The organism is Flavobacterium longum (assembly GCF_965137575.1).
Lineage (GTDB): Bacteria > Bacteroidota > Bacteroidia > Flavobacteriales > Flavobacteriaceae > Flavobacterium > Flavobacterium longum.
Genome location: NZ_CBCRZJ010000002.1, coordinates 482,953 through 540,623, shown reverse-complemented (window position 1 = coordinate 540,623; position 57,671 = coordinate 482,953). Strand labels below are relative to the sequence as shown.

The 57,671-nt window shown below is 49.1% G+C and carries 50 protein-coding genes, 1 tRNA gene and 1 riboswitch (2 of these 52 only partly in view); of the genes, 32 read left to right on the top strand and 19 right to left on the bottom strand.

Features of this window, described 5'->3' with window-relative positions; translation table 11 throughout:
- From metH to ACM9J1_RS05350, 3 genes are all read right to left on the bottom strand, one after another.
- Positions 1-2,510, bottom strand: partial view of a methionine synthase gene (gene metH / locus ACM9J1_RS05360; RefSeq protein ID WP_415580932.1) — the 5' portion only. It extends 181 nt beyond the left edge of the window; only the first 2,510 of its 2,691 coding nucleotides appear in the window; it begins with the start codon at positions 2,508-2,510; its stop codon lies beyond the left edge, outside the window.
- Positions 2,511-2,621: 111 nt separating this feature from the next.
- A complete protein-coding gene (locus tag ACM9J1_RS05355; RefSeq protein WP_415580930.1) occupies positions 2,622-3,623 on the bottom strand; it encodes a homocysteine S-methyltransferase family protein in 1,002 nt (333 codons plus the stop codon).
- A 371-nt stretch (positions 3,624-3,994) separates the two neighbouring features.
- A riboswitch (SAM riboswitch) is annotated at positions 3,995-4,100 on the bottom strand.
- Between the two features lie 179 nt (positions 4,101-4,279).
- The gene (locus tag ACM9J1_RS05350) at positions 4,280-5,179 is read right to left on the bottom strand and encodes a T9SS type A sorting domain-containing protein (protein WP_415580929.1); all 900 of its coding nucleotides are present in this window, start codon (positions 5,177-5,179) and stop codon (positions 4,280-4,282) included.
- 279 nt (positions 5,180-5,458) lie between these two features.
- On the opposite strand from ACM9J1_RS05350, the gene metK reads away from it, so the two are divergent.
- The 6 genes from metK (at position 5,459) to ACM9J1_RS05320 (ending at position 11,070) form a co-directional block, all read left to right on the top strand.
- Complete coding sequence (gene metK / locus ACM9J1_RS05345; RefSeq protein ID WP_415580928.1) at positions 5,459-6,712, top strand: methionine adenosyltransferase; 1,254 nt, start codon at positions 5,459-5,461, stop codon at positions 6,710-6,712.
- Positions 6,713-6,914: 202 nt separating this feature from the next.
- Entirely contained in the window at positions 6,915-7,661 is a 747-nt protein-coding gene (locus ACM9J1_RS05340; RefSeq protein WP_415580926.1) for an electron transfer flavoprotein subunit beta/FixA family protein, read from the top strand.
- A 144-nt stretch (positions 7,662-7,805) separates the two neighbouring features.
- Positions 7,806-8,774, top strand: coding sequence for an electron transfer flavoprotein subunit alpha/FixB family protein (locus ACM9J1_RS05335; RefSeq protein ID WP_415580925.1), 969 nt, complete (start codon positions 7,806-7,808; stop codon positions 8,772-8,774).
- Positions 8,775-9,030: 256 nt separating this feature from the next.
- Positions 9,031-9,654, top strand: a complete 624-nt coding sequence (locus ACM9J1_RS05330) for a bifunctional nuclease domain-containing protein (RefSeq protein ID WP_415580924.1) — start codon at positions 9,031-9,033, stop codon at positions 9,652-9,654.
- Positions 9,655-9,787: 133 nt separating this feature from the next.
- A complete protein-coding gene (locus tag ACM9J1_RS05325) occupies positions 9,788-10,612 on the top strand; it encodes a thymidylate synthase (RefSeq protein WP_415580923.1) in 825 nt (274 codons plus the stop codon).
- Between the two features lie 71 nt (positions 10,613-10,683).
- Positions 10,684-11,070 carry a DoxX family protein gene (locus ACM9J1_RS05320; protein ID WP_415580922.1) on the top strand — a complete coding sequence of 129 codons (387 nt, stop codon included), beginning with the start codon at positions 10,684-10,686 and terminating at the stop codon, positions 11,068-11,070.
- Positions 11,071-11,101: 31 nt separating this feature from the next.
- Here ACM9J1_RS05320 and ACM9J1_RS05315 read toward each other — a convergent pair whose 3' ends face one another.
- Positions 11,102-11,398, bottom strand: a complete 297-nt coding sequence (locus ACM9J1_RS05315; RefSeq protein ID WP_415580921.1) for an isoamylase early set domain-containing protein — start codon at positions 11,396-11,398, stop codon at positions 11,102-11,104.
- Between the two features lie 242 nt (positions 11,399-11,640).
- Here ACM9J1_RS05315 and ACM9J1_RS05310 point away from each other — a divergent pair, with 242 nt between their 5' ends.
- The 4 genes from ACM9J1_RS05310 to porT all read left to right on the top strand — a co-directional run bounded on the left by ACM9J1_RS05310 (position 11,641) and on the right by porT (position 13,999).
- Positions 11,641-12,003 carry a 2TM domain-containing protein gene (locus tag ACM9J1_RS05310; protein ID WP_415580920.1) on the top strand — a complete coding sequence of 121 codons (363 nt, stop codon included), beginning with the start codon at positions 11,641-11,643 and terminating at the stop codon, positions 12,001-12,003.
- A complete protein-coding gene (locus ACM9J1_RS05305) occupies positions 12,000-12,482 on the top strand; it encodes a dihydrofolate reductase (RefSeq protein ID WP_415580919.1) in 483 nt (160 codons plus the stop codon). Before ACM9J1_RS05310 ends, ACM9J1_RS05305 begins: the two co-directional genes overlap by 4 nt.
- Positions 12,483-12,578: 96 nt before the next feature.
- Positions 12,579-13,310, top strand: a complete 732-nt coding sequence (ubiE, locus tag ACM9J1_RS05300) for a bifunctional demethylmenaquinone methyltransferase/2-methoxy-6-polyprenyl-1,4-benzoquinol methylase UbiE (RefSeq protein ID WP_415580918.1) — start codon at positions 12,579-12,581, stop codon at positions 13,308-13,310.
- Complete coding sequence (gene porT, locus ACM9J1_RS05295) at positions 13,307-13,999, top strand: type IX secretion/gliding motility protein PorT/SprT (protein ID WP_415580917.1); 693 nt, start codon at positions 13,307-13,309, stop codon at positions 13,997-13,999. The genes ubiE and porT overlap by 4 nt, the downstream gene beginning before the upstream one ends.
- Positions 14,000-14,745: 746 nt before the next feature.
- On the opposite strand, the gene ACM9J1_RS05290 is transcribed toward porT, so the two are convergent.
- On the bottom strand, positions 14,746-15,471 hold the full coding sequence (locus ACM9J1_RS05290; protein ID WP_415580915.1) for a TrmH family RNA methyltransferase: 726 nt from the start codon (positions 15,469-15,471) through the stop codon (positions 14,746-14,748).
- A 38-nt stretch (positions 15,472-15,509) separates the two neighbouring features.
- Here ACM9J1_RS05290 and tamL point away from each other — a divergent pair, with 38 nt between their 5' ends.
- The 4 genes from tamL to ACM9J1_RS05270 all read left to right on the top strand — a co-directional run bounded on the left by tamL (position 15,510) and on the right by ACM9J1_RS05270 (position 20,705).
- Complete coding sequence (gene tamL / locus ACM9J1_RS05285; RefSeq protein ID WP_415580914.1) at positions 15,510-18,047, top strand: translocation and assembly module lipoprotein TamL; 2,538 nt, start codon at positions 15,510-15,512, stop codon at positions 18,045-18,047.
- 46 nt (positions 18,048-18,093) lie between these two features.
- The gene (gene fbaA, locus ACM9J1_RS05280; protein WP_415580913.1) at positions 18,094-19,161 is read left to right on the top strand and encodes a class II fructose-bisphosphate aldolase; all 1,068 of its coding nucleotides are present in this window, start codon (positions 18,094-18,096) and stop codon (positions 19,159-19,161) included.
- Positions 19,162-19,301: 140 nt separating this feature from the next.
- The gene (gene accD, locus ACM9J1_RS05275; RefSeq protein WP_415580912.1) at positions 19,302-20,156 is read left to right on the top strand and encodes an acetyl-CoA carboxylase, carboxyltransferase subunit beta; all 855 of its coding nucleotides are present in this window, start codon (positions 19,302-19,304) and stop codon (positions 20,154-20,156) included.
- Positions 20,157-20,195: 39 nt separating this feature from the next.
- Positions 20,196-20,705, top strand: coding sequence for a hypothetical protein (locus ACM9J1_RS05270; RefSeq protein ID WP_415580911.1), 510 nt, complete (start codon positions 20,196-20,198; stop codon positions 20,703-20,705).
- Here the strand turns inward: ACM9J1_RS05270 and ACM9J1_RS05265 are convergent, their stop codons facing one another.
- Positions 20,706-21,962, bottom strand: coding sequence for an ABC transporter permease (locus tag ACM9J1_RS05265; RefSeq protein ID WP_415580910.1), 1,257 nt, complete (start codon positions 21,960-21,962; stop codon positions 20,706-20,708).
- A gap of 319 nt (positions 21,963-22,281) precedes the next feature.
- On the opposite strand from ACM9J1_RS05265, the gene purH reads away from it, so the two are divergent.
- From purH to ACM9J1_RS05230, 7 genes are all read left to right on the top strand, one after another.
- A complete protein-coding gene (gene purH, locus ACM9J1_RS05260) occupies positions 22,282-23,808 on the top strand; it encodes a bifunctional phosphoribosylaminoimidazolecarboxamide formyltransferase/IMP cyclohydrolase (protein ID WP_415580909.1) in 1,527 nt (508 codons plus the stop codon).
- A 100-nt stretch (positions 23,809-23,908) separates the two neighbouring features.
- Positions 23,909-24,937: a rod shape-determining protein gene (locus ACM9J1_RS05255; RefSeq protein ID WP_415580907.1), complete on the top strand. Its 1,029-nt coding sequence runs from the start codon at positions 23,909-23,911 to the stop codon at positions 24,935-24,937.
- 88 nt (positions 24,938-25,025) lie between these two features.
- Entirely contained in the window at positions 25,026-25,853 is an 828-nt protein-coding gene (gene mreC / locus ACM9J1_RS05250) for a rod shape-determining protein MreC (RefSeq protein WP_415580906.1), read from the top strand.
- Positions 25,846-26,349, top strand: a complete 504-nt coding sequence (locus tag ACM9J1_RS05245) for a rod shape-determining protein MreD (protein ID WP_415580905.1) — start codon at positions 25,846-25,848, stop codon at positions 26,347-26,349. Before mreC ends, ACM9J1_RS05245 begins: the two co-directional genes overlap by 8 nt.
- Entirely contained in the window at positions 26,346-28,247 is a 1,902-nt protein-coding gene (gene mrdA, locus ACM9J1_RS05240; RefSeq protein WP_415580903.1) for a penicillin-binding protein 2, read from the top strand. The genes ACM9J1_RS05245 and mrdA overlap by 4 nt, the downstream gene beginning before the upstream one ends.
- Positions 28,247-29,503 carry a rod shape-determining protein RodA gene (rodA, locus tag ACM9J1_RS05235; protein ID WP_415580901.1) on the top strand — a complete coding sequence of 419 codons (1,257 nt, stop codon included), beginning with the start codon at positions 28,247-28,249 and terminating at the stop codon, positions 29,501-29,503. Before mrdA ends, rodA begins: the two co-directional genes overlap by 1 nt.
- A gap of 33 nt (positions 29,504-29,536) precedes the next feature.
- Positions 29,537-30,031 (top strand): hypothetical protein, encoded by a 495-nt coding sequence (locus ACM9J1_RS05230; protein WP_415580900.1) that lies wholly within the window; start codon positions 29,537-29,539, stop codon positions 30,029-30,031.
- Between the two features lie 49 nt (positions 30,032-30,080).
- Here ACM9J1_RS05230 and ACM9J1_RS05225 read toward each other — a convergent pair whose 3' ends face one another.
- A complete protein-coding gene (locus ACM9J1_RS05225; protein ID WP_415580899.1) occupies positions 30,081-32,276 on the bottom strand; it encodes a carboxy terminal-processing peptidase in 2,196 nt (731 codons plus the stop codon).
- Between the two features lie 214 nt (positions 32,277-32,490).
- Here ACM9J1_RS05225 and surE point away from each other — a divergent pair, with 214 nt between their 5' ends.
- From surE to ACM9J1_RS05200, 5 genes are all read left to right on the top strand, one after another.
- Complete coding sequence (surE, locus tag ACM9J1_RS05220; protein WP_415580898.1) at positions 32,491-33,261, top strand: 5'/3'-nucleotidase SurE; 771 nt, start codon at positions 32,491-32,493, stop codon at positions 33,259-33,261.
- On the top strand, positions 33,258-33,536 hold the full coding sequence (locus ACM9J1_RS05215) for a hypothetical protein (RefSeq protein WP_415580897.1): 279 nt from the start codon (positions 33,258-33,260) through the stop codon (positions 33,534-33,536). Before surE ends, ACM9J1_RS05215 begins: the two co-directional genes overlap by 4 nt.
- Positions 33,533-34,645, top strand: coding sequence for a lipid-A-disaccharide synthase (lpxB, locus tag ACM9J1_RS05210; RefSeq protein ID WP_415580896.1), 1,113 nt, complete (start codon positions 33,533-33,535; stop codon positions 34,643-34,645). The genes ACM9J1_RS05215 and lpxB overlap by 4 nt, the downstream gene beginning before the upstream one ends.
- A 328-nt stretch (positions 34,646-34,973) precedes the next feature.
- On the top strand, positions 34,974-35,654 hold the full coding sequence (locus ACM9J1_RS05205; RefSeq protein WP_415580895.1) for a C40 family peptidase: 681 nt from the start codon (positions 34,974-34,976) through the stop codon (positions 35,652-35,654).
- A gap of 102 nt (positions 35,655-35,756) precedes the next feature.
- Positions 35,757-37,751, top strand: a complete 1,995-nt coding sequence (locus ACM9J1_RS05200; protein ID WP_415580893.1) for a ComEC/Rec2 family competence protein — start codon at positions 35,757-35,759, stop codon at positions 37,749-37,751.
- Between the two features lies 1 nt (position 37,752).
- Here the strand turns inward: ACM9J1_RS05200 and ACM9J1_RS05195 are convergent, their stop codons facing one another.
- From ACM9J1_RS05195 to ACM9J1_RS05170, 6 genes are all read right to left on the bottom strand, one after another.
- On the bottom strand, positions 37,753-38,256 hold the full coding sequence (locus ACM9J1_RS05195; protein ID WP_415580892.1) for a thioredoxin family protein: 504 nt from the start codon (positions 38,254-38,256) through the stop codon (positions 37,753-37,755).
- Between the two features lie 58 nt (positions 38,257-38,314).
- Positions 38,315-39,832, bottom strand: coding sequence for a peptide MFS transporter (locus tag ACM9J1_RS05190; RefSeq protein WP_415580891.1), 1,518 nt, complete (start codon positions 39,830-39,832; stop codon positions 38,315-38,317).
- Between the two features lie 2 nt (positions 39,833-39,834).
- A complete protein-coding gene (locus ACM9J1_RS05185; RefSeq protein ID WP_415580889.1) occupies positions 39,835-41,493 on the bottom strand; it encodes a peptide MFS transporter in 1,659 nt (552 codons plus the stop codon).
- Between the two features lies 1 nt (position 41,494).
- Positions 41,495-43,186 (bottom strand): peptide MFS transporter, encoded by a 1,692-nt coding sequence (locus ACM9J1_RS05180; protein WP_415580888.1) that lies wholly within the window; start codon positions 43,184-43,186, stop codon positions 41,495-41,497.
- Positions 43,187-43,232: 46 nt separating this feature from the next.
- Positions 43,233-45,392, bottom strand: a complete 2,160-nt coding sequence (locus ACM9J1_RS05175; protein ID WP_415580887.1) for a S9 family peptidase — start codon at positions 45,390-45,392, stop codon at positions 43,233-43,235.
- Between the two features lie 144 nt (positions 45,393-45,536).
- On the bottom strand, positions 45,537-46,613 hold the full coding sequence (locus ACM9J1_RS05170; protein WP_415580886.1) for a PA0069 family radical SAM protein: 1,077 nt from the start codon (positions 46,611-46,613) through the stop codon (positions 45,537-45,539).
- A 153-nt stretch (positions 46,614-46,766) separates the two neighbouring features.
- Between ACM9J1_RS05170 and ACM9J1_RS05165 the strand changes: the two genes are divergently transcribed.
- Both ACM9J1_RS05165 and ACM9J1_RS05160 read left to right on the top strand, forming a co-directional pair.
- Positions 46,767-48,086, top strand: a complete 1,320-nt coding sequence (locus ACM9J1_RS05165) for a hydroxymethylglutaryl-CoA reductase, degradative (protein ID WP_415580885.1) — start codon at positions 46,767-46,769, stop codon at positions 48,084-48,086.
- Positions 48,087-48,110: 24 nt separating this feature from the next.
- On the top strand, positions 48,111-49,037 hold the full coding sequence (locus ACM9J1_RS05160) for a GYDIA family GHMP kinase (RefSeq protein WP_415580884.1): 927 nt from the start codon (positions 48,111-48,113) through the stop codon (positions 49,035-49,037).
- Positions 49,038-49,182: 145 nt separating this feature from the next.
- Here the strand turns inward: ACM9J1_RS05160 and ACM9J1_RS05155 are convergent, their stop codons facing one another.
- The 6 genes from ACM9J1_RS05155 to ACM9J1_RS05130 all read right to left on the bottom strand — a co-directional run bounded on the left by ACM9J1_RS05155 (position 49,183) and on the right by ACM9J1_RS05130 (position 55,402).
- A complete protein-coding gene (locus tag ACM9J1_RS05155) occupies positions 49,183-51,279 on the bottom strand; it encodes a peptidylprolyl isomerase (RefSeq protein WP_415580883.1) in 2,097 nt (698 codons plus the stop codon).
- Positions 51,280-51,389: 110 nt separating this feature from the next.
- Entirely contained in the window at positions 51,390-51,587 is a 198-nt protein-coding gene (locus ACM9J1_RS05150) for a hypothetical protein (RefSeq protein ID WP_415580882.1), read from the bottom strand.
- Positions 51,588-51,589: 2 nt separating this feature from the next.
- The gene (lptC, locus tag ACM9J1_RS05145) at positions 51,590-52,135 is read right to left on the bottom strand and encodes an LPS export ABC transporter periplasmic protein LptC (RefSeq protein WP_415580881.1); all 546 of its coding nucleotides are present in this window, start codon (positions 52,133-52,135) and stop codon (positions 51,590-51,592) included.
- Positions 52,132-53,388, bottom strand: a complete 1,257-nt coding sequence (locus tag ACM9J1_RS05140; RefSeq protein ID WP_415580880.1) for a tetratricopeptide repeat protein — start codon at positions 53,386-53,388, stop codon at positions 52,132-52,134. Before ACM9J1_RS05140 ends, lptC begins: the two co-directional genes overlap by 4 nt.
- A gap of 11 nt (positions 53,389-53,399) precedes the next feature.
- Entirely contained in the window at positions 53,400-54,683 is a 1,284-nt protein-coding gene (locus ACM9J1_RS05135; RefSeq protein WP_415580879.1) for a hypothetical protein, read from the bottom strand.
- Entirely contained in the window at positions 54,680-55,402 is a 723-nt protein-coding gene (locus tag ACM9J1_RS05130) for a type III pantothenate kinase (protein ID WP_415580878.1), read from the bottom strand. The genes ACM9J1_RS05135 and ACM9J1_RS05130 overlap by 4 nt, the downstream gene beginning before the upstream one ends.
- Before the next feature lie 96 nt (positions 55,403-55,498).
- On the opposite strand from ACM9J1_RS05130, the gene ACM9J1_RS05125 reads away from it, so the two are divergent.
- The 4 genes from ACM9J1_RS05125 to ACM9J1_RS05110 form a co-directional block, all read left to right on the top strand.
- Positions 55,499-55,571 (top strand) — tRNA-Phe (locus tag ACM9J1_RS05125).
- 332 nt (positions 55,572-55,903) lie between these two features.
- On the top strand, positions 55,904-56,956 hold the full coding sequence (locus ACM9J1_RS05120; RefSeq protein ID WP_415580876.1) for an NAD(P)-dependent alcohol dehydrogenase: 1,053 nt from the start codon (positions 55,904-55,906) through the stop codon (positions 56,954-56,956).
- Positions 56,957-57,075: 119 nt separating this feature from the next.
- Positions 57,076-57,552, top strand: a complete 477-nt coding sequence (locus ACM9J1_RS05115) for a TlpA family protein disulfide reductase (RefSeq protein WP_415580875.1) — start codon at positions 57,076-57,078, stop codon at positions 57,550-57,552.
- 2 nt (positions 57,553-57,554) lie between these two features.
- A protein-coding gene (locus tag ACM9J1_RS05110; RefSeq protein ID WP_415580874.1) for a DUF6029 family protein crosses the window boundary here: on the top strand, positions 57,555-57,671 show its 5' portion. 1,575 nt of this gene lie beyond the right edge of the window; 117 of the gene's 1,692 nt are visible here — the first part of the coding sequence; its start codon is at positions 57,555-57,557; its stop codon lies off the right edge, out of view.

Sequence of the window (57,671 nt, the reverse complement as noted above, 5' to 3'; positions counted from 1 at the left end):
GTGAGCTTTACACCGATTTTTGTTTCCACATCGAGCAGTTTCCAGATGGTTGGCTTTTCTAAATGGTCGGGGCAAGCCGGATAACCCGGTGCCGGCCTGATACCTTTGTAGGCTTCCTCAATTAAATCTTCATTCGAGAGGTTTTCATCGGCGGCATAACCCCAATATTCCGTGCGGACTTTCTCGTGCAAATATTCGGCAAACGCTTCGGCCAAACGGTCGGCTATGGCTTTGACCATAATCGCGTTGTAATCGTCGTGTTGCGCCGCGAATTCATTGGCCCATTCATCTGCGCCGAACCCGGTCGTGACGCAAAATGCCCCGATGTAATCGGTCTGGCCGGAATCTTTCGGCGCCACGAAATCGGCCAGTGAAAGATTGCGCGCGCCCTGCGTTTTCTCGGACTGTTGGCGTAATGTCAAAAAAACCGTGGGTTGTTGGTCGTTGCTCGTTGGATAGACTTCGATGTCATCGTCATGGATCGTGTTGGCGGGAAAAATGCCATAAATACCTTTGGCTGTCAACTTCTTTTCTGCGGCAATCTGTTCGAGCATTTGCTTGGCATCGGCGAAAACGGATGTTGCCTGTTCGCCCACAACGTCGTCCTGAAGAATCGCCGGATATTTCCCGTACAATTCCCATGTTCGGAAAAACGGTGTCCAATCGATGTACGGAATCAGCGTCTCAATGCCAACCGAAATCGTGTGCACGCCCAATTGATTCGGCTTTACAGGGTTGAAATCGAGCTGTAATTTATTGTGGCGCGCCTGATCGATCGTCAGGAAGTGCTTCTCGCGCGAACGGCTCAAATAACCTTCGCGGAGTTCGTCATATTCCGTACGTAGATTTTTGGCGTAATCTGTTTTGGTTGATGTGTTCAGGAGGTTTCCGGCAACCGTTACGGCACGCGACGCATCGTTGACATGGACGACGGTTTCGCGGTATTCCGGTGCGATTTTCACGGCAGTATGTGCCCGCGAAGTGGTTGCGCCGCCAATCATGACGGGAATTTTGATGTTCAAACGGTCGAGTTCTTTGGCGAGATAGACCATTTCATCGAGCGACGGCGTGATCAGGCCAGAAAGCCCGATGATATCGACATTTTCCCGTATGGCGGCTTCGATGATTTTCTCCGGCGGCACCATCACGCCCAAATCAATGATCTGGTAATTGTTGCAGCCCAACACCACCGACACGATATTTTTGCCGATGTCGTGCACGTCGCCTTTTACCGTAGCCATCAGGATTTTCCCCGCCGACTGTGACACGCCGTCTTTTTCGGCCTCGATGAACGGCAGCAAATAGGCCACGGCTTTTTTCATCACACGCGCTGATTTGACCACTTGCGGCAGGAACATTTTCCCGCTGCCGAACAGATCGCCCACGACGTTCATGCCGTTCATCAAATGGTTTTCGATCACTTCAATGGGCCGCGATACGGTTTGACGCGCTTCTTCCACGTCCATCTCGATGAACTCGTCGATGCCTTTCACCAAGGCGTGCGTCAGCCTTTCCTGTAGCGGATGCGTGCGCCACTCCTGTGCTTCTTTCTCAAGTATTTTTTTGTCGTCTTTGAAATTTTCGGCCAGTTCAAGCAATCGTTCGGTCGCGTCGTCACGCCGGTTCAACAAAACATCTTCGACGTGTTCGAGCAAGTCCTTCGGGATTTCGTCATAAACTTCGAGCATTTCGGGGTTGACGATGCCCATGGTCATGCCGTGTTGTATGGCATGGTACAAAAACGCCGAATGCATCGCCTCACGGACTTTGTCATTGCCCCGGAACGAAAACGACACATTGCTCACGCCGCCCGAAACATGCGCATGCGGCAGGTTTTCCCGTATCCATTTTGTGGCCCGGAAAAAGTCGAGCGCGTTCAGTTTGTGCTCGTCCATGCCCGTGGCGACCGGGAAAATATTCGGGTCAAAAATGATGTCTTCGGGCGGAAATTTTACTTCGTTTACAAGGATGTCGTACGAGCGTTTGCAGATGTCGATGCGGCGTTGGTAAGTATCGGCTTGGCCTTCTTCATCAAACGCCATGACGATGACCGCCGCGCCGTAACGCTTGACCAATTTTGCGTGATGGATGAACGACGCCTCGCCTTCTTTCAAGGATATGGAATTGACGACGCCTTTGCCCTGTACGACTTTCAGACCGGCTTCGATGATGTCCCATTTGGAGGAATCGATCATGATGGGAATCCGTGCGATATCTGGTTCGGAAGCAATCAAGTTGAGAAAAGTCGTCATCGCGTGCACGCCGTCGAGCATGCCTTCATCCATGTTCACGTCCAGGATTTGCGCGCCGCCTTCTACTTGGCCACGGGCAATGTCTAGCGCTTCCTCGTATCGTTCTTCTTTGATCAGGCGGAGAAACTTTCGCGAGCCCGTCACATTGGTGCGTTCACCGACATTCACGAAGTTGGTTTCGGGCGTGATGATGAGCGGTTCGAGGCCGGAGAGGCGGAGGTATTTGGCTGGTGCGTTATCGGGTGTATTCTGGGTCATTTAGTGGCTAGTTGTTAGTAGCTAGTTGCTAGATGTCTGTTGTGAATTTTAGTTCCTGCTTCAATTTATCATTCTGGTAACGGTTAGAAAAAAATATCTAGCCGCTAGCAACTAGCCACTAACAACCAAATTCTTCCTCGGTTCAAACTCCGCCGCGACGTCCGCAATCAATCGGATGTGTTCTGGTGTCGTGCCACAACAACCACCGATGATGTTCACGAGGTTTTCCTGTAAATACTCGCGGATGAGCGATTGCATTTCTTCCGGCGATTGGTCGTATTGGCCGAATGCGTTGGGCAATCCGGCGTTGGGGTGTGCGGAGATGTTCAGCGTGGTATTCATGGCCAGCCGTTTCAGGTAAGGTCGCAATTGGTCTGCGCCGAGTGCGCAATTGAACCCGACCGACAACAGCGGAAAATGTTCGATGGAAATCAGGAAGGCTTCGACGGTTTGACCCGAAAGCGTGCGGCCGGAAGCGTCGGTAATCGTGCCCGAGACCATGACCGGAATATCGACTTGCTTTTCTTCTTTGACTTCTTCGATGGCGAACAGCGCGGCTTTGGCGTTGAGCGTATCGAAAATGGTTTCGACCAGCAAAATGTCAACGCCGCCGTCAATCAACGCTTCCACCTGTTGTTTGTAGGCGATGCGCAATTCGTCAAAAGTGATGGCGCGGAAACCGGGGTTGTTCACATCTGGCGACAGGCTGGCCGTGCGGTTGGTTGGCCCGATGGAACCCGCAACAAATCTGGGCTTCTGAGGGTTTTGAGCCGTGAATGCATCGGCGACTTCGCGGGCAATCTTGGCCGACTGGTAGTTGAGTTCATACACTAAATCTTCCAGATGATAGTCTGCCATGCCGATGGTCGTGGATGAAAACGTATTGGTTTCGACAATGTCTGCACCGGCTTGAAAATACTGCGCATGGATGTCGCGGATGGCCTGTGGCTGCGTGAGCGAAAGCAAATCGTTGTTGCCTTTGAGCGGATGCGGAAAATCCTTGAACCGTTCGCCCCGGAAATCTTCTTCTGAGAAATTGTAGCGCTGGAGCATCGTGCCCATGGCGCCGTCGAGGACGAGGATGCGAGATTGGATGGCGGTGTGTATGCTCATTTTTTCAGTTGCTAGGGGTTAGTTGCTAGCGGCTAGATAATTATTCTTGGTTCGTGTTGATTTTTTGTTCATGCTTCTTGGTGGCATCGCAAGGCAATCTCTATAAATTTTAAATATGTTTCGTCTGATGACCATGTCGCGGTTAGTCAAAATATCTAGCCACTAACAACTAGCCACTAGCCACTTCTTCCCTGCGAACCGGAAACACGTAAAATAGCCCCGATAGAGCCGGTATCCTTTTGGGCGCGCTCGAGTGCGAAGCGTATCGAGAGCCGCCAAAAGATAAAGGCGAAAGCGGGACCACACACCATCGTGACGATGCTGCCGTGCTCCTAAAAAATGTTATATGAAAAAGCCGAGGAAAATTCTCGTGGTTATCTGTCCGGCCCGAAAACCGGTAGAATTTAGCACCTTCTTTAAGATAAAGGGTTGCTAAGGCTTCAACGGGTCTAGTCCCTCGGCCTTTCGTGATAACAATTGCCGTTTGCCTTTTGGATTACCAAATCGGTGAACGGCCCAAAACAAAATGTGAATGAACCCCGCAAAGTAAGGGATTGGTTTTTGAATTTGCAACGGCTGGCGCAAAAAAATCTACGATAACGTTATCGCAAAAAAAAGTCCGGACAATGCCGGACTTTTCAATAGCTTCCAAAAAATTATTTTTTGAGGATTTTGTGTACGCCTACGCCAGCGTCTGATTGCACTTTCAGGAAGTATGCGCCTGAAGCCAAGTCTGACAGGTTGATTTGCATTTCGGTAACGCCGCCGTTAAGGTTGCGCACTACGCGGCCGTTAAGATCTGTCAGTTGAACGCCGTTGATGACGAGCCCATTTTTGCTGTTCAGGTTCAACACATCATTGGCTGGGTTTGGATACGCCGCAAAATTTTGGTTGAAGAAGTTCGGCAAACCGAGACCTGTTGTGGTTACTTTGAAGTCATCGACCATAAAACCGAACATGTCAGCAGATGTGCAACGGATGGCAATGTAAACCGTTTGGCTCGAATAGTCTGTCAGGTCGAACGTGTACTCATAATAGTTGAGGTCTGGTGGCGACATGATGAACTCTTCAAATGGCACGAAATCAGTCACGGCAGTTCCTGTGGTAGAAATATACACACCGAACTCTTCGTTCCCGAACTCTGTGTCGCACGATTTTGCCCAGAACGAAAGCTGATTCGTGTCTGTCCCTAAAGTAATGGCTGGCGAAATCAACCAGTCGTCGTTTTGTGAGACGGAGGCATTTGGCACGGCGGCGAAACAAACCATGGCTTTGTCTCCGGTCCTGGCAGTCCAGTCACTTGAGGCAGATGCCGTCAACGGCGGTGAAGTCGTACCCGAATTAAACACCTGGAACGCCTTTGCCACGCCGCTGTTGAGGAATGTAACTCCGGTAAAACCGTAGGTTGGCCTCAAATCACCATCGATCATGGTCCAGGAACCAACGCCGGTGATCGCGAAATCTGTGTACGTGTCAAAAGAATCCTCGAATACGGTAGTTTGCGCTTGGCTCATGCCGCAAGCCGCAAGCAATGCAGATAGTAATAGTTTTCTCATACTCAATTTAATTATAAGGTTAATAATTTGAACTTCCGTAAAAATAAGAAAAAAAATACCGGTTGATAACGGTCGGGAAATTTGACTTATCCACATAGTTTTTAGCTTATTTGGATAAGTTTTTTTTGAAAATAAAATTCCTTTCCTAAATTTGCACCCGAACCATCCGGGAGGACAGATTTGACTGATTGCAACCTCCGACGCAAAGCCGTCTAAAAATGCTAAAGCAGAAGACTTCTTTTAGTTTCCCTGCCACTTCCGGGTAAAAATTAATTGTATATGGCCTATTTATTTACGTCTGAATCTGTCAGTGAAGGACACCCAGACAAGGTGGCGGATCAGATTTCGGATGCGCTGATTGACAATTTCCTTGCGTTTGACGCAGATTCCAAAGTAGCATGCGAAACCCTTGTAACCACAGGTCAGGTGATTTTGGCAGGCGAGGTGAAATCCAAGACCTATCTTGATGTGCAACAGATTGCCCGTGAGGTCATCAAACGCATCGGTTATACGAAAAGCGAATACATGTTCGAGGCCAATTCCTGCGGCGTGCTCTCGGCCATCCATGAACAATCGGCAGACATCAACCAAGGTGTTGATCGCGCCAGCAAAGAAGACCAAGGTGCCGGCGACCAAGGCATGATGTTCGGGTACGCTACCAACGAGACTGAGAATTATATGCCGTTGGCGCTCGATTTGTCGCATGCACTTTTGATTGAACTGGCCAACCTGAGAAGGGAAAACAACGAGATCAAATATTTGCGCCCGGATGCCAAGTCGCAAGTGACGTTAGAATATGACGACAACAACCGTCCGGTGCGGATTGACGCCATCGTGATTTCTACACAGCACGACGATTTTGACAGCAATGACGACGCGATGTTGGCGAAAATCAAGAGCGATATCATCAACATCCTGATTCCGCGCATCATCAAGAAATACCCGCAGTACGCGCACTTGTTCAACGACAAGATCAATTACCACATCAACCCGACCGGAAAGTTCGTCATTGGCGGACCGCACGGCGATACCGGTTTGACGGGCCGTAAAATCATCGTGGACACGTATGGCGGAAAAGGCGCACATGGCGGCGGCGCATTTTCAGGGAAAGACCCGAGTAAAGTGGATCGTTCTGCGGCCTACGCGACGCGCCACATCGCAAAGAACTTAGTTGCTGCTGGCGTGGCCGATGAAATCCTGGTACAGGTTTCCTATGCGATTGGCGTGGCGAAACCGATGGGTATTTTCGTGGAAACATATGGCACATCAAAGGTGAACATGACCAACGGCGAAATCGCGAAGAAAGTCGAAGAGATTTTCGACATGCGCCCGTATTTCATCGAACAGCGCCTTAAACTGCGCAACCCGATTTACAGCGAAACCGCAGCCTACGGGCACATGGGCCGCAAGCCCGAAACGGTGACCAAGACTTTTACGTCGCCGGGCGGAAACGACAAAACCGTTACCGTGGAGTTGTTTACTTGGGAAAAACTGGATTATGTGGACAAGGTGAAAGCCGCGTTCGGATTATAAGCGCTAACTAACCCTAACTCGAAGGCCTGCGAAAGCGGGCTTTTTCTTTTTAACAGACCATAAAGTGACCCGACGATCGCGAAAGTTCCAACAACCGTTAAAAAACCACGAAATCGTTGTAAATATTATGCATGCATAGTATATTTTTCAAATTAAATCACTAATTTCGCTCCCTGAAATCTCATTTTACAATCTAATCATAATGAAAATATTAGTCTGCATCAGCCACGTGCCTGATACTACTTCAAAGATTAATTTCACAAACGGCGACGCTGAATTTGACCAAAATGGCGTGCAATACGTGATTAACCCGAACGACGAATTCGGCCTAACGCGCGCGATCTGGTTCCAGGAGCAGCAAGGTGCGAACGTGACCGTGGTAAACGTAGGTGGCCCAGATACAGAGCCGACTTTGCGCAAGGCTTTGGCCATTGGCGCCAACGAGGCGATTCGCGTGAATGCCAACCCGACAGACGGTTTCTTCGTGGCCAAGCAATTGGCTGAAGTGATCAAGAATGGCGGTTATGATTTGGTGATTGCCGGCAAGGAATCACTGGATTACAACGGTGGAATGGTTCCAGGAATGATCGCTGGGTTAACTGGCGCGAATTTCGTGAACGGCTGCATCGGGCTTACCGTTGACGGAAGCAACGTGAAAGCGATCCGCGAGATCGACGGCGGAAAAGAAACCGTTTCTGCGAGCTTGCCACTGATCATCGGTGGGCAAAAAGGCCTGGTGGAAGAAAAAGATTTGCGCATCCCGAACATGCGCGGCATCATGACGGCCAGAACAAAAGCGCTGCAGGTGTTGGAACCGGTTTCGGCCGACAACAAGACCAAAGCCGTGAAGTTTGAAAAACCAGCACCGAAGCAAGCTGTTAAACTCTTCACCGTTGACAATCTGGACGGTTTGGTGGACGCGTTGCACAGCGAAGCGAAGGTGATTTAAGTCGAAAGACGAAAGTTGAAATAAAGAGGAAGTCGAGGTTCTGGACGAACCGCGTTAGGGATTGAAGCAAGGTGCCGTGCACCGCGGAAAGCCCGGCCAACGGCAACGCCCAAAAAAAATAAATACAATTAAAAATTTAAGACCATGTCTATATTAATATACGCAGAATCAGCCGACGGCAAGTTCAAGAAAGTGGCTTTTGAGCTGGCGTCATACGGTAAAAAAGTAGCCGAATCTATGGGAACCAGCGTGACTGCGGTAACCATCAATGCCGGCGATGTTTCGGAACTCGCCAAATACGGCGTGAGCAAAGTACTGAAAGTGACCGACAGTAAATTGTCGGCCTACTCGGCGAAGGCTTATGCCGATGTGATCAAACAGGCCGCGCAAAAAGAGGGCGCGAAACTCGTGTTGCTTTCTTCAACAACCGACAGTCTGTATTTGGCGCCGCTGGTGGCTGTGTCGCTCGATGCGGGTTATGCGTCGAATGTGGTTGGCTTGCCGGTTTCAACGGCTCCGTTCCAGGTGAAGCGCACGGCGTTCTCGAACAAGGCGTTCAACATCACGCAAATGGATACCGACATCAAGGTGTTGGGCTTGGCGAAAAATTCCTACGGATTGGTGGAAAGCGCCGGATCGGCGAGCGAAGAAGATTTTGCGCCATCAATCTCTGATGCCGATTTTGCCATCAAGACCGAATCGGTTGACCGCACGACCGGAAAAGTAACCATTGCCGATGCGGACGTGGTTGTTTCTGCCGGACGCGGATTGAAAGGCCCGGAAAATTGGGGCATGGTGGAAGACTTGGCTTCGGCTTTGGGCGCTGCCACGGCTTGCTCTAAACCGGTTTCCGACTTGGGCTGGCGGCCGCATTCTGAACACGTAGGCCAAACCGGAAAACCGGTAGCTGCCAATTTATACGTAGCCATTGGCATTTCGGGTGCGATCCAGCACATTGCGGGCATCAACGCCTCGAAAGTGAAAGTAGCCATCAACACCGATCCTGAAGCGCCGTTCTTCAAGGTTGCCGATTACGGCGTGGTGGGCGATGCTTTTGAAATCGTGCCGAAATTGACTGAGAAAATCAAAGCGTTTAAGGCGCAGCACTCATAGAAGAACCTGCGGTTATAGTAGTTGGTGGCTAGCGGCTAGATATATTGTCTAGCCGCTAGCCATTTCTTTTTAATAGAAAGCCTAAAGAAAAAGACAGTCTAAAACTTACATTTTTAGAGATGCGCTAGCTTCGGTCAGCATAGAATATCCAGCCGCTAGCCACTAGCCACTAGCCGCTAGCTTTTTCATCTACTAAACATCTAGCCACTTTTTTTATCCAACTAAAATTCGGTACTTTGCGCTAGTGTAAGATATTATGAGTTTAGTTAAGCTGACCATTAAAGGCATTTCCTACAGCCAAACGCAGAACGGCGCTTATGCCTTGATTCTGAACGAAGTCGACGGAGACCGAAAATTACCTATTGTAATTGGTGCTTTTGAAGCCCAGTCTATCGCCATCGCACTTGAAAAGGAAATCAGGCCGCCGCGCCCTTTGACACACGATTTGTTCAAGAATTTCGCCGAGCGTTTTGACATCGTGGTCAAGCAGGTAATCATCCACAAACTGGTGGACGGCGTATTCTATTCGAGCATCATCTGCGAACGCGACAAGATCGAGGAAATCATCGACGCCCGTACCTCTGACGCGATTGCACTCGCCTTGCGTTTCAGCGCACCGATTTTCACCTACAAGAATATCTTGGACAAAGCCGGCATTTACCTGAAAGCCAATCCGGCCGAAGGTGAAAAACACGAAGAATCAGACGACGTGCTTTCTACGCCCGAAACTTTCGGGATGGAAGCCAGCCGCGCCGGCGATACCTATGCGCAACTCAGCCTCTCTGAACTGCACGAGCAACTGCAAAACGCGGTTCAGGATGAAGATTATGAGAAAGCAGCGAAGATCCGCGATGAGATTTCGAAGCGGGAAAGTAATTAAATGGCGAATTGAGAATGGTGAATTGTGAGTTGGTTCGCAGTTACCTAACTTTCGGCATCAAAAAACATTAAAATCATACGATTGTATGATTTAACGGCCCAGTCACAACTCACAACTCACAACTCACAATTAAATGAAACAATACCACGACCTCGTTAAACATGTTCTCGAAAACGGCGTCCAGAAAGGCGACCGCACCGGAACCGGAACCAAAAGCGTGTTCGGCTACCAGATGCGTTTTGATTTGCAGGAAGGTTTCCCGATGGTGACCACCAAAAAGCTGCATTTGAAGTCTATCATTTATGAGTTGCTTTGGTTCTTGAACGGCGACACGAACATCAAATACCTCAACGAAAACGGCGTGCGCATCTGGGACGAATGGGCAGACCCGAACGGCGACCTTGGCCCGGTGTACGGCTACCAATGGCGTAACTGGAACGGCGATGAGATTGACCAAATCACCGAACTCATCGACACGTTAAAAAACAACCCGAACAGCCGACGCATGCTGGTTTCTGCCTGGAACCCATCGGTGTTGCCCGATACTTCCAAATCATTTGCCGAAAATGTCGCCAACGGAAAGGCCGCCTTGCCGCCCTGCCATGCATTCTTCCAGTTTTATGTAGCCGAAGGAAAATTGTCTTGCCAACTCTACCAACGAAGCGCCGACATCTTTTTGGGCGTGCCGTTTAATATTGCCTCGTACGCTCTCTTTACGATGATGGTGGCGCAAGTCGTGGGGTTGCAACCGGGCGAATTCATCCATACGTTTGGCGATGCGCACATCTACAACAACCACATGGAACAGCTGGAGCTGCAATTGTCTCGCGAGCCGCGCCCGCTGCCAAAGATGATCTTGAATCCTGAAGTCAAGAACATCTTCGACTTTACATTTGAAGACTTCACCTTAGTTGATTATGATCCGCATCCGCACATCAAAGGCGTTGTTGCCGTTTGACGAATATCCCGCCGTGAAGCGGGATTTTTTTTTGATTTTGCGTAAACTTGTGTAACCAAAAACACAAGCTTATGAAAATTGCCATTATCATTGCCCGCGTCCTGATGGGTGTAATGTTCCTTTGGGCTTCGGCCGCTTATTTCTTGAATTGGGTGCCGGAAGACTATGTGCCGCCGAAAGACGTGGCTACATACATGACCGGCATTTCCACCGTCCATTTGATGGACATCGTGAAGACCATCGAATTATTATGCGCCATTTGTTACCTGGCCGGACGGTATGTGGCGCTGGCCAATGTCGTGCTTCTCCCCATTACGTTCAACATCGTGTTGTTGCATGCGTTGATCGATCCGGGAACCGTCGCGATGGCCGTTGCCATTTTGGTGGTACACGTCTTTTTGTTGTACGCGTACCGAAACCACTACACCGGCGTGTTCGCCGCGAAAAGAATCGAATAAAAAAATCCGCCTGTTGGCGGATTCTTTTTTGTTAAACGGCAAGCACCGAGTTCTCGGCGCCGGCATAATCGTTCCAACGGTAAGCGTCGGCTTCCGGGTCGTTGGCGTATACGCCGTCGATCACATAACGGAATTCATACTCCGCATCTTTGTTTACATCGAACGCACCTTTGAACGTGCCGTTTTTCAGTTTGCCCAGCGCGCCGGCCTGGCTGTCCCAGTTATTGAAATCGCCAACCACGGCTACAGTATTTGCTTCTTTCGCATCGACCGAAAAAGTCACTTTACAAACAGGTTTTGTTTTTACAAATTGCTTCTTGATTGCCATAACTTATTCATATTTAAGGTTATGCAGCAAAGGACGGAAGTTTTTGGGCGCGAAAAAAGGCGGCCCGTCAGTTTTACCATAATCGTAAGAAATGCCGCGAAAATTTGCTCTTTCATCACACTACAACCTTGTCGTAATCATGATGATGCAGACGGAAACGTTTTCGGAATTGATTTTCGCCAACGCCGATTTTTGCCTTTTGTAAAAAAATCCTACCTTTAAATCGCCAAAAAACGCGCAAAATGGACAACCTCCAGCACGAACAATACGAATATGCCCGCAACCGCATCCGGCAGAAAAAGAACGTATTCCGTCATTTTTTGCTCTTGCTCGTAGGCAGTTTATTCCTGTTTATCGTCAATAAAATATTGGCTGTAGACAAAGCCGACGATTGGTACGCTTGGGTCATCACGGCATGGGCATTTCTCTTTGTGTTGCATTTCTTGAAAGTGTTCATCACCGACAGTTTCATGAACAAGAATTGGGAACGCCACCAGATTGACAAACTCGTCTCTATGCAACAGAAAAAAATGCAGAAACTTCAGGCGCAGCTCGATGCCGAGCGACAACAGGAGACAGACGCGGCCCAAAACCAAAATCCATGATTATCCTGATTGCGGCCGCCGCCCAAAACAACGCATTGGGCAAAGACAACCAATTGTTGTGGCATTTGCCCGACGATTTCAAACGGTTCAAACAAATCACGTCAGGGCATTACATCGTCATGGGCCGAAAGACTTTTGAGAGTTTCCCGAAACCGCTCCCGAACCGCACGCACGTCATCGTCACCAGACAAAAAGACTATCATCCTGAAGGTTGCCTCGTTGCCGGCAGCCTTGAAAAAGCGCTTGCGTTGTGCCCGAAAGACCAAGAAGTTTTCGTCATCGGCGGCGGCGAAATCTACAAACAAGCCTTGCCTTTGGCCGATAAGATTGACCTCACGCGCGTGCACGCCACTTTTGAAGCCGATACTTTTTTCCCCGAAATCGATCCAGCGCAATGGCGGCTCGTTTCGTCAACATTCCATCCGAAAGACGACAAACACGCCTACGATTTTACTTTCCAGGTATTCGAACGGATTTAGGGCTTGGCCTGCAACGCATCACGCAATGCGAACTTTCAACCTTAAACCTTGAACTTTGAACATTCAGCCGTATATTTGCCCACTGAACGAAAGCCAATGCCACAAGTAACGCCATACAAGAATTCCGAGCTCGGCAAGAAAGAGCAAGTCGCGCAGATGTTTGACAATATTTCCGGCGGCTATGATGGTATGAATCGGGTGATTTCCTTTGGTATCGACATCAAGTGGCGCAAGAAAGTACTGAAACTCGTCACGGCCAAAAACCCGGAAACGGTGCTCGACATCGCTACCGGAACCGGCGACCTCGCGATTCTCATGGCCGAAACCGGCGCCAAGAAAATCATCGGCATAGACATTTCCGAAGGCATGATGCAGGTTGGGCGCAAAAAAGTGGCGGCCAAACACCTGTCCGACAAGATTGAACTGGTGTCTGGCGATTCAGAAAACATCCCGTTCCCCGATAATTCCTTTGACGCTATTACCGTTGGCTTCGGCATCCGCAATTTCGAAAGCCTCGAGAAAGGCCTCGCCGAAATCCTGCGCGTGTTGAAACCCGGCGGCATTTTCGTCATCCTTGAAACATCGGTTCCCGAAAAATTCCCGCACAAACAAGGCTACACCATTTATACGAAATACATCATGCCGCTCATCGGCAAACTGTTTTCGAAAGACAACGCAGCTTACGGTTACCTGTCGGCTTCCGCGTCGGTTTTCCCGTATGGCGAAAAACTGAACAATATTTTGCGTAAAATTGGGTTTATAGACGTAGTTTCCATGCCGCAGACTTTCGGTGTGGCAACCATTTATTCTGCTTCAAAAACTGCATGAGAAAGTTCATTATCGTCATATTTGCCCTTGTTTCGTTGCACAGCCACGCCCAGTTCGGAAAAGATCCGCTGATCAATCTCGAGAATTTCGACAAGCAGCGCGTGTATTGGGGTTACTTCCTGGGCTTCAATTTTTACGATTTCAAGATTGACTACAAAACCCCGCAACCCGTTGACATCGCCATCAAGAACACTACCGGTTTCAACGTAGGTTTGGTAGGCGTACTGCGTGTTCACGAAAACGTCGAGCTGCGTTTCGAACCCGGTTTGTTCTACACCCAGCGCGATCTGGAATACCCGAATTTTACCGAACAAGGTGACCGCCTGCGCCAGGTGAAATCCACGTACATCCATTTCCCGATGCTGCTCAAGTTCATGTCCAAACGCATCGGCAACATACGGCCCTATCTCAACGGCGGTTTGTCGGCCACGCTCAATTTGTCCAGCAATTCCAAGTCAGAAGACGACAACCTCCAACGCCGTTTCCGCGTCCAGCCCTGGACATACAACTACGAAGTCGGCTTTGGGATAGACCTGTATTTCGAATATTTCAAATTCTCACCGTCCATCCGCGGCGTCTTCGGCTTCAGCGACGAACTCATCCGCGACAACGACCCGAACAGCCCGTGGACCAGCCAGATCGAGTCGCTGAAAACCCGCGCGGTGCTGATCAACTTTACGTTCCACTAAGATCTTTTTTCAGGAGCTGTTTCCGGCATCGCTTCGCGTAATAATTTCAAACAAAGCTCAACCCACTTTGTTTTCATTAGTGCTGTATCTTTTGCTCCGTTGCACTTCGCAAAAGGATGCCGCTTCCATCCGGGCTAGGGGTTTGTGCTGGCCGCAGCGTCTTTCTTTTGGACTGTGTCCAAACCCTTTGTATTTTTATTGTGCGCCTACCGGCGGGGTTTACTTTTGCCTTGACGCAAAAGTAACAAAAGGTCAAGGCTGACGAACCAGTCTTGAAAACTACGTCAAAGCTTCGCTCCAATACCTAGCCGTTCCTCCTTTGGTCGTCACTCTACGGTATTTCCCGCTCAGCTTTTTCCTTGTTTTCTTACGACTTGGGTTCGTAGGCCGAAAACCAAACCGAGACCGTTCTGGAAACAATAGTGGTTTGTCTAACCGAAAGTTGGTTTTGGAAGTCTTCTCTTTTCGGGCGCTGCGTTAGCGAGCCCGAAACAACAACCCATTCCGCTTAGTCGCGGCTTGCATGAAGGATTGCGTAAAGAAAATCGGAGCCGCAAGCGTTAAGAACTGCGGGCTGTCTGAGCGACAGCGAGTTTCCCGCAGTTTAGCTTTCGGCGATGATTTTTAGCAAACTTCATGGCCGCCCGGCATTTTTGCTTCTTTTGTTGCCAGACAAAAGACGGCCCAGCGGCAGCGGCACAAAGAAAGAAAGAAAAGAAAAATAAGGTTTTGGACGTCGTCCAAACCTACCGCCTACGAAACTCGCTTAATATGATCGCTGTCGCCGTCGCGACATTCAAACTTTCGGTTTGCTGGATTTCCCCAAATCTCGGTATCGCAATCCGGTCTGAACACAACGCCTCGACGCCAGTTGAAATCCCGTTGGCTTCATTGCCCAGAACGATGATTCCGCTTGCCGGAAGTTCGCGGCGGTAAATGTTTTCACCATCCATAAAAGTCCCGAAGACCGGTAATTTGGTTTGTTGTAGAAACTCCGGAAGATTTACGTAATTGACAGCTACGCGTGCCATCGAACCCATGGTGGCTTGCACCACTTTCGGGTTGTACAATTCGGCGGTTTCCTGCGAGCATACCAATTGGGAAATCCCGAACCAATCGCAAAGCCTGATGATCGTGCCCAAATTGCCCGGGTCGCGGATGTCATCAAGAGCCACCAGTAAACCGGTTTCCATGACGGGTTTTTCATTCGCAAAATGGAAAACCGCCAAGCATGTATTGGCTGTGGTCAGGGCAGACATTTTTTGCAATTCGGCGTCCGATACCAAGGTGCGTTTCGGCGCCGGGACGTCGGCAAAATCATCATTCGTGAGATACAAATGTTCCAGCGTCCAGCCTGCCGCCAACAGTTCGCCAATGACCTTGACGCCTTCGGCAATAAAACGCCGCTGTTGCTGCCTGTATTTTTTTTGGTGCAGTGCGGTGATTAACTTGATTTGGCTTTTGCTAACCATAGAAAAAATGTACTTTTGGCTTAAATAGTTCGGTAAACTTGAAAACGCGCCTTGCAAAAATATCATTATTTATTCTTACGGGAATAATTATAACGGCGTGCGATGCGGTAAAACGGGTTCCAAAAGACCGACGGCTGCTTACCCAAAACGAAATCATCGTCAACGGGAAGAAAGAAAAAAACGAAGAAGTCGGCGAACAACTCTACCAAAAACCCAACAGTTCCATACTGGGTTACCGGCTTCGGCTGAACTTGTACAACATGGCGAACCCCAACCCTGATTCGTCGTACAAGGCGCGCTACATCAAAAATCCCGCGAAATACAAGCGCAAGGCGAAATGGCTGTCCAAGAAACAGGTCGATCGTTTGGGCAAGTCTTTCTACTATTACGGCTGGCACAACTTCCTGAAGAAATCCGGGGAAGCGCCGGTCATGGTCGACGAGAAAAGCACGAAAAAGTCTGCGGCGCGGCTCAAGTCGTATTACTTCAATAAGGGTTTTTTCGATGTGAAGAGTGATTACAAAATCGATTCGGTCGGGCACAAACGCGCACAAATCACCTACAACATCACGACCGGGCAACCGTATGTCATCGACACGATATCGCGAGAAATCCTGACGCCTGCACTCGATTCGCTGTACGAAACCACGGCCTCGAAATCGCTCATCAAATCGGGCAACGTGTTCAAAAGTGTGGATTTCGACCTCGAACGCAGCCGCATCACGAACAACTTCCGCAACCGCGGCGTATTCCATTTCCAGCCTACGTACATCCGCTACAAGGTAGATTCGCTTGGCGCGACGAAAAAAGCGAATGTGAAAATGCTCATCGGCGACCATTCGTACCGCGAAAACGACACGACCAAAACCCAGCCGTTCAAGATTTACCGCATCAGCCGCGTAAACGTTTATAGTTCCGGGCCGCACGAAAAACCAGACAGCAAAAAGACCGACAGCGTGTTCTACAACAATGTCTGGTTATACAGCACGGGCAAGTTACGTTACAAACCCAAAGCCATCACCGATGCGCTCATCGTGTTGCAGGACAGCCTTTTTGCCGATTACAAAACACGTCTAACGTCGCGGTATCTGAGCAACTTGCGCGTATTCAATTACCCGACGATCCAATACACCGAAGACAGCACCGGAACCGGATTGATCACGAACATTTACTTGAGTTCTCGACCTAAATACAGTTTTGGCGCAGGCATCGATTTTACGCACTCGAACATCCAGGATTTCGGGATTTCGGGCAATACGTCGGTATCGATCAGGAATGTGTTCAACGGCGCAGAAACGCTTGAAATGTCCTTGCGCGGCAACATCGGTTCGTCGAAAGACTTCGCCAACCCAGACAACTCGTTCTTTAACGTGTTGGAATACGGTGGCGACATCAAGCTCTCCTTCCCGAGGATTTTCCCGATCCGGATTGACAAAATCATCCCGAAGACGATGATTCCGTCCACGTCCATCAGCGCCGGCTTCGCCAAACAGGAAAACATCGGGCTCGACAAGGAAAACTTCACCGCGGCCATGACCTACAACTGGACGCCGAAACGGTTCCGCAGCGCGCGTCTCGATTTATTCAACGTGCAATACGTGAACAACGTCAATACGGGCAACTATTTCAACGTGTATCAGTCTTCGTACGACGTATTGAACAACATTGCGCAAAACTATCCGGTGAGTCCAGACTATCTCGATGACGACGGCAACCTGACCATTGCGCAAGGCGGCGCGAACGATTTCATCACCGATGTGGAAAGCGGTGCGCTCGTGGTTTCGCCAGACGATTTCAAAACCGTTACCAACATCGAGGAACGCCGCGAAAGGCTTACGGAAAACAACCTGATTTTCGCCTCTAGCTTCAGTTATTCCAAAACCACCAAAGCCGATTTGTCTGATGATACGTTCCATATTTTCCGGGCGAAAGTGGAATCTGCGGGCAATGCCTTGTCGATTCTGGCGCGCATTTCCAAGGAACTCGACAACCAGGGCAAAAACAATACAATCTTGGGCGTAGCGTACTCGCAATACATCAAGACCGAATTCGAGTTCATCAAGCATTTCGACATGGGCGTCAAGAAAGTGCTGGCGCTCCGCGCATTCGGCGGTATCGCGGTGCCGTACGGGAATTCAAATAGCGTCCCGTTTTCGCGAAGTTATTTCGCCGGCGGTTCCAACGACAACCGCGCGTGGCAATCCTATGGGCTCGGGCCAGGCAGCTCGCGTACGATTTACGATTTCAACGAAGCCAACATGAAATTGGCCTTCAGCGCAGAATATAGGTTTAACGTGTTCGGGAGTTTCAACAGTGCGTTTTTTGTGGATGCCGGAAACATCTGGAACGTGCTCGACAACATCACCGATGAGCGCGCCACTTTTGACGGCATCCAATCGCTGAATGACATCGCGGTAGGTTCCGGCATCGGGCTTCGGTATGACTTTAACTTCTTTGTGGTCAGGTTTGACATCGGTTTCAAGACCTACAATCCGGCCGACGAAAAGAAACGTTGGTTCCACGATTACAACTTCGCGAACTCGGTCCTAAATATTGGCATCAATTATCCGTTCTAAAAACAGAAATTAGTATTTTTGTCCACTTAACGAAAAACCAGAAACAATGGCCCACAATATCAAACCCGGCGTAGCCACTGGCGATGAAGTCCAGGCAATCTTCCGCTACGCCAAAGAAAAAGGCTTCGCTTTGCCAGCCGTTAACGTAGTCGGTTCGAGCACCATCAATGGTACGCTGGAAACGGCGGCAAAACTCAAAGCACCAGTCATCATCCAGTTTTCAAACGGCGGCGCAGCGTTCAACGCAGGCAAAGGTTTGTCTAACGAAAATGAACGGGCAGCCATTGCAGGCGGCGTTGCGGGCGCAAAACACATCCATACTTTAGCCGAAGCCTACGGTGCCACCGTGATTTTACATACAGACCATTGTGCGAAGAAATTGCTGCCTTGGCTCGACGGATTGCTCGACGCATCCGAGAAACATTTCGCCGAAACCGGAAAACCTTTGTACAGTTCGCACATGATCGACCTGTCTGAAGAACCGCTGCACGAAAACATAGAAATCTGCAAAAAATACTTGGAGCGCATGACCAAAATGGGCATGACACTCGAAATTGAATTGGGCATCACCGGCGGCGAGGAAGACGGCGTGGACAACTCTGATGTTGACAGCTCGAAGCTCTACACGCAACCGGAAGAAGTCGCGTACGCCTATGAAGAATTGATGAAAGTCAGCCCGCGCTTTACCATTGCGGCGGCATTCGGCAACGTGCACGGCGTGTACAAACCGGGCAACGTCAAACTCACCCCGAAAATCCTGAAGAATTCACAAGAATTCGTGAAGCACCGTTTCCAGACCGGCGAAAACCCAGTTGATTTCGTATTCCACGGCGGTTCGGGTTCTACACTGGAAGAAATCCGCGAAGCCATCAGCTACGGCGTGATCAAGATGAACATCGATACGGATCTGCAATTCGCCTTCACGGAAGGCATCCGCGATTATATGGTGAACAACATCGATTACCTGAAAACACAAATCGGCAACCCAACCGGCGCCGATGCACCAAACAAGAAACATTACGATCCGCGCAAATGGGTACGCGAAGGCGAATTGACCTTCAACAAGCGTTTGGAGCAGGCGTTTGCGGATTTGAATAATGTGAATACGCTCTAGTTGTTAGTTTTTAGTTGCTAGTTGTTAGCACTAGCCGAAACTTTATACTGCAACAATATCAGAATGAATAATAATTTTACGAGTTAATAAGTCGCTAGACAATTCATCTAGCAACTAGCAACTAAAAACTAGCAACTAATATGGCTTGGTTTAAAAGAACACAAAAAGGCATCACGACTGCCACCGAAGATAAGAAAGACGTTCCGAAAGGACTGTGGTACAAATCGCCGACGGGCAAAATCATCGATGCCGACGAACTGGCGCGCAACCTTTGGGTAAGCCCGGAAGATGGCTTCCACGTCAGGATCGGCAGCAAGGAATATTTCGAAATTTTGTTCGACAACAACGAGTTCAAGGAATTGGACGCGAAGATGACTTCGAAAGATCCGTTGCATTTCGTGGATACCAAAAAATACGGCGACCGCTTGAAGGAAGCCATGGAAAAGACCAAATTGAAAGACGCGGTGCGCACTGGCGTAGGCAAATCTAAAGGAAAAGACCTCGTGGTTTGCTGTATGGATTTCGCTTTCATCGGCGGTTCGATGGGCGCGGTCGTGGGCGAAAAAATTGCGCGCGGCATCGATTACGCGATCAAGAACAAAACGCCTTTCGTCATGATTTCAAAATCTGGCGGCGCACGTATGATGGAAGCGGCGTATTCGCTGATGCAATTGGCGAAAACATCGGCGAAATTGGCGCAATTGGCGGACGCAAAAATCCCTTACATCTCATTGTGTACAGACCCGACCACCGGCGGAACAACCGCTTCTTACGCGATGTTGGGCGACGTGAACATCTCTGAACCGGGCGCGCTCATCGGGTTTGCCGGGCCACGCGTGGTAAAAGACACGACCGGAAAAGAGTTGCCGGAAGGTTTCCAGACGGCCGAATTCGTCTTGGAGCACGGCTTCCTGGATTTCATCACGCCGCGAAAAGAACTGAAAGACAAAATCAATTTGTTTTTGGACTTGATCCAGAACCAACCGATTCGATAAACCAATTCCCGCCGCGTGCGGGATTTTTTTTCCTTACCCATGAAAAAGATTGCCCTTTTCACCGCGCTGCTCTTGCTGGCCAGCTGTATCGAAGAAGACAACGTGTCTGACCGTTCCATCCGCGGACGCTGGCATCTGCGATCGATGCGGTTGTCGCAACCCGTGGATTGGAATCGTGACGGCACGGCACAAATGGACATGGTGAATGAGTTTGGTTGCCTGTATGATGAGAACATCCTGATTTCCAACAACGGCAACAACTTCACGCTGAACAATGCGCGGTTATTCCAAGGCGACCATCAATTGTTCTACTGCGACGACGCTTCGGAAATACTGCGGAATTTCGGTGATGTGGAAAAGGTTGATGCGCATACCATCCGGCTGCATTTCGTCAATGAATCGCCCGAATATGCAGTCGAATACACGGTTTACGACGAGGTGATGTCAAAGACTTACACGGCATCGGTTCCCACCGTTTATGACGACGATTCGCAAAGTTGGAGCTACGCCAATCTGCAAATCCGAAAAGAATACGTGCGGGAAGATTGATTACATACCGGTCCGGATGGCTTCCACCGGATCGAGCCGCGAGGCGGAAATCGCAGGTAAAATGCCAGAAATCAGCCCAATGAGCGCCGCAAGCGAACTGCCCAAAAAGATGTTGAACGCGCTCAGGACGAATTCAAAATCCAACATACTGGTCATCATCAGGGTAATGATCCAGACCAGGAAAATCCCGATGGCGCCGCCGATTACAGATAAGATTACGGCTTCGAACAAAAACTGGAACAGGATGAACTTGTTCTTTGCGCCCAACGATTTTTGAATGCCGATCAAGTTGGTTCTTTCCTTCACCGACACGAACATGATGTTTGCGATGCCGAACCCGCCAACGAGCAAAGAAAAACCGCTGATGATCCAGCCGACGGTATTCAGGAATCCGACAATGCCATCGATCAAATCGGTAAAACCGGAAAGCACGTTTACGAAGAATCCGTCTATTTCGCCAGCTTTTACGCCTCGGATGTTGCGGAGTTTCTGGATGACTTCACCTTTGAGTTCGTCTTTATTCTCGTCTGGCAACGGCTTGATGATGATCACGGGCAACATGAAAGCACTCTTGATGTTGTCGCCGTATTTCATCCGAAGGAAATTCGATGTGAAGAAAGCCGACGTGTCATTGCTGTCGCCGAACATGCCTGCGCCTTGTTTCTTGATGACGCCGATAATAGTGAATTTCTGTCCGTAAGCCCGCACTTGCTTGCCGATCGGGTCGGCACCTTTGAAAAGGGTTTCGGCCACTTCATGCCCAATCACCATGACACGCGCGCCGGCATTCGATTCTGACTCGTTGTAGAAACGGCCTTTGTCGAACTCCAATCGCTGGATATCGTCAAACTCATCGGTGACCGGAACCATGTTGATGTCTTTGGCGGTTTCGCCTTCGTATTTGATGGTTTCGCGGTTGGTGAAATATTGGAAACAAAGGTTTTCGGCACCTGTCACCGACTCTTTCAATAGCCGGTATTCGTCGTAGGAAACATCCTGAAATTGGTCGATCTTCCAACGCGGCACATCCGATGGGCCAAACGGCACGCGGGTTAAATACATGGTATTCTTATCGAGGGCACTTAAATCTTTCTTGATTTTCTGGTCGAGGGAATCGACGGCGGCCAGCACGGCAATGATGGAAAAAATCCCGATGGTTACGCCCAGCAGCGACAAGAGCGTGCGCAACTTGTTGTTCCGGAGCGCATCTAATGCGAAACCGAAACTTTCTCTAAGCAACCTGAGGTAAACAAACATATCCGGGAAGTTGGTGCGTAAAATTCAGGATTTTTTCTGCAAAAACCTAATATTTTGGCTGTCGATCACAGCAGCTTGCAGCGACGACTTCGATTGCATTCACAGCATCGTGAAATTTAGGATTTGTTGCGGGTTTTCCGTATCGAAAAAATCAAGCAACCGGTAACTTGCCTTCAGGGGAAGGGGCAGATGCTTCCCTACAAAACTGCCAGCGGCCGGGTTACGGGAAAACCTCATTTTTTGCTAAAATTAATACGCGGAAAATTCATTGCATTCCTGTTAAAAAACTACTTTTGCAACTTCAACACAACTACATCAAATGAACACTGAAAAAACGATCAAATCGGCTTTGGTTTCGGTCTTTTCTAAAGACGGATTGGAACCCATCATCCAAAAATTACACGCGCAAAACGTTACCTTCTACTCTACCGGCGGCACCGAGGAATTCATCAAAAACCTTGGCATTCCGGTGGTTGCCGTAGAAGACGTCACGTCCTATCCATCGATTCTGGGCGGCCGCGTCAAGACCTTGCACCCGAAAATCTTCGGCGGCATCCTCAACCGTCAGGACAACGAAAGCGATGTGGCCCAAATGGAAGAATTTGATATTCCACAAATCGATTTGGTGATCGTCGATTTGTATCCGTTCGAAAAAACCGTGGCATCGGGAGCTTCTGAAAATGACATTATCGAAAAGATTGACATCGGCGGCATTTCGTTGATTCGGGCGGCGGCGAAGAACTTCAAGGACACGGTCATCGTGCCGTCGGTGGCAGAATATCCGATGCTTCTCGACTTGCTCGAAGCCAAAAACGGCGCTACTTCGCTGGAAGACCGCAAGCTTTTCGCGACGAGGGCTTTTCATGTTTCATCGAACTACGATACGGCTATTTTCAGCTATTTCAATACAGACGACACCTATTTTAAAGCCAGCATGGCCGATGGAATGACCTTGCGTTATGGCGAAAACCCGCACCAGAAAGGATTTTTCTTTGGCGATTTCGATGCGATGTTCAAAAAGCTCCACGGAAAGGAATTGTCTTACAACAACCTTTTGGATGTGGATGCGGCCGTTAACCTGATCCTTGAATTCAAAAATGACGACCCGACTTTTGCCATCCTGAAACACAACAACGCCTGCGGTTTGGCCACGCGCAAAACTATGAAACAAGCGTATCTCGATGCCTTGGCCGGCGACCCGACCTCAGCCTTTGGCGGCGTGCTCATCGCAAATGGAAACATCGATGCGGACACGGCCGAAGAAATCAATAAATTATTCTGTGAAGTCGTGATTGCGCCCTCTTATGATGACCATGCCGTTTCGGTTTTGGCCGAAAAGAAAAACCGCATTATTCTGGTACAAAACGACATCGCGCTACCTGAAAAACAAGTACGTACGTGCCTCAACGGTTTGCTCGTACAAGGAAAGGACAACATCACCGACAATAAATCGCACCTGACTACCGTTACTGAGATTGCCCCTACATCTGAAGAAATCCAAGACCTGCTATTTGCTTCCAAGATCTGCAAGAATACCAAATCAAACACGATCGTGCTGGCGAAAGGCAACCAACTGATTGCCTCAGGCACCGGACAGACTTCCCGTGTAGATGCATTGCGACAAGCCATCGAAAAAGCGAATTCCTTCGGATTTAACCTCCAGGGCGCGGTCATGGCCAGCGATGCTTTTTTCCCGTTTCCGGACTGTGTGGAGATTGCGCACAACGCTGGCATTTCGGCGGTAATCCAGCCTGGCGGTTCCATCAAGGACGAACTGAGTATCAACTATTGCAACGAAAATAAAGTGGCCATGGTGTTCACCGGAACGCGACATTTTAAACATTGATTTTTCTGCCCGCGCGTAGCAAAAAAAGTTTAATTTGGGTGCATTAATTTGTTTAACTTTGTCGGTAATTTTTTAGTAATCCTAAACCCAAAAACAGAACATGGGATTTTTTGACTTCATGACCGAGGACATCGCGATTGACCTCGGCACGGCTAACACCCTGATTATCCACAATGACAAGGTTGTCATTGACAGTCCGTCGATAGTGGCACGCGACCGAATATCGGGCAAGATTACCGCTGTGGGTAAGGAAGCCAACATGATGCAAGGAAAAACCCATGAGAACATCAAGACGATTCGCCCTTTGAAAGACGGCGTTATTGCAGACTTCGACGCTTCCGAAAAAATGATCAACATGTTCATCATGAGCATTCCGGCGTTGAAGAAAAGGATGTTCAAACCAGCACTTCGCATGGTGGTCTGTATCCCATCGGGCATTACCGAGGTGGAAATGCGTGCGGTGAAGGAAAGCTGTGAACGCGTAAACGGCAAAGAAGTTTACCTGATCCACGAACCCATGGCCGCGGCGATTGGTATCGGGATCGACATCATGCAACCAAAAGGAAACATGATTGTGGACATCGGCGGCGGAACCACGGAGATTGCGGTTATCGCGCTCGGCGGTATCGTTTGCGACAAGTCCGTAAAGATTGCGGGCGACGTGTTCACGAACGACATCATCTACTATATGCGGACACAACACAACCTTTTCGTGGGTGAAAGCACCGCAGAGAAAATCAAGATTACCATCGGCGCGGCCATTGAAGATCTGGACACGCCACCGGACGACATGTCTGTACAAGGCCGTGACTTGCTCACAGGCAAACCGAAACAGGTGGAAGTGTCGTTCCGCGAAATCGCCAAAGCGCTCGACAAATCCATCCAGCGTATCGAAGACGCAATTATGGAAACCTTGTCGCAAACGCCACCGGAATTGGCGGCCGACATTTACAATACGGGTATTTACCTGGCCGGCGGCGGCTCGATGCTCCGCGGGTTGGACAAAAGGATTTCCCAAAAGACCGACCTTCCGGTGTACATCGCCGAAGATCCGCTTCGCGCCGTAGTCCGCGGTACGGGAATGGCGCTGAAAAACATCCCGAAATTCAGGAGCATTCTGATTAAATAAAAGTCCAAAAGATGCATTCCAAATTCCAAAATGACGTCGAGGATTTCAATTTGGGGTGTGGATTTTTTACGTAATAGCCTAGATTCTAATGCAGCAGATATTTAATTTCATCTTTAAAAACAGTACGCGGTTGCTGTTTTTGCTGCTTTTAGGCATTTCCCTGATCATGACCGTGCAGTCGCATTCCTACCACCGAAGCAAAGTGGTATCGTCGGCGAATTTCCTTACGGGCGGCGTGTATTCACAAATCAATGCGGCAGGCGAATATTTCAGGCTGCGCGGGCAGAACGAAGAACTGGCCAAGGAAAATGCACGGCTCAAGAGTTTGCTTTTTAACCTCGGCGATTCTACGGCGGTGCAGAAAATAGACAGCATCAAAGGCGTGGACAAGACGAGCATCATCACCTCGAAAGTCATCCACAATTCGTACAGCGCGTATGAAAATTACCTGACCATCAACAGCGGCGAGGCTGCCGGCATCAGGCCAGACATGGGCGTAATCAACAGCGCGGGAATCATCGGCGTGGTCGATAAAACCTCGAAAAATTATGCGACGGTCATCAGCATCCTGAACATCAAGTCGCAGATCAACGCGAAAATCAAGAAGTCGAACCACTTCGGCACACTCATCTGGGACGGCAAGAGCACCGGCTTCGTCCAACTCATCGATTTGCCGCGACTGGCCGCCATCCGCAAGGGCGACACCATCGTGACCGGCGACCAATCGACCATTTTCCCACCGAATATCGGCATCGGTACCATCGACAAAATCTTCACCGACGACGAAACGAACTTCTACACCATCAACGTGCGGTTGTTCAACGACATGACCAACCTGGGCCATGTATATGTGATCAAGCCTAGGCATCGCGACGAAATCATTAAACTGGAAGCCACGACCAAGAAAGATGAATAGCGCCGTAATCGTCAATATCGTCCGTTTCATTTTGCTGCTCATGGCCCAAGTGGTCATTTTCAACAACATGGATTTTTGGGGTTACGTTACACCGTATCCGTACATTCTGTTCATCATGTTGTACCCGGTAGACGGCAACAAACTGGGCTTGCTCGGCGCCTCATTTATGCTGGGTTGGCTGATGGACATGTTCTGCAATTCCGGCGGCGTGCATGCGGCGGCCTGCGTGGTCTTGGCCTATGTGCGACCGGCCATCTTCAAGTTCTCGTTCGGTTTGAGTTACGAATACCAAACCATCAAGATCAATGACATCCTGACGCCCGAGCGGTTCTCGTTCATCCTGATTTCGGTAGTCGTGCACCACGTTATCTTGTTCATCCTCGAGATCTGGTTCGCGTCGTTTTGGGGCATCATCCTGCGTACGGTAGGCAGTACGATTTTCACGATTATCCTAAGTATCATCCTGATTTATATTTTTAAGCCGAGTAGAAGATGAGAAAAGCACTCTTGCCGACGCTGATTATCATTACGACCGTCTTGCTGTTGATCAGGCTTTTTTACCTGCAAGTCATTGACGATTCGTTCAAGCTGAAGTCAGACAACAACGCCATCAAGATCAAGTACGATTACCCGGAGCGCGGTTACATTTACGACCGCTTCGGGAAGTTGCTCGTGGCTAACCAGCCGTCTTATGACATCATGGTGATTCCGCGTGAAGTGAAAGACATCGATACCGCCGAATTTTGCCGACTGCTGCACATCACGAAAGACGATTTCATCAAGCGCATCGAGAAAGCGCGTGTGTACAGCCCGTTGCTCCGCTCTGTTTTCCTGCCGCAACTCAACAAGATGGAATACGCCGCGTTCCAGGAAAAAATCCGGAAATTCCCCGGTTTTGAAATCCAGAAACGTGCATTGCGCGACTATCAGGTGCATTGCGGCGCGAACGTATTCGGCTTCATTACGCAGGTAAACGACGCCATCATCAAGAAAAACCCCTACTACATCAGCGGTGACTTGATCGGGAAACAAGGCGTCGAGGAAAGTTATGAAACCATACTGCGTGGCATCAAAGGCGTCAAATACATCCAGAAAGACAAATTCAACCGCGACATCGGGCCATATAAAGAAGGCCGCTACGATACCATTGCGGTTCAGGGCAAAGACATCACGCTGTCCATCGATGCCGAACTCCAGCAGTATGGCGAGGAATTGATGATGAACAAACGCGGCGGCATCGTGGCCATCGAGCCCAAAACAGGTGAAATCCTGGCGCTCGTTACTGCACCGTCGTATGATCCGGCTTTGCTCGTCGGGCGTCAGCGTTCGCGCAATTACACGATGCTGTACAATGATTCGGTAGCCAAACCGCTGTTCGATCGCGGGCTTTTGGGCTTGAATCCGCCGGGCTCGCCGTTCAAGATTTTGACGGGCTTGATTGCATTGCAGGAAGGCGTCATCGACGAAAACACATCGTTCGTGTGCCACCACGGGTTCAGTTACGCACGCGGCCGGTTCATGAAATGTCACGATTCGGGCGTGTCGCAACTCCACAACGGCATCTACAATTCGTGTAACACTTACTTTGCGAGCATCTACATGAAAACGCTCGACAAATACCGCAGCCCGGCCATTGGCGTAGATGTCTGGAGCAACCACCTGAAGAGTTTCGGATTGGGTGAATTCATGGGTTACGATCTGCCGACGGGAAAACGCGGCTTGCGTCCGACCTCGAAAACCTATAAGCGCATTTACCCGAATTGGGCCTGGCGTAGCACGACCATCGTCTCGAATGCCATTGGCCAAGGTGAAGTTTTGATGACGCCCATGCAACTCGCCAACATGATGGCGGCCGTAGCCAACCGTGGTTATTATTACACGCCTCACGTCATCAAGAAAATCAAAGGCCAGGGTATCGATCCGAAATTCAAGAAAAAACACGTGACGTCTATCGATCGGAAACATTTTGAGCCGGTCATTTCCGGACTATTCGACGTTTATAATCTCGGAACCGCCCGCGGCCTGAACGTGGAAGGCATCGACATCTGCGGCAAAACGGGAACGGCGGAGAATTATACAAAAATCAACGGCAAACGCGTCAAGCTGCAAGACCACTCGATTTTTGTGGCCTTTGCGCCGAAAGACAACCCGAAAATTGCGATTGCGGTGTATGTGGAAAACGGCTATTGGGGAAAACGCTGGGCCGGCCCGATCACGAGCTTGATGATCGAAAAATACATCAAACGGAAGATTACCCGGAAAGATTTGGAGAAACGCATGCTCGAAGGCAGCCTACAGGCCGAATACACCAAATATTTGAACATCGGCAAAAAGAACGTGGACAGCTTGATCAACGTCAAGCCGAGGATTGACAGCACCGAAGCGGAAAACTAATGAAAAACCAAAGCGTCACAAGCAATATTGACTGGATCAGCGTGTTCATATACACGTTGCTCGTGGTCATGGGTTGGATGAATATCTATTCGTCCTCGCTTTCGCTGACGACGGACAACTCTATTTTCGATTTGAGCCACGAGTACTCCAAACAGTTGATGTTCATTGCCCTGACGGTGCCGCTGATTTTCGTGATTTTGGCGGTGGACGGGAAATTTTATGAGAAGTTCTCCAGCATCATCTTTGCGATTTCCTTGCTGTCGCTCGCCGGATTGTTCGTCTTCGGCAGTACGGTGAAAGGCCAAACCAACTGGTATTCATTCGGGGCGTTTGGATTACAGCCTTCGGAATTCGCCAAGTCGGCCACGGCGCTCGCGCTAGCCAAATACCTCAGCGATGTACAAATCAACCTCAAGGACACGAACCGACAGATGCAGGCACTCGGCATCTTGGCTTTGCCGGTGATTTTGATCGTGCCGCATGACCCCGGAAGTGCGCTCATCTACACGTCACTGATCTTGGTGCTTTATCGCGAAGGCTTGCCCGCTTGGTATTTGTGGACGGGTTTCATCGCTGCCGTCGTGTTTTTCCTGGCGCTGATGCTCAAGGCTTGGGTCATCATCCTGATTGCCGCGCTGGTCGTCATATTCATCTATTACCGAAGCCGGATCGCCAGCCGCAACATCGTGGCCAGCATCATGGCGCTTTTGGCCATTTCGGTATTCGTGCTGTCGGTAGATTATGTATTCGACAACGTCTTCAAGCAACACCACCGCGACCGTTTCAATATTTTGCTGGGCAAGGAAGTCGATATGAAAGGCATCGGCTACAACACCAACCAATCTGAAATTGCGATTGGCTCCGGCGGATTTTTCGGCAAGGGTTATCTGGAAGGCACGCAGACCAAAGGCGGTTTCGTACCCGAACAACATACCGATTACATCTTTACGACCGTGGGCGAAGAATGGGGTTTTCTGGGTTCGCTGGTGGTCATTGCACTGTTCGTTTGCCTGATTGTCCGGATCATTTATTTGGCCGAACGACAGAAAACCAAATTCAGCCGCGTATATGGCTATTGCGTGGCGTCAATCCTTTTCATACATTTCTTCGTAAATATCGCGATGGTTGTGGGCGTTTTCCCGACCATCGGGGTGCCGTTGCCGTTCTTCTCGTATGGCGGCTCGGGACTTTGGGGCTTCACCATTTTGTTGTTCATCTTCCTGAAAATGGACGCGAACAAAGTGAACGAATGGTAACCTGCAAATCGATTGTAACTTAAAAAACTTACCATGAAAACGAAATTTTTAATGCTGTCGCTTTTTGCCACGTGTGCATTGGCTGCGCAAGAAGTGAAACCGACCGAACAACAGCAACAAGGCACGACCGTTGATTCTGTTTCCGTACAACCGACGCCCGCACCCGGCGTGTTGGCCAAAAGCAAGACGGAAGAAGATAAAGCCGCGGAAAAACTCAAACGCGAGCAAAGGAAACTCGAAAAGGAGCAACGGAAAATGGAACGCGAAAAGTCGGCGTTCGAGAAAAGGCAAAGAAAAATCCTCTCCGCCGAAAAAGACGTAGCAAGGCTTCAGGAAAAAATTGAGGACACGAAAAAGAAAATCGAAAAGGAAACCAAGAAGCTCGAAAAGGCACAATCCAAAGGAAAAATCACAGCGGTTGAGGCCAGCGAAAAAAACATCGATATTTCAAAACTCCGGCTTAAGGTAACAGAACTGGAAGAAAAGCTCGAAAAGGAACAGAAAGCGCTCAGCAAATTGCGCGACTAAAAAAAAACGCTCCGAATAACCGGAGCGTTTTTTTTTTGGCTTAGGACCGTTATGATTTTACGGTTTTGTCTTTTTTCAAGGTGACGCTTTTTTCGTAGGTTTTCTTGCCAGACAAATCGTCCAGGACGTTGATGGCTTCCTGTACATAGATGTCTTTCGACAAACTTTCGTGCCAACGGTCGCGCTTTTCCTTGAGCACCGGATCTTTCGCAGTGGCTTCTTCTTCGTAAGGCAACGACGTGAACTTCAGATTGTTTTTGTAGTCGGCCAATGACTTGTACTTTTTCGCCTTCTCTTCGAGTGCTTTCTGCTCGGCCTGGAATTGGTCCAGCTTGAGGTTGTAAGCTGTTTCCTCGCTGCGGTCGTTGAGCCACTTGGCGTTTTCATCGATCAGTTTGAAGGCAGGATCAGAAGCAATCCGTTTGCGGCTGTTGGCGATGGCTTGATCAAAATTCCCTGAACCTTTCCAGGTCTGGTAGTCGGCTGGGTCGATTTTATCCCAAGGCATAGCGTTGTCTATATCGCGCTCACCCATTTTCACATATGCATAACGATCCGGCATGGCGACGTCGCTGCTCACACCTTCCAATTGCGTAGAACCGCCATTGATTCGGTAGAACTTCTGTGTCGTGGTTTTGAGCGCGCCCAAATCGCCGAGATCACTGCTGCGTACAAATTGGTTCAGGTCGATCACATTCTGGACTGTTCCTTTGCCGTAGGTCTGCTTGCTGCCGATGATGACGCCGCGGTGGTAATCCTGGATGGCGGCCGCCAAAATCTCAGATGCCGAAGCCGAGAAACTGTTCACCATAACTACCAACGGGCCGTCCCATTGGATGCGTTTGTCTTTGTCGTACAATACTTCCTTGCGTTTTCCCGCCGACTTGATTTGTACAATCGGACCTTCTTCGATGAACAATCCCGCAATATCAACAACGGTCTTCAACGAACCGCCACCATTGTCGCGTACATCCATGATGATGCCTTGCACGCCTTCTTTCTTAAGTCTTTCCACTTCAAGCGCAATGTCTTTTCCGGCATCACGGCTGCTGTTGTCTTCAAAATCGATGTAGAATTTCGGCAGGTAAATGATGCCGTATTTCATGCCGTCTTTCTGCACAATGCTGGATTTGGCGTAGGTTTCCTCGATTTCAACCTGATCGCGGATGATGGAAATAATCTTCATCGTACCATCGGCTTTTTTTACAGACAAACGTACCTCTGTGCCTTTCGGGCCTTTGATTTTCTTGACCACGTCGTCTAGGCGCATGCCCACGACATCTACCGGTTCGGCGTTGCCCTGCGCTACTTTGAGGATGACATCGCCAGGTTCGAGTTCTTTCTGACGCCATGCCGGACCGCCCGAAATGAGTTCGGTGACTTCGGTGAAATCGTTTTTCTTCTGCAAACGCGCGCCGATGCCTTCGAGTTTTCCGCTCATGGAAATGTCAAACCGGTCTTTCTCCTCAGGTGCGAAATACGAAGTGTGCGGGTCAAAACGCGATGCGATGGCGTTCACAAAAACCGAAAACCAGTCTTCGCGGTTTAAATCGTCCACAAAACCAAAATATTCATTCAATGATTTCAAAGAACTGGCGCGGGTATCGGCTTCCAATTCGGCGTAAGTCTTCTTCTCGATCTTGACGTCGTCTTTCTTGCCGTCTTTCTTGTCGGAATCTGTGCTGCCCTTTTCCTGCAACTCCAATTTATCGGTCAGCGATGACAGTGTTGACAACTTGATCTGTTTCCGCCAGCGTTCTTTCAACTCGGCTACATTCTTTGCGTACGGCTGTTTGTCGTAGTCGGTATTGGTCGTTTCGTTCACGGTGTAATCGATCGGGTTGGCCAACACGTCTTTGTAGTAATTCTTGCTTTCCTTGATGCGTTGCATCAGTCGGTTGTAGGTCAGGTCGAAAAAGGTCAGGTCGCGGTTCTTGATCTGGTCGTCGATCATGAATTCATACTTGGCGAATTCGTCGATGTCTGACTGCAAGAAAAAACGCTTCGAAGGATCGAGCGCCTGGATGTAATCTTTGTAAATGCCTTTAGACAGGTTGTCGTCGATGGCCGCAGGATCATAGTGTCCGCGTTCGATGACGAAAGCCAACAATTCCAGCAACACCTTGTCTTTCTCAGGATCGTTGTTGTTGGTTTTAGGGATGAAGCTCCAGAATGCCACAGAAAGCGCGACAACGAGCAACAAAATCTTATAATTCCTTTTCATAAATGTCATAAAAGTCTCCATCTTTTAAATTCGAATTAAACGCAAACCCAAAAAGGCTTTGACGCGCAAGGTACAAAAATAGGTGCAGCGTGTGTAAAATCGCTATTTTTGTTTTCCAAAAGTAGAAATTAAATCTGATGGCCGCTGTTAAATTTTACCCAACGATTTCAGCCCTATTGGCTTGATTTGTCTGCATTTGTCTACCGATTCAAAAATTTGTTACGACGCGATTTCCATGACCGAAAGACCTTTGATTTTAGTAACCAACGACGACGGGATTACCGCGCCGGGCATCCGAGCCTTGATTGACGTCATGAGCGAGATCGGGAACGTGGTCGTGGTGGCGCCAGACAAACCGCAGAGCGCGATGGGCCACGCAATCACGATCAACAACACGTTATACCTCAATAAAGTATCCGCCGAACAAGCCGTCGTGACTGAATATGCCTGCTCTGGAACGCCGGTCGATTGCGTGAAAATGGCCGTCGTGGAAATCCTGCACCGCAAACCGGATTTGTGTGTGTCGGGCATCAATCACGGCTCGAATTCGTCCATCAATGTCATTTATTCCGGAACCATGAGTGCGGCGGTGGAAGCGGCCATCGAAGGCATTCCGTCTATCGGGTTTTCCTTGTGCGACTACGACTGGAACGCCGATTTTACCCCGACGAAAGAATACATCCGACGCATCGCCACCGAAGTCCTGAAAAATGGACTGCCCGATGGCGTGTTGCTCAATGTCAATTTCCCGAAACTTGCGGAAGATGCCATTCAAGGCATCAAAGTCTGTCGCCAGGCCAAAGCGATGTGGATGGAAACCTTCGACAAACGCAAATCGCCATCCGGACGCGAATACTATTGGCTCACCGGCGAATTCGTCAATCAGGACAACGGCGAAGACACCGACGAATGGGCGCTGAACAACGGCTACATTTCCGTAGTGCCGGTGCAATTTGACCTCACCGCATACCACGCCATGCCACAACTCCAGAACTGGAAATTATGAATAAGAAACTTGTCATCAAAGGACTGATTTTGGGCATTGCCGCACCGCTTTTCCTGGCGTTGTTGTTTGTGGCCGGATTCGCCCTGTATATGCATTTGGATTTCGGCGACGGATTCAAACAACTCAAGTGGCGTGGGCAGTTGCCGAATGTTTTGCGCATCGGGCTACTCGCGAACCTGGCCATTTTCACCTTTACCGTCCGCAAAAATGAATTGGTGTCGCGCGGCCTTTTGCTGGCCACGTTGGTACTCTTAACCGTTTCGTTGCTCCTATGAAATACTACCTTATTGCCGGTGAAGCCTCGGGCGATTTACACGGTTCGAACTTGATCAAGGCATTGCGCGAGGAAGATCCGCAGGCCGATATCCGTTTTTGGGGCGGTGATCTGATGCAGGCAGCGGGCGGCACGTTGGTGAAACACTACCGCGACCTCGCGTTCATGGGTTTTGCCGAAGTGCTGATGAACCTGAAAACCATCTTGCGCAACATCGATTTCTGCAAGAAAGACATCGCTGAGTTTCATCCGGACGTCATTATTTTCATCGATTATCCTGGATTCAATATGCGGATTGCGCAATGGGCCAAACCGCTCGGTTATAAGACGCACTACTATATTTCGCCGCAGATTTGGGCATGGAAGGAAAACCGCATCAAGGCCATCAGGCGCGATGTGGATCAAATGTATGTCATCTTGCCGTTCGAGAAGGATTTTTACGAGAAGAAACATAATTATCCCGTAGCATTCGTCGGCCATCCGCTCATTGATGCCATCCACGACCGCCAACCTACCGACGAAATCGCGTTCAGACGGGCGCACGACCTAGACAACCGGCCGATTATTGCCTTGTTGCCCGGAAGCCGCAAACAGGAAATCAAGAAAATGCTGTCCATCATGCTCAGCGTTGTCGATGATTTCAAGGATTATCAGTTCGTGATCGCGGGCGCGCCGGCGCAGGATTATCATTTTTACGAACAGTTCCTACTGAACAAAAGTGTGCATTTCGTCTCGAACAAAACCTATGATTTGCTGAGTATGTCCACCGCGGCGCTCGTTACTTCGGGAACGGCCACGCTCGAAACCGCGCTGTTTAAAGTACCCGAAGTGGTTTGCTACAAAGGCAGTTGGGTGTCGTACCAAATCGCCAAGAGGATCATTACCCTAAAATACATTTCGCTCGTGAACCTCATCATGGACAAACCTATCGTGACCGAACTTATCCAAAGCGACCTGAACACCAAACGCGTCCGTGAAGAGTTGCAAAAGTTGCTGGACCCGGAAAACAGGCAGCGGATATTGTCCGACTACGAGGCATTGGAAACCGCACTGGGCGGCTTGGGTGCTTCCCGAAAAACGGCAAAACTCATTGTGGCGAACCTAAAATAATTTCAGGATTGGTGCGGTTTTTCCGAAGTTTTGCTTTCGCGGAAAACGGTAACTTATCTTCGGGGAAGGGGCAACGCCCGAAAAAGGGATAGCGAGCCAACATTTTTAGCCAAAATTCTTACAATCAACCTTTTTACCTACCCGCAAGAGTAAATTTTATAAAACTTTAATATGTTTTGCTTTTTCAAAAGTGGAATAAATGGTATTTTTGGAAAAAGTTTTATAATAAATATTAACAAGTGTCCGTTTCCTTTTAATTAAATCCTACTTTGTTTTTGGATTTTTATTCATAATCAACCGGATGGCCGGCGACATAAAAAATAAAAATATGCAGAACAAAATCCTGTTACTTTTCTTCGTTCTTGCCTCATTCACGGTACAGTCCCAAATCGTGACGAGCAAAAAAGAAGCGGTAAAAAAAGGCGTTTACGCACCGCCGGCCGAGAAGAAACCCCAAGTTTCGGCTACTACCGCACAACCAAACACTAAAACACCCGCAACGGTTACATCGGCAAAACCGGTAGCGGTCACCAAACCCAAAGTGACGGCCAAGCCAAAGAAAAAGCGCACCGTTGTGGTTGATGAAGACAACGGTTCCGATTTGGTGATTGGCCCAACAGAAAATTACCTTTCCGTGCAAATGATCAACAACGCCATGGATTTCCTGGGCGTACACTACCGCGGCGGCGGCACGTCTCGCGCGGGTATGGATTGCTCCGGAATGGTAACGGCCGTGTTCAACATTTTCGGGATGAAATTGCCACGCAGTTCTTGGGAAATGGCCAAGGTCGGCGAAAAGATTGACCCAGCCGACGCCAAGAAAGGCGATTTGGTCTTCTTCCGTACCAACGGCAAAAGCACGATCAACCACGTAGGTATGGTCATCGAGAACGATGGCGAAGACATTACGTTCATCCATTCATCCACGAAAAAAGGGGTGATTATCTCCTCCACTAAAGAACCGTATTACAAGCGTACACTGGCGCAAGCCAATCGCGTCATTATGTAATCGACAACGATAAATTGGAAGCCCGGACCGAACATCCGGGTTTTTTGTTTTTTATACGGGAATACCGTAATGACCGTTGCCGCAACGCACGTAATTTCCGCTATGGAAGTTTTGCGATTCCCGTTGGCGCGTTTGGCGTGCGGTTTCATCCCCGGCATTGTCTGGTCATACGTCGTGCGGCCTGAGATTGCGGTTGTCCTGACGGCAAATGCCCTATCGTTGGTGTTGTTTCTCGTGGCATTCTGGTTGGCGCGACAGTCCAAATGGCGAAGCTACTTCGGTGCGATGTTACTGCTGGTCGGCTTCGGCTGCGGCGCGTTGTGTCATTGCGTCCACACGTTTCATCACCGGAAAAATCATTTTCGGCATTTCACGACGGACGGAAAACCACAGCAGTTGATGGTTGTCGTCTCCGAAAAGCGGAAATCAAGCCCGAAACGTACGCGATTTGTGGCCGAACTACTACAGATAGATGGAAAACCGGCTACCGGGAAAATCCTGCTGCAAGCCGCGCCCGAAGCACATTTTGCCATCGGAACCAAAGTACTGGCTTTTGGCGAGATCATAATGAACCAGCCGCCGCTGAATCCGGGGCAATTCGATTATGGGAAATACCTCGACGACCAAGCCATCGCCGCGCAATTCTTCCTGACGGAGAAAAATCACCAGGTAACCGGATTGGAGAAAAATCTTTCCCATTATGCCGATGCCACACGCAACCGAATCATCCGGACATTACGGCAATCCGGGTTTAACGAGCGTGAATTGCAAGTGTTGCATGCATTGGTGTTGGGTCAGCAGCAGGACATTTCGCCGGATATCGTATCTGACTACCAAGCGGCCGGCGCGGTGCACATCCTATCGGTTTCCGGGCTGCATATGGGTTTTGTGCTACTGTTTGTTAACTTTCTGCTCAACCGGTTGCCTAGAACCCGACGCTACAACTTGATCCGGGTGGCCGCCACTGTGTTGCTGCTTTGGGCATTCGCATTCATCGCAGGATTGTCGGCATCCGTGGTGCGCGCGGCCACGATGTTTTCGTTTGTAGCCATCGGGAACAGCCTGAACCGCAGCGCCAACATTTACCATACGTTACTCGTTTCGGTGTTGCTCATCTTGTTGCTCAACCCGGCGTTCATCAACGATGTGGGCTTCCAGTTGAGTTATGCAGCGCTGTTTTTCATTATTTGGCTGCAGCCGGCGTTGGGCGCGCTTTGGACACCAAAATCCAAAATCGTCAAATACTTTTGGGACATCGTGACGGTTTCCTTTGCCGCACAATTGGGCACGTTGCCGCTCAGCATTTTCTATTTCCATCAATTCCCGATGCTTTTTTTCGTGACGAATCTGGTGGTCATCCCAATGCTCAGCGTCATCATGGGTTTGGCGGCCGTCGCGACGATTCCGGCTGCGTTTGGATGCGCTTTGCCGATGCTTCCGGACGTACTCGAAAAAACGATTTACATCATGAACACTGTAATTGGGAAAGTTGCCGCGCTAGACGATTTCGTCCTGCGGAAAATCCCTTGCAATTCATGGATGCTCATAGCCGCGTACTTATTGCTCTTTGCATTCGGAAGTTGGACCCGAAAACCAACCGCGAAACGGTTTGTCTGGATCGTGGCTGCAGCATTTGCGCTACAGGTTTCCACACTAGCATCGGTTAAATATCATGCGATGCAACAGGATTTTATCGTCTTGCAGGTGCCGAAACAAACCGTCCTCATCGCACAACGAAACCGAAAGGCGGTTTTGTATGGCCATCGGGTAAATGCGGTGTCTGACCTTGCGTTGCATCGATTCGTTTCAGACGTCCGACAGATGAAACCCGCACGCACATTTTGGTTCGGACGAAAAAAAATACTGCTACTCAAAAAAGGAATGCCGTTACCGGAAGCCCAACCGGATGTTTTGATTTTGTCTGAGTCGCCGCAATTTAACCTCGAACGCTGGCTTCAAAACCATCGGCCGGAAATCATCGTGGCCGACGCATCTAATTTCAACACAGACGTCGTGCGGTGGAAAGCCACTTGCCGAAAAAGAAAAATCCCTTTTCACTACACGAGGGAAAAGGGATTCTTTAGCTTGTCAGAATAAGTTACGATTTCTTCTTCTTCTTGTTGTTGGCCAGGATTTGATTGGCGCCTTCAAGCCATTTCGACGGGCCGCCCGCTACATAGCCGGTTGTACCCAATTGCTCGAAATTGACTTGTTTGTCTTTATTGGTCGTGGCGTTGACAATCCAGACCGTCGGGTAGCCGCGCACCTGAAAGGTTTGCTGCAATTCCATATTTTGCTTCTGGAGTTCGGCCGGGAGTTGTTTCTTGCGCGGAAAATCGAGTTCCACCAATACGACATTATCCTTGGCCCATTTGGTGAATTCCGGCGTTTTGAAGACTTCTTTCTGCAACCTGATACACCAGCCGCACCAGTCACTTCCGGTAAAGAACAACATCAACGGCTTTTTCTTCTTTTTAGAAACCTTCATGGCTTCCTTGACATCACTATACCAAACCTGGCCTTTACCTCCATCGTTTGTATCTTGCGCCTGCATCGTCAGACTTCCTGAGACGAGCAAAAGGGCAATCATCAATTTTTTCATTTCTAATTATTTTTAAGACGGCGCCGCATGACAAATACGGTGCCGAAAAATAGCCAATTTATTTCACTTCCTGCATTAATTTTTTCACGAATGGCGATATGACAATCAGCACGATTCCGGCAATCAATGCGTAAATGGCCAGCTGCTGGTAACCGTCTGCATAGATGTTTAATTTGTCGAGATTCGATGCGTTCTCTGAAGCTTCTGCGATATTGGCACCCAAAATCCCGGCGAGATATTGTCCATAGGCCGAAGCTAGAAACCACATGCCCATCATGACCGCCTGCATTTTTTGTGGCGAGAGTTTGGTCATGGCCGACATCCCGATGGGCGACAGGCAGAGTTCCCCGAAAGTAATCACGAACCAGCCAAAAGTGAACAGGTTAAGCGATGTAATCCCGTCGGGGCTGGCAAAAAACTTCGTCTGGTAAAACACATAAAATCCGCCGGCCAGAAACAAAAAGCCCAATCCAAATTTCACCACCGTATTGGGTTCAATTTTCCGCTTGGCCATCGCGAGCCAGACAATTCCGACAAGCGCGGCAAAGATGATTACGAATAACGAGTTCGCGGCATTATTGACACCCGGCGGGCTTACTGTAACACCGAGCAATTTGTTGTCGAGATTGTTCAAGGCGAACAAACTCAACGAGCCACCACTCTGCTCGAAAAATGCCCAAAAGAATACGGAGAAAATGATAAACACCAGCGCGGCAACGAGTTTCTTGTTTTCCTGAACTGAAAAGTTGCGCATTTCCCACAACAGGTAAATAAGCGAGGCAGGCCCGATGGTGAACATGAAATAATCGGTGTATTCGGTTTTTGAAACCATCAGGATAATCAGCGGAATGACCGCCAACGAACCAATATAGGTCACGACCTCGAGCATTTTCTTGTGCGACGGCGCTGCATTGGCCAACGGAGACAAACCAATCGGGCCAAGGCTTTTTTGGGTTTGCGTAAACGTGAGCAAACTAATAATCATGACCACGGCGGCAAATCCGAAAGCGACGTTCCAGCGCAAGTGTTCAGGTACGGTTCCGGAAAGCAACGTACCGTCGGCGACGGCAATGCAAAGATAACCGCCGATGAGCGCGCCGAGATTTACCCCGGCGTAAAAGAGTGAAAATCCGGCATCGGTTCGGTTGTCTCCGTCTTTATAGAGCCGGCCAACCATGGTTGAGATGTTCGGTTTAAAGAAACCTGTCCCGATGATCGTAAAACTGATGCCGATGAAAAAGAAATTCTTCGGATCGACCGACAAGATGATGCTGCCCACGATCATAAGCAAACCGCCCCAAAAAAGCGATTTCCGATAGCCGAGGATTTTATCGGCAAACAAACCGCCCACGAACGTAAACGCATACACAAAAGCCTGCGTGGCGCCGTATTGCAAGTTTGCTACTTTTTCGTCCATCATGAGTTGGCTCACCATGAAGATCACCAACATGCCGCGCATGCCGTAAAAGCAAAAGCGCTCCCACATTTCGCTGAAGAACAAATACCACAATTGCTTTGGATATTTGCCCTGAAAACTTTGGATTTTCTCTAAATCGGATACCGGTACCTGTTCCATAATTACCTGATGCCTTTCTCGGCCATGACTTTATTGAGTTGTTTTAACAGCGCGAACATGAGCAAGGTCGCAAACATGAGCAATCCGAAATTGACCCAGAAGAAATCGGCTTTGTTGGTATAACTGTCCCACATACTGGCCAGTACGCCCGACAATTTATTGCCGATGGACGTGGCCAGGAACCAGCCGCCCATCATGAGCGAGGTGATCTTCGTCGGGCTGAGTTTGGATACGATGGACAACCCCATCGGGCTGAGGAACAATTCCCCAATCGTAATGACTCCGTAATTCGCCACCAGCCACCACACGCCTACTTTCTCGGCGCCGTTACTTCCGGCCTGCACCGCTGCCACCATCACGAGCACCGATAAGGCTGAAATCAATAACCCGAAGGCGATTTTGGTTGGTGTCGTAGGTTCTTTCTGTCGTTGCCGCAAGAAGGTGAAGAAGGCGACCACGAGCGGCGTGAGTATGATGACCCAACCGGGGTTGATGGACTGGCTTAAATTCGCCGACCAAGTATAGACTTTGCTGCCGTCTTCAGGCAATTTTTCTTTGTGGACATTGCGGAAATACAACGGATAATCATAGGTCTTGATGACTTTCCCGTCCGCTTTCTGGATGCGAAAGGCTTCGTCGTACAACGCCACGGAATCTTTTTTATACGTCAGCGTATCGACCAAAATAAGCTTGGATGCGATTTGTTGCGACTTGCCTTCCAGTTGCCTGTCGGTATATTTGTCGCCCCAATTGTTGAGCGCAGAGCCGTTGAGTTTGAAGACGGCCCAGAACAAAATGACGACACCGAAAATGGCCAGCAACGCACCAATCGGTCGCTTCTCGTCGGGCTTGGCGCGGAAATACAGGCTGGCATAAAACAAGATGACCGGAATACACGCGAAGATAAACGCGTCGGTGCTGTCTGACCCGAAAATGTAACTGTCCGGGTTGGCATCTGAAGCCACGCCTTTGATCATCCAGCCGATGATGCCGAAAACAACCGACGGCAATAAGATGAACAACACGATTTTGTAGAACGGCATATCGCCGGGTTGCGTGCCTTTTTTGTCGGTCTTGTCGCCGTAATGTTTCGTCCCGAGCAAGAAGATGACTACGCCGATGAACATGCCCACGCCGGCTGCCATAAAGGCGTATTTCCAACCGAACAAAATCTTGAACGCGGCGCCAAAGAAGTTGCAGATGAACGCACCCACATTAATGCCCATGTAAAAAATGTTGTAACCTTCGTCCTTTTTATCCTTGTATTGCGCATCGTTGTAGAAATTCCCCAGCAAGGTCGAGATGTTCGGCTTGAAGAATCCGTTGCCGACGATGACCAATGTCATGGCCGTGTAGAGCATCGTGAGTGAATGGAATCCCATTAGGAAATACCCGACGCCCATGAGCAACCCGCCGATGACAATCGACTTTCGGTAACCCAAATACCGGTCGGCCACCAAACCGCCGATGAACGGCGTCAGGAAAACCAGTGCGATAAAAGTGCCGTACAAATCCGAGGCTTCTTTTTCGGTCATCGCATAACCGGCTTCCACGTCTTTGAGATACAACGTGAAAATCCCGATCATCAAATAATAGCCGAAACGCTCCCACATTTCTGAAAGGAACAAATACGGGAGCGCTTTAGGGTGTTTATTCCACATACTATCGGATGCCGTGCATCATTTTCTTCAACTTCGGTGTCAGGGCAAACAATATGATCGATGCGATGCCGCAAAGCACCACGAACACCATGAAAAACTCGTACAAGTTGTGGATTTCGAATCCAGCAAATACCGGGTTTTCGTAGGAGATTTGATTGGCGTCCAACAACTTGATTTGCTCTGGCGTTGGTGTGACTGTCTTATCGAGGATTGGTTGCAAATCAATGCCCAGTTCTTTGGCCTTGATGAATTTGTCGCCAGTCGCGGGAAGGATTGAACCCAATGTGCCCGACAATGCGTATCCGGCAGCGTTTGAAATAAAAAATACGCCATATGCCAGTGATGCGAAACGCTTCGGTGCGAGCTTTCCTACCAGCGATAAACCAATCGGCGACAAACACAATTCGCCGAAAGTCTGGATCAAGTATAACAACACCAACCAATAAATCGCCAGCAATCCGGAGTTGCCTAAGTCTTTAACGTTGTGCGCGATGATGAAATAACTCAAGGCGATCAAAGCCAAGCCGAAAGATTGCTTCATGGTCGAAATTGGTTCTTGCCCTTTCGCCCGCAACTTGTCCCATAAAATACTGAATGGCACTGCGAAAATCACGACGAACAATCCGTTGAAGATTTGTACCATCGAGGCCGGCATCATCCACCCAAAGAAATTACGATCGGTCTGGTTGTCGGCGATGAACGTCAGTGACGAACCCGCCTGTTCAAACGCCGCCCAGAAGAAGATGATAAAGAAAGACATGATGTAGATTACCCAGATGCGCTGCGTTTCTACTTTGGTCAGGGTTTTATCGGAGAGAATTAAGCCTGCAAGTGTCAAACCGCTGGCATAAATAATTGGATAAATGATGGTTTTCACGACGTTGTCGCCGTCGGTTATGTAATGGAATGTAAAGAACAATCCGATGAAGGCCACGACCGCACCAACCAAAGACATCGGCGTGAAATGCGCTGCCTGCGCCTCGCCTTCTTCGTAGTCAGACGCTTCGTTTTTAGATGGCAATCCGCCGATTGGCTTGCCATCCGGAGTGACGACGTATTTGTTTTTCAAGACCAGGAATACCAATGTTCCGATAATCATGGCGCCGGCTGCGGCCAAAAAGCCCCACTTGAAGGCATGGATGTCACGCACACCGCCTGCATCTTTCACATCGCCCAAGATCGGGCAAATGAACTGGCCAAGGAATGCGCCGATGTTGATGCCCATATAGAAAATCGTAAAGGCCGTATCGAGTTTGGTTTTCTCTTGTTTTGGATACAAGCTGCCTACCATCGAGGAAATGTTCGGTTTGAAGAAACCGTTACCAAAGATGATGATGCCCAGCGCACTCCACATCAAAGTTGTGGCCAGCGGCAAGTTTGTTTCAAAAACGCTTCCACTGAAAAACAGCAAAAGTTGCCCAATGGCCATCAATGAACCACCCAGCAAAATACAATTGCGGTTGCCGAAGAAACGGTCGGCAATGAAACCGCCCAACAGTGGCGTGAGGTAACAAAGCCCGAGGAAACCACCGTAGATGAGCGACGCATCGGCCTCTTTCATCATCAAGGAATTCACAAGGAACAACGTGAGCAACGCCCGCATGCCATAGAAGTTGAAACGCTCCCACATTTCTGTTCCGAATAGTACCCAAAGTCCTTTCGGGTGTCCTGTTTTTACCGCAGTTTCTGTCATTATATAATTTTTTGGTTAGAGTTCTGGTGAATAGAATGAGCGCAATTTATAAATTCTCTTGGATAAACGCCGTCATTTTGTTGTACAATTGGATGCGCGTCTTGCCGCCGTAAATGCCGTGGTTTTTGTCCGGATAGATTTGCGAATCGAATTGTTTGTTGGCCTGGATGAGCGATTCCATCATCTGCATCGTATTTTGCACATGCACGTTGTCGTCGCCCGAACCGTGGATGAGCAACAACTTGCCCTTGAGTTTCGAGGCGAAATTGATCGGCGAATTGTCGTCGTAACCCGACGGATTTTCCTGCGGCGTGTGCATGTAACGCTCGGTGTAGATGGAATCGTAAAAACGCCAATTAGTTACCGGCGCCACGGCAATGGCCATTTTGAACACATCGGCGCCTTTGAGTAGGCAGTTGGCCGCCATGAATCCGCCGTAGCTCCAACCCCAAATCCCGATGCGCGATTTGTCAACGTAAGGATAATTACCGATGACTTTGGCCGCGTCAATCTGGTCCTCGACTTCGTATTTGCCCAATTGTAGCTGGGTGACTTTCTTGAATTCGGCACCTTTAAAACCCGTACCGCGACCGTCCACGCAAGCCACGATGTAGCCTTGTTGTGAGAGCATGTAGAACCAATAATCGTCGGCGGCGTTCCAGTTGTTGTCCACCTGTTGCGAACCCGGCCCTGAATACTGGTACATCAATACCGGATACTTCTTATTGGCGTCGAAATCTTTCGGCTTGATCATCCAGGCGTTGAGTTGATGCCCTTTTTCGGTGGTCAGGACGAAGAATTCCTTGGCCGGTAAATTATACGGTTTTAGTCTTCCCGCCAGCGCGTCGTTGTTGACGATGGTCTTGATGACCTTGCCTGTTTTCGCGTCGTTCATGGTATAAACCGCCGGAACTGTCGCGCTTTTAAAGGTGTTGATGAAGTATTGGAAATTCGGGCTGAACGTGGCATCGTTGGTTCCCGTTTGTGAGGTCAATCTTACTTTGTTCTTGCCGTCGAGCCCGATGCGATACACATCGCGGTTGATGGATCCATTTTCCACCGATTGGTAAAAAATAGTCTTGTTCTTCTCGTCGAAACCGTAATAGGCCGTGACTTCCCATTTTCCTTTAGTGACTTGTGTGCGAAGTTTTCCGGTTTTGTCGTACACATAAATATGGTTGAAACCGTCTTTCTCGCTGGTCCAGATGAAGCTGTTGTCTTTCAGGAAAGTAAGATTGTCCGTGACATCCACGTAGGCTTTGTCCTTTTCGTTGAGGATAACTTTTGATGCGCCCGATTTGTCCACAAAAATCAAATCAAGGTTGTCCTGATGACGGTTCAAAACCTGCACGCTCAAGGCATTGGCGTCGTTGGTCCATTTGAGGCGCGCGATGTAAAAATCTGAATAGTTGCCGAGTTTTGCTTCCTTGGATGTTTTCGAAGCGACGTCGTACAAATGCAACGACACGGATGAATTCTTCTCGCCGGCCTTCGGGTATTTGAAAGTTTCCACTTTCGGGTACAAATCCTTGTGGAAAATGTTCATCGAAAATTCCGGCACTTGGCTTTCGTCAAACCGGATGTACGCGATGGTCGAGCCGTCTGCACTCCAGTCAAAAGCGCGTACAAAGGCAAATTCTTCTTCGTAAACCCAGTCCGTAATGCCATTGATGATGGCGTTTTTCTTGCCGTCCGTCGTAATTTGAACGGTCGCCTTCGAATCTATGTCGTACACGAACAAATTATTTTCCTTGCCATAGGCGATTTTCTTCCCGTCCGGCGAAAACGTCGGTTCCTGAACCTGCTCGAAAAGTTTTGTCAGTTTCTTGCCGACGATGTCAAAAAGGAAATAATCGGCAGTAAAAGAATGGCGGTAAATCTGGTTGGTATTGCACGCGATGAGGATTTTCTTTTCGTCGTTGCTGAAGCTGTAACTGGCGATCGGCGGCAGTTCACGGAAATCGCGGCTGTTGACCAGCGTGGAAACTTTTTGCATGGTCGCGAAATCGTATAAGTCAATGGTTTGCGACGCGCCGTCTTCGTTGAGCACCGTATATTGGTTGGTGTTGCGCAACGACTGCAAATCATCCATGCCTTCGGCGCGGAATGCGCCCATATAAATCTGTTCGACAGTGATTTTCTGCTGTGCAACGGCCGTAAAGGCAATCAATAATAAAAGAGCGGTAATCCTGAATGTTTTGTTCATAAATAACTCTGAATGTAAAAACCGTCAATTTTAAGGAAAAAAATACACATAATGGTAGTTTTAGCTGTTAAATGCAGTTTCCAGGTTGGACATTTCCCGTATCGGGCTGGGCATTTGACGCATTTGTCCGGATTTGTTACGCCGTCAGAACAAAGACCATTGGCCGTCTTTATATTGGCTGAACAAAGACTTGTTCAATTCCGGAAAAACCCGTCCGGCGAAGAACTTCCGGCGCGCCAACGCCATCTGCGATTTGATCATCGTCGCAAACTCACCTTCACCCCGCATGCGTTCGCCCCAGCGGCTGTCGTTCAGGTTTCCGCCGTGGCACGCCTTGATCTGGTTAAGGACTTTATCCGCACGGTCCGGCATCGCCTTTTGGATCCAGTCGGAGAATATTTCGCCGATGGCACCGTTCAGCCTGACGACCGTATGCCCGATGGACAGTGCGCCTGCATCGGCGGCCGCCTTGGCCAATGGCAGGATTTCATGGCTGTTGATGCCGGGAATAATAGGCGCCAACATGACATTGACCGGAATGCCATTTTCCGATAGAATCCGGACGGTTTCCAGTCGCTTCTTGATGGTTGCGGTTCTGGGTTCGAGCAAGGCACGGGTTTTTTCCGACGTTGACGTGATGGAAACACTTACGCCAATTAAGTTGTCTTTGGCGAGTTCAGATAAAATATCCAGATCGCGCGTGATGAGCGCATTCTTGGTGATGATGCCCACCGGATGTTTGTATTTCAGGAACACCTCCAAGCATTGGCGCGTAATGCGAAATTTCTTCTCGGCCGGCTGGTAACAATCGGTGTTGCCCGATAGGACGATATTTTCGGCCTGCCAATTCCGGCTGCGCAATTTCTCCTCGAGCAAAGTCGCCGCATTTTTTTTGACGAGAATTTTCCGCTCGAAATCAAGCCCTGCGCTGTAACCCCAATATTCGTGGGAATTGCGCGCATAACAATAAATGCAGCCGTGTTCGCAGCCTTGGTAGGTGTTCATGGACCACGCCATGCCCACATCCGGGCTTTCCACTTTGTTGACGATCGTCTTCGGGAAAACTTCCAAAAAATGAGTCCGGTTGTCATCTGGGTTGTCGCCTTCGGCTGCGCAGTAATTCAGGAAATCGTCGCGCATTTCTACCGATTCCGCGAAAAAACGGTTGTGTACGTTAATTTGGGCACCGCGGCCTTTTAGGTAAGGATGATCTGGAGTCATTTTACAAAAGTATCGGCCGATGCGCGTTTGCCAATGGCCGATCGTGTTAAAAAAAATGGCTTGTTGATAAAAAAACGGCGCGTCATTTCCGTGGAAAAAAATTCGTGATTTCATGGCGTACAACCTGTATCTTTGCCATAAAAATCACCTACATTGAACGCAGACCACAACGTATCAGGCTTTTCCAAATTGTCGAAGGCCGAAAAAATAGATTGGATCGCGAACGCTTATTTCGCCCATCCGGATGAAGCGAAAAACCTCATCAAAAGCTACTGGAACGCCGATGCAAAATTGCAACAGTTGCACGATGAGTTCATCGAGAACACGATCACGAATTTTTACCTGCCGCTTGGCGTGGCGCCTAACTTTTTGATCAACGGAAAATATTACACCATTCCCATGGCCATTGAGGAAAGTTCCGTTGTCGCTGCAGCGTCGAAATCGGCGAAATTCTGGGCCACGCGCGGCGGTTTCAAGGCCACCATCATCGGCCGCGAGAAAATCGGCCAGGTACATTTCCTATACAAAGGCAACGCAGAAAAACTAGTCACTTTCTTTAATGATATCAAGCCGAAGTTCTTTGCCGAAACCGAAAACCTCACCAAGAACATGCGTCAACGCGGCGGCGGCATCCTCGATATCGAACTGCGCAACCAAACGCAAAAGCTGGATCACTATTTCCAATTGCATGCGACTTTCGACACGAAGGATTCGATGGGCGCCAATTTCATCAATTCGTGTCTGGAGCAATTCGCCAAGACGATGAAGGCCGAGGCGGAAGTGTCTGACCTGCTCGACGACGACATTGAAATCGTGATGAGTATTTTGTCCAACTACGTCCCGAATTGTGTCGTGCGCGCTGAAGTGTCGTGCAAAGTAGCAGATTTGGCCGAAAAAAGCATCGAAAACCCGGAAGCCTTCGCAGAGAAATTCGTGCAGGCCGTGCGCATCGCCGAGGTGGAAACGTTCCGCGCCGTGACGCACAACAAAGGCATCATGAACGGTGTCGATGCGGTCGTGCTGGCCACCGGAAACGATTTCCGCGCAGTGGAAGCCGGGATTCACGCCTACGCGTCCAAAGACGGAAAATACACCTCGCTGTCGCACGCCAAAATCGAGGACGGTATGTTTACCTTCTGGATGGAAATCCCGCTCGCGCTCGGTACCGTTGGCGGACTAACATCTTTGCATCCGCTGGTGAAACTCGCCATGGACATGCTCGAAAAACCGTCGGCTCAAGAACTGATGCAGATTGTTGCCGTCTGCGGGCTGGCGCAGAATTTCGCCGCATTGCGTTCGCTCACTACGACCGGCATCCAAGAAGGCCACATGAAAATGCACCTGAACAACATCATGAGCCAGTTCCACGCCACCAAGGAAGAACGCCAGGAAATCAGGCAGCATTTCCATTCGCGTCCGGTGTCACACGCGGCAGTTGTAGATTTCATTAGTGTGTTGCGGAAGAAAAATTAGCGTTTCATCAATAACCTTCAACCCGTGTCCAGCACCCGATATTACAGCAATGGCAAACTCCTGCTCACCGGCGAATACGTTGTGCTCGATGGTGCGAAAGCACTCGCCTTGCCCACTGTTTTCGGGCAAAATTTGACCATAGCGCCTAAACGTGAACCATCGCTTTCATGGCAAAGTCTGGACAGCGACGGCAGCATTTGGTTCGCCGATGAGATCCAACTCGACGAAATCGGGCATGGAAACCATCCAGAAACCGCCGATTCTGTTCGCACCACACTCATCGGGATTTTGCATGAAGCGCAAAAACTCAATCCGTCTTTCCTGACGGACAAGTCCGGTTTCAGCGTGCAGACCGCGCTCAGCTTCCCGCGCCGCTGGGGTTTGGGCACCTCTTCGACACTCATCAACAATATCGCGCAATGGGCGAATGTAGATGCATTCACGTTGCTGCGCAACAGTTTCGGCGGTAGCGGTTATGACATTGCTTGCGCACAACACGACACGCCGATCATTTACCAATTGGTGGCCGATACGCCCCAAATTTCCCCCATCGATTTTCGGCCAGCCTTCGCCGACGATTTGTATTTCGTCTATCTCAACCGGAAACAGAGCAGTAAGGCCGCGATTGCAGCGTATTACAACAACCGATTGAACGATTTGCCAGATCACATCACCACGATAAATCGCATCACCGAAAGAATCGTGGCCGCGGAAAATATGGGCGTATTTGCACGGAAATTGGCCGAGCACGAAAGCGCCATCAGCAACATCATCGAGATGAAAACCGTGGGCGAAACCTTTTTTCCGGACTTTGACGGCGTGGTGAAAAGCCTCGGCGGCTGGGGCGGCGATTTTATTCTGGCAGTCTCGGACCGCAATCCTTCAGCCTATTTCCGCGCCCGCGGGTTTGACACCATTGTACCGTACAGGGAAATGATCTTGGGGTTTTAGGAAATGGTGAGGTTTACCCGTACCGGTGACAAGTTTCATGAGTTAAATTGCAAACCCGAAAGGTTTTGGAAACCTTTCGGGTTTGCCCTAAAAGAAAAAAATCCCGGCGCATGCCGGGATTTTCTTTCTTTATCATTCGCTCGAATTAATTAAAATCGAAACGGTTGTCTTCGATGTCAGCGTCAGACTTCAGTGCCGGAATAACCCTATTGGCATAGCCGCCGGTCATGCCTTTCACTTTGGCCACATAGTCTGCGTAGTCTGCAATTACCGGTGCTTTTGTCACGACGGTTGGTTTTACTACGAAGACGCCTGTGTTGCCTTCAATCGGGGCCGACATTTTGTTCGCACCCACGGCAAACGCAGCACCAACCACTTTCGGCTCGTTACCGCTGTTTGGCAACATTGGGTTGGCCAATGTCAGGTCGGCTACAGTTTGAACAGCTACTTTATTTGCAGTAGCAATCGCTTGCATTGATCCGCCTTTGGCCTTCGCCTTTAACATTTCTGCTTTCTTCTGGTTCTTCAATTTGGTTTCGAGCATGGCGCGTGCTTCGTCAATCGCGAGCAATCCTTTTTCGTTGATTTTCTTCAACTTCACGATGATGTTGCCTACGTTCGCGATTTCGAAACGCTTCACGTCGCCTACTTTAGTGCCATCTTCATACGCCCAACGTACGATTTGACGTTGCGCACCCGCTGAACCTACGTACTCGTCCATGATTTTCACTTTCACGGCCGGGTTTACGGTCAAACCTGCAGCCTTGGCGGTTTTCTCGAAATCTTTGCCCTGAACATCCATTTCGAACTTCACGGCTTTGGTGTAGGCATTGTCAGTTGTCTTTTCAGACGGCTCGATTTTGCGTGCCACATTGGCCAACCGAACAGCATCTTGTTTATCAGTCACACTGATGACGTGGTAACCAAACTGTGTCTCAACCAAACCGATAGATCCAACTGGATTATTGAACACAAAGTCGTTGAAAGCAGGTACCATTTGGCCTGGGCCGAAATAACCCAAATCTCCGCCTTGTTGCGCAGAGCCCGGATCTTCAGAAGTGGTTAGGGCGAGCATCATCATAGATGTAGGGTTTGCTTTTACTTGAGCCAGCAACGCTTCTGCTTTTACTTTCGCTTCCTCTTTGGTCCTTTTCTCTTTCTGGTTTTGTGCCATCGAACCTTCCCAACCAATCAGGATGTGGCTGGCTTTCGCCTGTCCGCCGGCTTTGCGTCCCATCATTTTAGAGATGCAATAGTATGGACCGCGCATGTATGGTCCGTAAACGCCGCCAACCGGAAGGTTGAACAACGCTTCTGCGTGCTCCGCCGGAAGGTCTTTTTTGGTAACGTACGTTGAATCGTATGGAACATCTGAATATTCATTCACGAATTCTACCGTGTTTGGCGTATTGGCAAAACCTGGTAAGGTGTCGTTCTTGCCTGTTTCTTTATTGTATTCGGTGCGGCCAATCAAGTAAGATTCAACTGTTTTCTTGACTTCAGCTTCGTCTTCCGGTGAGGCTTTCTCATCCACCAAAACATACTCCAACTCGCGGGTTTCGTCGGCCTTGAAACGCTTCTCGTCTTTGCGCATGTACGCCACGAGTTCGTCGTCGGTCACTTTCACTTCGCTGTCTTTAATAGAAGAATATGGCAAGGCAACATATTCGAAAGAGACTTTGTCCATTTCTTTCGCGTATTGCATTTTACCTTCAAGGTTTGTGGTGAACACACCGCCGCGAACCAGTGAATTGTAAATCTGGAATTTGGCGTTCAACTCTGCATCTTTCAATAAGTCATCGAGCATTTGCTTTTGTGCAGGATTGGCCTTGAAGAATTCGTTGAACTTTGTTTCGTCGAATTTACCGGCTGCGTTCTTGAACATTGGGTTCTGGCCAATGTTCGGGTTGGCTTCCAACACTTCCATGATGTGTTTCTTGCTCGCGCGGATGCCCAGTTTTTCAAATTCGGCTTCCAACAGTTTGATGGAAACTTCCTGATCCCAAACCTGGTTGGCGGCTTGCGTCGCGGTCATGCCGCGGCCACTTTTTTCGAGGTTGGCCACCTTTACGCGGAAGTCCTCAAAAGCGATGTCCTGCCCGTTAACGCTACCTACATTCTTTGAAACGCTGCCAAAATTGCCGCTGTTGATCAAATCGCCGATGATAAATGCAAACAAACAAAATCCGATCACTACCAGCAGCAGGAGCGAACGTTGCCTGATCTTAGATAAAACTGCCATTTTTATTGAGTAATTTTAAATTCAGTTTGCGAAAATACAATTATCTTGTAAATAATCGCAGTTGTAAAATGATTATTTCCAAGAAATTTGATTTTTTGCGAATGCCTTTGCTATTGTTGGCCTTTGCTGCGGTTTTCGAACCTTTTGGCCATGTTGCGCCTGAAGAAAAACATGAACACGCAAACGGCCGCGAACATAAAACTCAACGTGGCGCCGCCGTCCGGATGATCGAGCCGCATAATGGCATCCACCAAAAGGACGATGGCCAAAAAAAGAAACAGGTAAGAGGTGTATTTGAGATATTTCATGACTATTCGGCTTGGTCTATATTGCCGGTTATTTTTTGTGAATTGACCACTTTGAAATCACGGCTGAAATCAATGCCTTCGCCGTAGGAAACGCCTTTCGGGTCGGTAAATTTAAACTTCTTTTCGGTGAAGAACCACTCATTTTTCTGGTCGAAATAAAGTTGCTCTGTTTCCATCGTCTGGCCGGATTCATTCCAGATTTTCACCTTACCCTGCAAATCGATGATGCTCGTAGGCTTGTATTGAATGGCGTAATCCGAACGGACAAAAGTACGGCGGCCATTTTTATCGTAAAACGTAACGTTTATGCCACTCGGGAATTCCGTAAACGGATATTTTACCGTCGCATATTCGCGCATTTTCGGGCTCACCAAAACTGAAGTAATCCGGCCTGAATCGGTATATTTCAAATTGAAATCCTCGGCTTCGCCGCTGGGCGTAAATTCAGCGAATGTACTTTTCTGCACTTCCTTGAAATTACCCTCGCATCCGTAAAATACGCCGGCCAATACGGCCGATAAGATCAAAAGATAACGACTCATGCTCATTGCGGCAAAGTTACCGATTCGTTGATGCCGCAGCCAAAAGTGATCGTTTTACCATTCATTTTGGCCGACTTGATTTCATTGGCCGACGGCGCGAGTTTTTCATACTGTGCGGCACGGCTTTCGGACGCTTTCTTCAGCGATGCATCCAACGCACCCGCTCTCCTAGCCGTTTGTGCAGCCAACAGATAACGCGCTTTTTTCTCGAAGGCATTGTTGCCGCAGTCGGTGGAAGCGTAAACTTCGGCGAGCAACAATGCGCCTTTTCCGAAATCCGGTTTGGCCTTTAGCGATTGGCGCAGCAATTCCGCCGACTCGTTGGGATTGCCGATTTCCATGGCGGCCAATGTGTAAAGAATTTCGGCTTTTTGTGTGGCATCGGTTTCGGCTTCTGCGGCGTGACGGTAATATTTGGATGCTTCCGCCCTTTTGCGTTGTTGTACCGAAGCCTGCGCCAAATGATACGCCGATTTTGCATCGGGCGCCAAAGCGTACCATTTACTGGCGACGTCGTAATATAGTTTTGACCGCGGGCAATCATCGGCTAAGTTCTCGGACACCATTTGAAACCAAGCGGTGTTTTCGTTGGCCTTGAATCCAATTTCCTTGGCGTAATATTTTTCGAGGGTTTCGCAGGTAGCGATTGGCTTGGCGGTTCTGCGGATGCTTTCCGACACCAAGCTATAGTCTTTGTTTCCGGTTTCGGCCAACAATTGCCCGAGCCGCTGTAAAATTTCGTCTCGCGTTCGGATGATTTTGAAATCCGTCATGGATTGGTCTTTTTCAGACTTGACCTGAGCAATAAACAAGTCGAAATAGATTTGCATCGCCGCGGCATCGCTAAAATTTTCCCGATCTTTTGTAAATGCCCGGTCGAGCGATTCAAAAACTTGCGGATTGTTGCTGTCCTTTTTATATAGGAACATCGCTTTCTTGACGATATTGCTGTTCTTATTTCCGGGGAAATAACGGTCGTAATCGCCGTAAAGCTGTACGAGATCAGTTTCGTAGCGAGTTTTGTCTTCGGGCGATAATTTCGTGGAAAGTTTGTAGGTAAGGATTTTTTCGCCGTTGCGATACAACGATTCGTCCTGGCATTTCGCTACCTGCTTCCAGGCATCGAACGCTTTGTTGAAATCATTGGCCACTACGAGCGAATCAACCTTTTTCGCCTGCAACACACAACCATTTTCCTGGGCCTGAACCTGTGTGAAACAGAAGCCAATGAGGCAAGCGAAAAACGTTGTGGTTTTCATGGCAATTCGTTTTAGTCGTACTTCCGCTTCTGGAACCAACGGTCGTTGAAGGAAAGCCCAAGGGTAAAGTTAAAATAATTTTCTTCGACAAGCCCGGCATCGCGCGTGCCTTTTTTGCCGTATTCAAACCCGAGGTTGATGTTGGAGAAAGTGCCGCCCAATGGAAGCCCGACACCCAAAGTCATCGTGGCATCGTTGATGGATTTGTTGTTGATGACCAACCCGGTTTCTTCGTATTTCAAACCGGCGCGGTAGGTTACTTTTTTCCAATAGTCTGAAAAAGACATATATTTTGGAATGAAGTAGCCGCCAATGGCATAACGCACGCCGTCTTTGTAGCCCACGTTGTCCACGATACTGCCCCGGTTCCCGCCGTCGTTGTTCTGAAGTAAGGTAACCTCAGCGCCCACGAACCACTTTCTGGCTTGGCCCAACGAGGCACCAAATGAAATTTTTGATGGCAAATTCACCTGGGTGTCATCGAGTCCGAGTTCTTGCTCATCCACAACAATCGTCTGATTATTCGACAAGATTTTGATGGTCGCCAATTGACCGTCATTGTTCAGGCTGATGCGAGATTGCGCGGTGTACATGGCACTCGCGGCAAAACTCAACTTTTTACCAATCTTAGATACATAGGCCAACCCGACGTTCATGCCCGGGCCGGTAGCTTTTGAATCGATTAGTTCGCGCGTGCCATATTCAGTCGGCTGGTTGTTTTCGTTAATGGAAGTCGTGAGCGTTGTCATCGTTTCGATTTTACCGAAATAGTACCCGAATTCGGCACCAATCGTAAAGCCCTTTGCGAATTCATACCCCAATCCGAGAAATGCTTTGTTGAGCCCGCCGGTACCGCTGTAACGGTAAATCTGATCAGGAAACCCATTGTTCTCTGTAGGCGCGATGATGTTGTTGATTTTGTACCCGACCGCCGTGTAAGGCATCAACCCAAAACCAGCGCCGAATTTCCCCATCGGGATGCCAACGGCCAGATAGTCCAGCGTGGTACGGCGTGCCTTTTCCTTGTCATCGTTTGTCTTGAACCGATAGTTGGCATACGTAGCGCCCGTGGACAACGTCGTCAATTTCAGGTGCGGATAAAACGCCGGATTCTGAATGTTCACATGAATACTGTCCGGAATTGTTGAAATGCCGCCCATGGCACGGTTCTCGGCGGTTCCTTTAAATTTTTGCTCACCAAGACCGTAAAAAGAATAGGGCGATGCGGTGTTTTCCTGCGCGACTGAAACAAATGAAAAAAATAGGGAAAGGGCTACGATGAGTCTTTTGATCATTTCGTGTTTTGTATAAATATTCTTTCCATGCTTTCGAGCAGGAAATTTGGATTGGCAAATATGGTATTTTTTAACCGGTTAGCCAAAAAATCAGCATCACCGCCCGTTAAAATTATGATAAAGTTTTCCGCGCTTTTGCTGTATTGTTCAATGAATCCATCGATCTCGTTCAGCACGCCGCACACCACGCCCGCATGGATGGAACCCGCCGTGGAATGCCCTATAAAACCCTGCGGCATTTCGGCTTGCAACAACGGCAATTTGGCCGTGTAGTTGTGCAGCGCTTCATACCGCAACCGGATGCCCGGCGAAATCGCACCGCCGTGGTAACGATCATGCGCATCCACAAAATCATACGTAATGCACGTTCCGGCATCGATCACCAACCGATTCACGCCCGGAAAACGCAACGTGGCGCCCGCAGCCAAAACCATTCGGTCTATGCCCAAAGTGTGCGGTGTTTCGTATAAATTTTCAAACGGGAATCGCGATTGATGGCTGATGGCATGAACCTTCACGCCGGACGGCAACGGAAAATCAATGGATTCATGGCCTACAGACGAAAGGATGATATCGGTGATTTCCGGGGTCGCCGCCAAAATAGCCAGCAGGTTTTGCCGCAGCTCATTTTTAGGGAACACCAAACGCTCCAACGACCTACTGTCCTTGAAGACAGCGGCTTTGGAACGTGTATTTCCGATATCGACAGCCAGCAGCATAAACCCGGTTTTGAGCCGCAAAGCTACAAATAGATTTTTTTTAATATTTGTTTTGGATAAATTAAAAATGAGCCTATATTTGCACCCGCTAAGCACGGTACCTTAGCTCAGTTGGTAGAGCAATGGACTGAAAATCCATGTGTCCCTGGTTCGATTCCTGGAGGTACCACAAAACCCGGTCAATTTTGATCGGGTTTTTTGTTTTTTTCTCGCTATGCTTCGAACAGTTCGGCTACGCCTCGGGTGGGCGTTGCGCAAGCGCCGGGCTTTCCGTTGTAATCTTTTGGCTCATACTTCGCCCAAAAGGATTTTCACTTCAATCCCTAACGCAGATTTGTCAGGTGCTTCGCACGAAACAGTCGTTTTTTTTGACGCGCTCTCACTCCCACCCTTATTTCAAATGTCCAAAAAAAAACTCGTCCCCAATACGGCAAAACCTCATCATTTCATAATATTAAAACTCAAAAACAATCCCTACCTTTAACGCTTAAATTCACCGCCATGGAAACCACCAACACCAAAGCCTTCGGCAACCCGTCGGCCGAAAAACCACTCGAAAACATGACCATCCAACGCCGTCGCGCCACGCCGCACGATGTGGAAATAGACATTTTGTATTGCGGCGTTTGTCATTCTGACGTACACCAGGCCAGAAACGAATGGCATAACACCATTTACCCGTGCGTTCCTGGCCATGAAATCATCGGGCGCGTCACGGCCATTGGCAATCATGTGAAAAAATTCAAAGTAGGCCAGATGGTCGGTGTCGGCTGCATGGTCGATTCGTGCCGGGAATGCGAACCCTGTAAAAACGACCTCGAACAATTCTGCGAATCCTTCCCGACATTTTCCTATAACGGCCCAGACAAGCATTTGGGTGGCCACACCTTCGGCGGCTATTCAGAAAACATCACCGTAGACGAGTCATTTGTACTGCGCATTCCCGAAAATTTAGACCTCGCCGCGGCCGCACCATTACTCTGCGCTGGCATCACGACCTATTCGCCCTTAAAAAAATGGAAAGCCGGCCCGGGCAAGAAAGTAGGCGTCGTCGGCATCGGCGGACTGGGCCACATGGCCATCAAAATCGCAAAAGCCATGGGCGCGACTGTCACGGCTTTTACCACATCGCCAGCCAAGACCGAAGAAGCGAAACGCCTTGGCGCAGACCAAATCATCATCTCGAAAGATGAAGAAGCCATGGCCAACATCTACAAATCGTTTGATCTGATCATCGATGCCGTGGCCGCGCCGCATGACGTAAACGTATACCTCAACGCACTCAAGCTTGACGGCGCAATGGTCATGGTCGGGCTTCCGGAAGTAGTTGACGTCGCGCCATTTAATCTGGTGTTGCCACGGCGCATCTTTACCGGCTCACTCATCGGCGGCATCGCGGAAACGCAGGAAATGCTCGATTTCTGTGGCGCGCACAACATCACCGCCGACATCGAAATGATCAATATGGCCGACATCAACGACGCCTACGAACGCATGCTCAAGAGTGATGTCCGCTATCGTTTCGTGATTGACATGACGTCGCTGAAGGCGTAATGAAAACAATATAATTACTGCGGCACACTTCCTTTTTCGCACTTTTAAGGAATTGTGCTGCTGTTGGTTATTGTCTGCGTCGAAAAAAAAATCTAATATTGTCGCGCAAACTACTATTCATGAAAAAAACCTTACTTCTGCTGTTGCTCGTGGGCGGTCTCGCTTATGGGCAAAAAGAGATGCCATCGGTATCGCTGAAAACCACCGAAAACAAAACTGTAAACGTCAAGACTGACTTTGCCGAGAAAGACAAAATCTACGTCTTCGCCTTCTGGGCCACCTGGTGTACGCCGTGCATCAAGGAACTCGAAGCCATCAATGAACATTATGCCGATTGGTCTAAGGAACTCAATATGGAAGTCGTAGCGGTTTCTATCGATGATTCGCGTACCGAAAAACGTGTCAAGCCTTTACTCAATGGCAAAAAGTGGCCTTACACCGTGCTGCTGGATTCCAATCAAAACCTCAAGCGCGCACTGTCGATCGCTAACGTGCCGTATACGATTATTGTGAAAAATGGCGCCGTCGTCCATGTTCACAATGGCTACAACCAAGGCGGCGAAACAGAATTGTACAACACGCTTAAATCGCTCTAGCCATGAAATATTATCTGGCCGCGATTGGCTTTTTTGCTGCGCTCGGGGCGACGGCACAAGAACAAGAACCAAAAAAAGACTACGGAAAAGTATTCGGCGGGTTTGAAACCAACGCCCAA

Coding starts and splice junctions, on each gene's coding strand:
- ACM9J1_RS05355 (WP_415580930.1), bottom strand. CDS start 3,623: ATGAGCATACACACCGCCATCCAATCTCGCATCCTCGTCCTCGACGGC.
- ACM9J1_RS05350 (WP_415580929.1), bottom strand. CDS start 5,179: ATGAGAAAACTATTACTATCTGCATTGCTTGCGGCTTGCGGCATGAGC.
- metK (WP_415580928.1), top strand. CDS start 5,459: ATGGCCTATTTATTTACGTCTGAATCTGTCAGTGAAGGACACCCAGAC.
- ACM9J1_RS05340 (WP_415580926.1), top strand. CDS start 6,915: ATGAAAATATTAGTCTGCATCAGCCACGTGCCTGATACTACTTCAAAG.
- ACM9J1_RS05335 (WP_415580925.1), top strand. CDS start 7,806: ATGTCTATATTAATATACGCAGAATCAGCCGACGGCAAGTTCAAGAAA.
- ACM9J1_RS05330 (WP_415580924.1), top strand. CDS start 9,031: ATGAGTTTAGTTAAGCTGACCATTAAAGGCATTTCCTACAGCCAAACG.
- ACM9J1_RS05325 (WP_415580923.1), top strand. CDS start 9,788: ATGAAACAATACCACGACCTCGTTAAACATGTTCTCGAAAACGGCGTC.
- ACM9J1_RS05320 (WP_415580922.1), top strand. CDS start 10,684: ATGAAAATTGCCATTATCATTGCCCGCGTCCTGATGGGTGTAATGTTC.
- ACM9J1_RS05315 (WP_415580921.1), bottom strand. CDS start 11,398: ATGGCAATCAAGAAGCAATTTGTAAAAACAAAACCTGTTTGTAAAGTG.
- ACM9J1_RS05310 (WP_415580920.1), top strand. CDS start 11,641: ATGGACAACCTCCAGCACGAACAATACGAATATGCCCGCAACCGCATC.
- ACM9J1_RS05305 (WP_415580919.1), top strand. CDS start 12,000: ATGATTATCCTGATTGCGGCCGCCGCCCAAAACAACGCATTGGGCAAA.
- ubiE (WP_415580918.1), top strand. CDS start 12,579: ATGCCACAAGTAACGCCATACAAGAATTCCGAGCTCGGCAAGAAAGAG.
- porT (WP_415580917.1), top strand. CDS start 13,307: ATGAGAAAGTTCATTATCGTCATATTTGCCCTTGTTTCGTTGCACAGC.
- ACM9J1_RS05290 (WP_415580915.1), bottom strand. CDS start 15,471: ATGGTTAGCAAAAGCCAAATCAAGTTAATCACCGCACTGCACCAAAAA.
- fbaA (WP_415580913.1), top strand. CDS start 18,094: ATGGCCCACAATATCAAACCCGGCGTAGCCACTGGCGATGAAGTCCAG.
- accD (WP_415580912.1), top strand. CDS start 19,302: ATGGCTTGGTTTAAAAGAACACAAAAAGGCATCACGACTGCCACCGAA.
- ACM9J1_RS05270 (WP_415580911.1), top strand. CDS start 20,196: ATGAAAAAGATTGCCCTTTTCACCGCGCTGCTCTTGCTGGCCAGCTGT.
- ACM9J1_RS05265 (WP_415580910.1), bottom strand. CDS start 21,962: ATGTTTGTTTACCTCAGGTTGCTTAGAGAAAGTTTCGGTTTCGCATTA.
- purH (WP_415580909.1), top strand. CDS start 22,282: ATGAACACTGAAAAAACGATCAAATCGGCTTTGGTTTCGGTCTTTTCT.
- ACM9J1_RS05255 (WP_415580907.1), top strand. CDS start 23,909: ATGGGATTTTTTGACTTCATGACCGAGGACATCGCGATTGACCTCGGC.
- mreC (WP_415580906.1), top strand. CDS start 25,026: ATGCAGCAGATATTTAATTTCATCTTTAAAAACAGTACGCGGTTGCTG.
- ACM9J1_RS05245 (WP_415580905.1), top strand. CDS start 25,846: ATGAATAGCGCCGTAATCGTCAATATCGTCCGTTTCATTTTGCTGCTC.
- mrdA (WP_415580903.1), top strand. CDS start 26,346: ATGAGAAAAGCACTCTTGCCGACGCTGATTATCATTACGACCGTCTTG.
- rodA (WP_415580901.1), top strand. CDS start 28,247: ATGAAAAACCAAAGCGTCACAAGCAATATTGACTGGATCAGCGTGTTC.
- ACM9J1_RS05230 (WP_415580900.1), top strand. CDS start 29,537: ATGAAAACGAAATTTTTAATGCTGTCGCTTTTTGCCACGTGTGCATTG.
- ACM9J1_RS05225 (WP_415580899.1), bottom strand. CDS start 32,276: ATGGAGACTTTTATGACATTTATGAAAAGGAATTATAAGATTTTGTTG.
- surE (WP_415580898.1), top strand. CDS start 32,491: ATGACCGAAAGACCTTTGATTTTAGTAACCAACGACGACGGGATTACC.
- ACM9J1_RS05215 (WP_415580897.1), top strand. CDS start 33,258: ATGAATAAGAAACTTGTCATCAAAGGACTGATTTTGGGCATTGCCGCA.
- lpxB (WP_415580896.1), top strand. CDS start 33,533: ATGAAATACTACCTTATTGCCGGTGAAGCCTCGGGCGATTTACACGGT.
- ACM9J1_RS05205 (WP_415580895.1), top strand. CDS start 34,974: ATGCAGAACAAAATCCTGTTACTTTTCTTCGTTCTTGCCTCATTCACG.
- ACM9J1_RS05200 (WP_415580893.1), top strand. CDS start 35,757: ATGGAAGTTTTGCGATTCCCGTTGGCGCGTTTGGCGTGCGGTTTCATC.
- ACM9J1_RS05195 (WP_415580892.1), bottom strand. CDS start 38,256: ATGAAAAAATTGATGATTGCCCTTTTGCTCGTCTCAGGAAGTCTGACG.
- ACM9J1_RS05190 (WP_415580891.1), bottom strand. CDS start 39,832: ATGGAACAGGTACCGGTATCCGATTTAGAGAAAATCCAAAGTTTTCAG.
- ACM9J1_RS05185 (WP_415580889.1), bottom strand. CDS start 41,493: ATGTGGAATAAACACCCTAAAGCGCTCCCGTATTTGTTCCTTTCAGAA.
- ACM9J1_RS05180 (WP_415580888.1), bottom strand. CDS start 43,186: ATGACAGAAACTGCGGTAAAAACAGGACACCCGAAAGGACTTTGGGTA.
- ACM9J1_RS05175 (WP_415580887.1), bottom strand. CDS start 45,392: ATGAACAAAACATTCAGGATTACCGCTCTTTTATTATTGATTGCCTTT.
- ACM9J1_RS05170 (WP_415580886.1), bottom strand. CDS start 46,613: ATGACTCCAGATCATCCTTACCTAAAAGGCCGCGGTGCCCAAATTAAC.
- ACM9J1_RS05155 (WP_415580883.1), bottom strand. CDS start 51,279: ATGGCAGTTTTATCTAAGATCAGGCAACGTTCGCTCCTGCTGCTGGTA.
- ACM9J1_RS05150 (WP_415580882.1), bottom strand. CDS start 51,587: ATGAAATATCTCAAATACACCTCTTACCTGTTTCTTTTTTTGGCCATC.
- lptC (WP_415580881.1), bottom strand. CDS start 52,135: ATGAGCATGAGTCGTTATCTTTTGATCTTATCGGCCGTATTGGCCGGC.
- ACM9J1_RS05140 (WP_415580880.1), bottom strand. CDS start 53,388: ATGAAAACCACAACGTTTTTCGCTTGCCTCATTGGCTTCTGTTTCACA.
- ACM9J1_RS05135 (WP_415580879.1), bottom strand. CDS start 54,683: ATGATCAAAAGACTCATCGTAGCCCTTTCCCTATTTTTTTCATTTGTT.
- ACM9J1_RS05130 (WP_415580878.1), bottom strand. CDS start 55,402: ATGCTGCTGGCTGTCGATATCGGAAATACACGTTCCAAAGCCGCTGTC.
- ACM9J1_RS05120 (WP_415580876.1), top strand. CDS start 55,904: ATGGAAACCACCAACACCAAAGCCTTCGGCAACCCGTCGGCCGAAAAA.
- ACM9J1_RS05115 (WP_415580875.1), top strand. CDS start 57,076: ATGAAAAAAACCTTACTTCTGCTGTTGCTCGTGGGCGGTCTCGCTTAT.